The organism is Lentzea alba, from assembly GCF_047445655.1.
Classification (GTDB): Bacteria; Actinomycetota; Actinomycetes; order Mycobacteriales; family Pseudonocardiaceae; genus Lentzea; species Lentzea alba_A.
Map to the genome: position 1 here is coordinate 1 of NZ_JAJAEG010000036.1, position 56955 is coordinate 56955.

Genomic DNA, 56955 nt, shown 5'->3' on the forward strand with positions numbered 1-56955 from the left:
GGCACGCTGTTGAGTTCTCAAAGAACACGCGCACACCGCAGTCACATCAGCTTTACGCTGACTTACTTCCGGGGCTGTGTGTTTGAAGCTTATTTGGTCTCGCTTGCCGGTGTCAAATCGGCCTCTAGGAGGCTTGTTCTCTCCGGCTTGTGCCCCGCTCGTTCCGGTTTTGATTTCCGGCCCGTTCCGCGCTGGCAGAGAGAACATTACACAAGCCCGTTTCGATCTCCAAATCGGGGGGTCCTGGTGGCCGCGAAACGTGCGACCACCAGGACAAATGCCCGCGTCAGGGCGCGGAGACCCCGACATCCGACGGAGTCAGGGGCTTCCGGGAAGCCGACGAGCTGTACTCGTCCGCCCCCACATCAGGCTTGCCGACGCGCGACTGCGGGTCGAAGTCCCGGGTCACGTACGAGTACGTGCCCGCGGAAGTCTCGATCGCCGGACTGCCGGAGGAGAGACGCAGCAGACCGTTGGAGTCGCGCACCAGCTTCGGGTCGACGGACCGGTAGCCGGAGGAGATGCCGGCGGTGCCGCCCCAGATGATGTTGCCCTCGTACTTCACCGTCGAGCCGCTCATCATGTCGACGAACTTCGACGACGAGCCCTTGATGATGTTGTTCGCGAACACGCAGTCCTTCGGCGCGTAGGTACCGGTGTCGGCCTCGACCACGGCGCCGGTGCCGATCAGGGTGTTGAACGCGACCGTCACGCGGTCGGGCCGGTCGTGCAGCTTCGAGGTCGGCCCGCTGTCGGTCTCCGAACCCTTGCCGAAGACGATCGCGCGGTCACCGGTGTTCTCGACGTGGTTGTTGAACACCTTGTGGTCGTTCCCGTGGAACCGGATGCCGCTGTTGAACAGCAGGTTGCCCTCGACCGCGGTGCGGTGGCCGTGGCGCAGCACGATGTAGCCCTTGCTGTTGCGGATCGTGTTGAAGCGGACCGTGTTGTCCGACGACTTCACCGAGATGGCCTCGGGATCACCGTTGGCCTTGTCGAAGAGGTTGTGCTCGATGACCGCGTAGGCGGAGAGCTGTTGCTTGTAGCTGTAACCGAGCCGGATCGACTCGCCGCCGTTCAACCCGCTGTAGCTGTGGTTGTAGAAGTAGTTGTGGTGGACCTTCGTCCGTTGGGCGATCTTGCCGTCAGGCCCGGCGATCTGCAGGTAGACGCCCTCGTTCGTGCGGTTCGAGAACGTGTTGTGGTCGACCTCCACGTCGTTGGCGCTGACGGTGAGCGAGGCGCCGCTCTTGTCGCCGTTGTAGGTGTTGCGGGTGATGCGGGTCCCCTCGGCCTCCGCCGGCACGACGAGGGAGCTGGTGCCGTCGAAGACGAAGCCCTCGATGGTCACGCCGCGCACCGCGCCGAGCTCGAAGCCCCCGGTGCGGAACACCGCCCCGCCCGCGCGCTGCGCCGCGACGGTGATCTTCGACTTCGTGATCTTGATCGGCTTGTCGGCGCGGTGCACGCCGTTCGTCAGCACGATGCGCTGACCGGGTACTGCCGTGTCGAGCGCGGCCTGCAGGGAGGACGCGCTCGACACGGTGACGACCGCCGCGACGGCGGGCGCCTGGACGAAGGACGACAGCAGGGCGGCCGCACCCACTGCGGCCAGTGATCGGATCATTCGCCAACTCCTATGGTGGCCCGTCAGCAGCGGTGGGCCGAAAGTACTGCGGAGTTAGCACAGACGGGGCAGTTCAGCGGAGGCCGCTTGCCCCGTCCAGCGAAGAAGGATCCGATGACTGCCCTCAGGGGCAGTTACGGCGCCGAAGGTCCGACGTCAGCCTTCGTGAGCGGCTTGCGCGTCGCCGACGTGCTGTATTCGTCCGCACCGACGTCCGGCTTGCCGACGCGCGCCTGCGGGTCGAAGTCACGCGTCACGTAGGAGTAGGTGCCGGCCGACGCGTCGATCGCCGGGCTGCCCGACGCGAGGCGCAGCAGGCCGTTGGCGTCACGCACGAGCTTCGGGTCCGCGGACTTGTAGCCGGAGGAAGGCATGCTGCCGCCGGTACCGCCCCAGATGACGTTGCCCTCGTACTTCACGGTCGAACCGCTGTGCATGGAGACGACACCGCCCGACGAGCCGCGGATGATGTTGTTCGCGAGCACGCAGTCCTTCGGCTTGAAGTCACCGCCGTCGCTGTCGACCACGGCACCGGTGCCGATCAGCGTGTTGAACGCGACCGTCACGCGGTCCGGGCGGTCGTGCAGCTTCGAGGTGGGACCGCTGTCGGCTTCCTTGCCGGAGCCGAACACCATCGCGCGGTCGCGGGTGCTCTCCACGTAGTTGTTGTAGATCTTGTGGTCGTTGCCGTGGAACCGGATGCCGCTGTTGAAGAGCAGGTTGCCCTCGACCGTGGTGCGGTGGCCGTGGCGCAAGACGATGTAGCCCTTGCTGTTGCGGATCGTGTTGAAGCGGACCGTGTTGTCCGACGACTTGACCGAGATGGCCTCGGCGTCGCCGTCCGCCTTCTCGAACAGGTTGTGCTCGACGATCGCGTTCGCCGACTTCGACTGCTTGTGGCTGTAGCCGAGCCGGATCGACTCGCCGCCGTTCGCACCGGAGAACTGGTGGTTGTAGAAGTAGTTGTGGTGGATCCAGGTCCGCTTGGCGATGTCGCTGCCGGGCCCGGTGATCTGCAGGTACACGCCCTCGTTGGTGCGGTTCTGGAACGTGTTGTGGTCGACCTGCACGTCGTCGGCGCTCACGCTGAGCGAGGCACCGTCCTTGTTGCCCGAGTACGTGTTGCGGGTGATGCGCGTGGCCTGCGCCTCGACCGGCACGTCCAGCTTGCTCGTGCCGTCGAAGACGAAGCCCTCGATGGTCACGTTCTTGACGGCGCCGAGCTGGAAGCCGCCGCTGGTGAACACCGTGCCGCCCACGGTCTGCGCGGCAACGGTGATGTCGGACCTGGTGATCTTGACGGGCTGGTCGGCCAGGTGCACGCCCTTCGCGAGCACGAGGCGCTGACCTGGCCGGGCGGAGTCGATCGCGGCCTGCAGGGAGGACACGGTCGAGACGCCGACGACAGCCGCATGGGCAGGGACGTGGACGAAGGAGGCCAGCAGGGCAACCGCGCCGACTGCGGCCAGTGATCGGATCATTCGCCAACTCCATTGATGGGTCGTCGGCGGCGGTAGACGTAAGTTACCGCAAGATTCCGGCAGCTGGGGTAGTTCGGTACAAGCCAAGGGCCGTATCAACCGACGGCATGCGCTCCAGTTGTCCGATGTCTGCGAGCGGGAACCACTGCGCAAGATCGGTCGTGCCACCCACCTCGTGGCGCAGCACGCCACCCACGATCCGAACCTCGTACATGATCCGCAGCGCGTGGTAGTCGCGGTCGGGCTCCTCGCGGAACTCCGAGTCGATGCCGAGCAGCCGCACCACCTCGACGTCGAAGCCGGTCTCCTCCTCGAACTCGCGGATGACGCCGTCGTACGGGTGCTCGCCGTGGTCGATTCCGCCGCCGGGAAGGATCCACTGCCTGCCTTCCCGCGCGATGAAGCGCGCGAGCAGGATCTCGTCGTTGTCGTTGATGCACACCCCGTACGCGGCCACACGCTGCTTCTTCGCCCTCATGCCAACTGGACTATCACAAACCGGCAGCCGAGATCGTCAGAACAGCTGATCGCTTCGGTCGTCACCGCGTCGAACGACACCCCTCCGCAGTTGCTCGCCATCACGAAGGGCTGTGCCGGCGTACATCCGCCCGATCCGTGTCCGGTCACCGACATCCCGCGCTGACCCACACCCCGCACGCGACCCGGCTGGCGATCATGTCAGAAAAGTGATATCACTTAGATACTACTTCGCTAGGGGGTCTGGATGAGCGCAACCATCGAAACGACAGTGCACATGCCGGCACCTGTCGTGCGTGAGAAGCACGCGCGGGAGCTGCCCGGTCTGCCGATGTTCCTCGCAGGACTGGTGGTGTTCGCGGTGGGCGTGTGGGTGCTGGTGGACCCCGTGATCAGCACGGTGGACGTGGGCGGGACGCCGTCGGCCGGGATCCTGGTCGTGATGGTGCTGCTGTTCCTGGCGGCGGCGCTGATCATGCGGGGCCTGTTCACCGTCGCGCCCGGCGAGGCGCGGGTGCTGCAGTTCTTCGGCCGTTACGTGGGCACGGTGCGCACGGACGGTCTGCGGTGGGTGAACCCGTTCACCACGCGGGAGAAGATCTCGACCAGGATCCGCAACCACGAGACGACGGCGCTCAAGGTCAACGACGCCGACGGCAACCCGATCGAGATCGCGGCCGTGGTCGTGTGGCAGGTCGAGGACACTGCGCGCGCACGGTTCGAAGTGGACGACTTCGTGCGGTTCGTGGGCATCCAGACGGAGACCGCCGTACGGCACATCGCGACGAGCTACCCGTACGACAACCACGAGGCGTCCGGGCTGTCGTTGCGGGAGAACGCGGACGAGATCACCGAGACGCTCGTGATCGAGATCGCCGCACGGGTGCAGTCCGCGGGCGTGAAGGTGATCGAGTCGCGACTCACGCACCTCGCGTACGCGCCGGAGATCGCGCACGCCATGTTGCAACGGCAGCAGGCTTCCGCGGTCGTGGCGGCACGAACGCGGATTGTCGAAGGCGCGGTCGGCATGGTCGAGCTCGCGTTGCAGCGGCTCTCCGAGCAGAACGTCGTCGAGCTCGACGAGGAGCGCAAGGCGGCGATGGTGTCGAACCTGCTCGTCGTCCTGTGCGGTGACCGATCCACTCAGCCCGTGGTGAACGCAGGGTCGCTCTACACCTGATGGCTGAGCGCAAAAGCGTTCTGCTCAGGCTGGATCCGGCGGTGCACGACGCGTTGAGCAGGTGGGCGAACGACGAGCTGCGCAGCACCAACGCGCAGATCGAGTTCCTGCTGCGACGTGCGCTGTCGGAGGCGGGCCGGCTGCCCAAGGAGGCGAAGAAGATGCCTCGGCGCGGCCGTCCGCCGAAGGAACCTGACCACAAGGCCGAGGACGATCAGACCGACTAGCGCGTGCGGTCGGGCTGATGGATGAAAAACAGTCGTCGACCCGGAGCATTCCGGGCGACTGAACAGGCGTTTCACCAGCATGAAACCGCTTCCACGGAGTTCCTCCGTTCGGGGGTGTTCTTGTCCGACTCCTCCACGCGATCGTGTGCGGCGGGCGCACGGGAACGTGGAGGAGTCTTGTCTTTGTTTTCCCGCAAGCGCGCCGGTCTCGGCGTGCTGGGCGTTGCTGTGCTGTTCGCGTCGCTGACACCGGCTGGTGGTCTGGCGGCGGGCAAAGAGATCTATTTGGACGCTCGGGCGTCGAGCGAGCGGCGGGTGGAGGACCTGCTGCGGAGAATGACGCTCGAGGAGAAGATCGGGCAGATGGCGCAGATCCGCGTCGGGAAGCTGCGCGGTGACTGCAACAACGTCAACGGGGCGTTGGTCGAGTCCTGCATGAAGGCGGTGCTGCAGGACGCGAAGGTCGGCTCGATCCTGTCCGGCGGTGGTGACGCGCCGCTCGAGAACACGCCCAAAGCGTGGGCCGAGATGAACAACGCCATCCAGCGCTATGCGTTGGAGAACAACAGGTTGAAGATCCCGATCATCTACGGCGCGGACGGTGTGCACGGGCACAACAACGTCATCTCCGCAACGATGTTCCCGCACCAGATCGGGCTCGGCGCGACTTGGAACCCCGCTCTGCAGGAGCAGATCGGTGTGTCCGCATCGAAGGCGTTGCGCGCGACGGGTGTGTTCTGGAACTTCGCGCCGGTGTCGGACATCGCGCGTGACACTCGTTGGGGCCGTTACTACGAGACGTACAGCGAGGACCCGTTCCTGTCGGGTCAGCTGGCCGCCGCGAACGTGCGCGGGCAACAGTCCCGTGTGGACGACACGGCGCAGTTGACCGCGACGGCGAAGCACTTCGCGGGCTACTCGGCACCGGCGAACGGGCACGACCGCGCTGCCGCCCAGATTCCGATCCGGCAGCTGCAGGACGTCGTGCTGCCGTCGTTCCAGGCGCAGTTCGACGCGGGCGTGCGCACGGTGATGATCAACTCCGGTTCGGTCAACGGTGTGCCGGTGCACGCGTCGAAGTACATGCTGCAAAAGCAGCTGCGCGAGAAGATGGGCTTCAAGGGCGTCGCGGTTTCGGACTGGCAGGACATGAAGTACCTGGTGGACCGGCACAAGGTCGCGCCGGACTACAAGACGGCGATCGCGATGAGCGTCAACGCCGGTGTGGACATGGCGATGGAGCCGTCGAACGCGGCCGAGTTCACGTCGCTGCTGCTGGCGAACGTTCGCGACGGTTCGGTGTCGCGCGGGCGGATCGACCAGGCGGTGCGCCGGGTGCTGAAGCTCAAGTTCGACCTGGGGCTGTTCGAGAAGCCGTACGTCGACCCGGCCAAGGCCGACGGCAACGTGGTGAACGTCGACCGGGATCTGGCTCGAAAGGCGGCAGCCGAGGGCACCGTGCTGCTGAAGAACGACGGCGTGCTGCCTCTGTCTTCCGCGGCGAAGAAGATCGTCGTGACCGGCGAGACCGCGGACGACGTGCGCCGCCAGCTCGGTGGCTGGACCGTGGAGTGGCAGGGGGTGCCGGACGACTCACCGCTGCCGCCGACCGCGACGGTGCTGACCGGTGTTCGTGAGGCCGTTCCTGGTGCGTCCGTGGTGCACGCTGCTACTCCTGCGGCGGCTGTCACTGAGGCTGCCGGCGCGGACGCGGTAGTGGTCGTCCTGGGTGAGAAGCCTGGTGCGGAGGGTCCTGCCGACACGGAGAACCCGGTGCTGACGCCGGAGCAGCAGGCTTGGGTCGACGCGGTGCAGGCGACCGGCAAGCCGGTGGTCGTGGTGCTGCTGACCGCACGTCCGCAGGTGCTCGGCGGGGCGGCGGACGCGAACGCGCTGGTCGCGGGCTGGTTGCCGGGCAGCGAGGGTGGCCGGGCGATCGCGGACGTGCTGTTCGGCGCGGTGAACCCGAGCGGCAAGCTGCCGATCTCGTGGCCGAAGGCGCTGGGCGACCCGACGCTCACCTACGACCAGCTGCCGGGCGCGAACACGTCGGCGGGCGCGAAGTACGACCCGCTCTACGCGTTCGGGCACGGGCTGTCGTACACCTCGTTCACCACGTCCGGTGCGGCGGTTTCGGTTGATCGGCGTGACGGCGTGGTGAAGTTCACGGTGGCGAACACCGGTGGGCGTGCGGGCACGGCGATCGTGCCGGTCTACGTGCGTCAGCCGGCCTCGCCTGTGCTGACGCCGGACCAGCGGCTGGTGGGCTTCGCCCGCGTGGAACTCGCTGCGGGACAGTCGAAGCAGGTCGAGGTGTCGTTCAAGCTGGAGCAGCTGGCGCTGACCGTGGGCGATGTGGACGGCGACGGGCGGCGTGAGGTCGCGCGTGGCGGGTACGAGGCCGTGGTGGGTGCGGAGAAGGCCGCGTTCACGGTGCGCTGAACAGGCCTGATATCCTTCGTCGTCGTGAACGCGCGGCACTCCGCCGTGGAGGAGAGCCGGCCCAGGAGAAGTTGTCCTGCCGGTGCCGATCAAGCGCGTCACGAACTCCGGTTTCGACAAGAAGGGTGATGTCGCATGGCGAACATCAAGTCCCAGCTCAAGCGGATCAAGACCAACGAGAAGGCTCGCCTTCGCAACAAGTCGGTCAAGTCGTCCCTGAAGACGGCCATCCGCAAGTTCCGCGAGGCTGCCGAGGCCGGTGACAAGGCGAAGGCCCTGGAGCTGCTGCAGGACGCGTCCCGCAAGCTCGACAAGGCCGCCAGCAAGGGCGTCATCCACGCCAACCAGGCCGCCAACAAGAAGTCGGCGATGGCCCAGCGCGCCAACAAGCTCGAGGGCTGATCTCGCTCTGAGCCTCTGAGAAGGGCCCACTCTCCGTTGAGTGGGCCCTTCTCGCTGTTTCGGTGGCCTGGCGCGTGCGGTGCGTGACAGCGTCCGAACATGAAGGTGCCTTTTCTCGGCGACACGCTGGAGTACATGCGCAGCCCGGTGGACTGGGCGCGAGACCGCTACGACCGGTTTGGGCCGGTGTCGACGGTGCCGATGTTCGCCGTGCGGATGACGGTCGCGCTGGGCCCGGACGCCACCGAGGAAGTGCTGCTCAACCGGGACAAGGCCTTCTCCAACGGCGGGGGCTGGGAGAGGTTCATCGGGCCGTTCTTCCACCGCGGCCTGCTGCTGCTCGACTTCGACGAGCACCTGCACCATCGGCGGATCATGCAGCAGGCGTTCCTGCCGGCGCGGCTGGGCGCCTATCGCGAGCGGATGACCCCGGCAGTCGCGCGTGAGCTGGCGTCGTGGCCGGTCAGCGCCCGGTTCGAGGCGTACCCGGCGGTGCGCGAGATGATCTTCAACCTCACGTCCGAGGTGCTCACCGGCTCGGGGCTCGGCGCTGAGGCCGACGAGGTGAACCGGCTGTTCGAAGCGTGTCTGCGCGCCTCGACGGGAGCCGTGCGCTTCCGCTTCCCCGGACTGAGCTGGTCTCGCGGGCTGGCGGCCCGGCGGCGCCTGGAGACGATCTTCGGCGCGTGGGTCGCCGAGCGGCGCGCCGCCGGTGGGCCCGCCGACAACCTGCTCAGCATGCTCTGCGCGGCCGCCACCGACGACGGCGACCGGTTCACCGCTCAGGACGTGGTCAACCACATGATCCTGTTGCTGCTGGCGGCGCGGGACACGTCGACCATCGCTTTGTCGACGATCATGTACTACCTGGCGCGGCACCCCGAGTGGCAGCAGCGGTGCCGTGAGGACGGCTCCGCGCTGGAACTGGTGCGCAAGGAGGCGCTGCGGCTCGCCCCGCCGCTGCCGCACCTGGTCCGGCGCGTGGTGCGGCCGACCAGCGTGCTGGGACATCCGCTGGCCGTTGGCAGCTACGTCCAGACGATTCCACAGTTCAACCACCACATGCACGAGCTGTGGACGAACCCGATGGCGTTCGACCCGATGCGGTTCAGCGAGGAGCGCGCCGAGGACAAGGTGCACCGGTACGCCTGGCTGCCGTTCGGCGGCGGTGTGCACAAGTGCATCGGGATGCACTTCGCGGGCATGGTGGTCGACGCCGTGATGCGGGAGTTGCTGGAGCGCTTCGAGTGGTCCGTCGAGGCCGGCTACGAGATCCCGTGGAACCGCCGCGGTCTGCCCTTTCCGGCGGATGGACTGCCGGTCCGGTTGACCAGTAGGCACAGGAGCCATGGAATCGCTCCCGCGCATTGACTTCGTCGAGCTGCACGACCTCGACGGCACGCCACCCGTCCTGTGCACCCTGCACACGGAGTCCATCGCGTTCATCTAGCGGCTGACGGACGCCGCGCGGGAGTACGCGGTCCCGTTGGCGCTCGCCCTGCGTTCCGGTGCCGACCACCGGATCGTCGACCTGTGCGCGGGATCGGGCGGGCCGGTGCCGTTGATCCAGCGCCGGCTGCATCGCGAGGGCATCCACACCCGCGTCACGCTGACCGACCTGGTGCCGAACGTGGCTGCGTTCCAACGGGTTCAAGCTTCGAACCGGCGCGCGGTGCCCGACTCGTGCTGCTCGGTCGACCACGAGTCGTCGTCCGTTGACGCCACGGACTGCTCGGTCGAGGGGACGCGCACGATCTACGGCGCCTTCCACCACTTCCCGCCGCCGCTGGCCACGCGGATGCTGCAGAACGCCGTCGACACCCGCTCCCCGATCGTCGTCGTGGACACCAGGCGGTCGTTCGTCTATCCGCTGTTGTTCCCGTTCCTGACGACGCTGATGGCGCTGATCTCCGCGCCGTTCCAACGCAATTCCCTGCCGCGCTACCTGCTGCGGCTGGCGTTGACCTACGTCGTGCCGGTGCTGCCGTTCATGATGTTCTTCGACAGCGTCGTGTCGTTCCTGCGCATGTACGGACGCGCGGAACTGCGGCGGATGGTCGACGGCCTGTCCGGGACCGACACGTTCACCTGGACCATCGGCGTCGTGCCCGGCTTCACCGGCGCGCAGCACCTGATCGGGATCCCGCGTTGGTCAGCGACGGCCGTGGGCGGCGACGATCCTGAGCACCGCGCGCTCGAGCGCGTAGTCGGCGTCCGCCGCCACGCCCTTCACGTCCGCGTTCAGCCCCGCGACCACCTGCATCGCGTCGGCGAGACCGCCCTGATCCCAGCCGCGGGCCTGAGCCTGCGCCTTCTTGATCTTCCACGGCGGCATGCCGAGCGGGCCGGCCAGGCTGAACGGATCTGCTCGCCCCACCGCGGACACCCGCGCGACCGTGCGCACCGCGTCCGCCAGGGCGTCCGCGACCAGCACGTGCGGCACGCCGAGCTGCATGGCCCAGCGCAACGCCTCCATCGCGCCCGCCCGGTCACCGGTCACGGCCTTCTCGGCGACCGCGAACCCCGTCACCTCTGCCTTGCCCTGGTGGTACCGGCGGATCTCCTCGACCGTCACCTTGCCGTCGGTGTCCGACACGAGCTGCGACGACGCCGCGGCGAGCTCGCGCAGGTTCGTGCCCACGGCGTCGATGAGCGTGGCAACGGCCTCGGCGTCGATCTTGCCGCCCGCCCGCCGCACCTCGTTGCGCACGAAGGCCTCCCGATCACCGGGCTTGGTGATCTTGCCGCACTCGGTGACCGCGGCACCGGCCTTCTTCAGTTGTCCGGGCAGGTCCTTGGCCGCCTTGCTGCGCCCACCGCCCGTGTGCAGGACGACGAGCGTGACCCCGTCCGCGGGCGCCTTGACGTAGGAGAGCACCGTGTCGGCGACCTCCTTGCCGATGTCCTGCGCGTTCTGCAGGACGATCACCCGGCCCTCCGCGAACAGCGACGGGCTGACCAGTTCGGCCAGCTCCGGAGGCGTGAGATCAGTCACCTGCACACGGGTCAGATCGGCGGTCGGATCGGCCTCGCGTGCCGCCTCAAGAGCCGCTCGAACAGCACGTTCGACCAGCAACTCCTCCTCGCCGACGACGAGGTGCAGTGACTCCGGTGCGCTCACGCTCCGCATCCTCCCACGTCCCGGATCGTGGACGTTGGTGGCTGAGCAACCGACGGTTGCCGTAGCTTGGTGCCCACAACTGAACACCTTCATCCAGAGGGGCAGAGGGAACGGCCCGACGAAGCCCCGGCAACCGGCGTCAGCGCTACGCGCAGGCGATCACGGTGCCAATTCCGACCCGTTCGATTTCGCGGGAAAGATGAGGAGATACCTCGCGATGACTGCTGTCACTGTGCCCTCGAGCACGAAGTTCGACCTTGGCCCCGCCCGTGCACTGCTGTGCCGTGAGTGCGGAAATGAGACTCCTCTCGCTCCGGAGTACGCCTGTCTGGAGTGTTTCGGGCCGCTGGAAGTGGCCTACGACTTCGGGAAGATCCGGCGCGAGGACATCGAAGCCGGCCCCAGGTCGATCTGGCGCTACCGCGGCCTGCTCCCCGTTCCGTCCACTGTGGAACAGCACCCGAACACCGACCCCGGCGGCACCCGCCTGGTCGAGGCCCACAACCTCGCCAAGGCCCTGGGTGTGCGCAAGGTCTGGGTGAAGGACGACACCGGCAACCCCACCCACTCGTTCAAGGACCGCGTGGTCGGTGTAGCGCTCGCCGCCGCCCGCGAGCTCGGCTTCAAGGTGCTGGCCTGCCCGTCCACCGGCAACCTGGCCAACGCCGTGGCCGCGGCCGCAGCCCGCGCCGGCTGGCAGTCGGTGGTCCTCGTTCCCTCCAATCTCGAGCGCGCCAAGATCCTGATGAGCGCCGTCTACGAAGGCGCCCTGATCGCCGTCGACGGCAACTACGACGACGTGAACCGCCTGGCCCAGGAACTCGCCGCGGAGCACGAGGACTGGGCGTTCGTGAACGTGAACGTCCGCCCGTACTACGCGGAGGGCTCGAAGACCCTCGGCTACGAGGTCGCCGAGCAGCTCGGCTGGCGCCTGCCCGACCAGATCGTCGTGCCCATCGCCTCCGGCTCACAGCTCACCAAGGTCGACAAGGCGTTCCGCGAACTGGGCCAGCTCGACCTGGTCGAAGCCACCCCGTACCGCGTGTTCGGCGCCCAGGCCACCGGCTGCTCGCCCGTGTCCGCCGCGTACAAGGAAGGCCACGACGTCATCCGCCCGGTCCGCCCGGACACCATCGCCCGCTCGCTGGCGATCGGCGCCCCGGCCGACGGCCCCTACGTCCTCGACGCGGTCCGCCGCACGGGTGGCGCCATCGAGGACGTGACCGACGAAGAGGTCGTCGAGGGCATCAAGCTCCTCGCCCGCACCGAGGGCATCTTCGCCGAGACCGCCGGCGGCGTGACCGTGGCGACCGCGAAGAAGCTGATCGAGTCGGGACAGCTCGACCCGGACGGCGAGACCGTGCTGCTGATCACCGGCGACGGCCTCAAGACGCTGGACGCGCTCGGCGACACGATCGGGCCGCGGGCGACGGTGCCGCCGTCGGCCGAAGCCGTCATCAAGGCGCTGGCTTAATCACCTCTCCTTCCGGTCCGGGGACGTTCACGCGTCCCCGGACCGCGTTGTGCCAGCTTGTGTTGGCCGAGTCCTGTCATGCTGTGGATGTGGACAGGTGCCCTTCCTGCTCCGGGCCACTCACGGGCCGGACCGTCAGGCAGACCTCCCCTGACGACCCGATCAGGGCGCGCCGCAAGGAGATCCGCGAGCTTCGGCAGTGCGAGACCTGCGGGCGCCCAGCTTGGCGGCTCGAAGGTGACACGAGCTCGTGGACCGACGGCGGACCATCGCTCCGCGAGCACGACTACCTGTTCTCCGCGCTCGGACCGCTTCCTCGGCTGTGGGCCTTCATCGCCCACAGCGAGACCCAGGCCGCGTTGGACGCCCAGTTGCGGACCGAAGTCGCTGACGGACACCCGCTGGTCGGCAAGACCGTCGCCGCGATCGCTCGCTGCGATCGTTGCGACGACGTGCTCTACAGCGTCGAGGAAGACCCCGCGTGGTTCACCGTGGTCCACCTCACCTGGCAATCGGTTCCAGACAGGCCGCCATGGCCGTGGAGCGACCCAGTTTCCCTGCCGTTAGCCGAAGGCCTCCTCGACCACTGTCACTGAACGCGTTGTGTCACAAGGCAATCTCGTCCGTCTTGGTCCAGCCTGTGCGCGGGAATCGTTGCAGGCCGTCCATCACGTGCGGGCCGAACGGTTCGACGTTCGCGCGCCACGCCACGATTCGTTGCGGCCACGGGGCTTCCGCCTTCAGCAGGTTGTAGTGGTAGTCGTGCCACACGTTCGGCGCGATTCGCAGGTCGTCGTCGAACACGTGCTCGGCGACGAGGTCGTACGCCTCCTCCGGTTTGGCGGCCTCGGTCGGCGGCAGCACGTGCGTGAGAGTCGCCTTGTAGGTGAGGGCGCGGGTGCCGTCTTCGAGCGTTTCGCAGATGTAGTAACCGAAATCGGGTTTGAGTTCGTCGTGCGGCCACGGGGTCGCCGTGTAGCCCGGCTGCCACATCGCCCACGCGAAGCCAGGCGTGCCACCGGGAATCGGGTAGCGCGCGTTGTGAAGCCTGATCCAGACCATGTTCTTCTCCTTCGTACGATTCGGTTTCCCGGCAACACGGCCAGGTCGCCGTCCTTGTCCGTGCGCAACACCAGTGCGCCGCCCGCACGCAGCTCGTTGATCACGTGCGGGCTCGGGTGGCCGTAGCGGTTGCCCGTGCCGACGCTCACCAGCGCCACTCGCGGCCGCACGGCCTTGAGGAACGCGGGCAGCGAGTACCGCGAGCCGTGGTGCGGCACCTTGAGCACGTCGGCTCTCAGGTCCCGCTCCCCCAGCAACGCCGCCTGGCCGGCCAGTTCGACGTCACCGGTGAGCAGCACACGGCCTGCTCTCGTATGTGCTTTCAGCACGAGCGAGTAGTCGTTCACCGTCGTGTTCGTGTCGCCGGCGGCCGGTGGCCGTCGAGGGCCAATCACCTCCACTTCCAGTCCGGGCCAGGCGAACCGCTCGCCCGCCTTCGGTTCCACCACCCGCACGCCGTGCTTGGCGGCCTGCCTTCTCACCTCCCGCCACGCCCACGCGGGCTCTTTGAGAGGCCCGACCGCCACCGCGCCCACCGCACGCCCGGTGAGCACCGCTTGCAGTCCGCCGACGTGGTCCGCGTGCAGATGCGTGAGCACCACCAGCGGAATCCTCTTGATTCCCAACGTCTTCAAGCACCGGTCGACCGCACCGGGATCGGGGCCGGTGTCGACCACGACCGCCCGGTCGGCGTCGTTCGTCGCGAGGACCAGCGCGTCGCCCTGACCCACGTCGCAGCTGACGACCTTCCAGTCGTCCGGCGGCCACACCGGTGCCACGACCTTCAGCGGCACCAGCACCACGAACCCGCCCACGAGCACCGCGACCACCAGCGCCCGCGTCTTCTTGAACCGCAGCAACAACACCGCCGTGCCGATGGCCACGACGAGCGCGATCGCCCCGACCCAGCCCTCAGGCCAGCCGACCGACGCGCCGGGCACGCCTGCTGCCTGCCGTCCCACCTGGACCAGCCAGGTGATCGCGGGTCCCGCGACGTGCACGACCAGTTCGGCCGCTCCGGGCCAGATCGGCGCGACGACCGCCGCGATCACACCCAGCACCGTCGCCGGCGCCACCACCGGCCCGGCGATCAGGTTCGCCACGACCGAGATGAGGCTGACCTGGCCGGACAACCCGGCGACCAGTGGAGCGGTGGCCAGGCTCGCGGCCGTGGGGATGACGATCGCCTCGGCCAGCCCGCTGGGGATGCCACGTTCCTTCAGCGCCCGCGCCCACTTCGGCGCGACGAGCACCAACGCCGCCGTGGCCACCACCGACAACGCGAAACCCGGATCGCCTCCGAGCGCGGGATCGACGAGCACCAGCACGAGCACCGCGGCCGCGAGGCTCGGCAACGCGGACCGCTGTCGTCCCAACACCAACGCCAGCAACGCAACCGCACCCATCACGGCCGCTCTGAGGACGCTGGGTTCAGGCCCCGCCAGGAGCACGAACCCGACGAGTGCCACCATCGCCGCCACCGCTGCCGTGCGTGGCCCGGTCCTGAACCGCCGGACGAGCAGGTACACCGCGCCGCACACGATGGCGAGGTTCGCGCCGCTCACCGCGAGCAGATGAGCGAGGCCCGCGGTGCGGAACTCATCCACGATGCGCGGCACCATCTGTTCGGTGTCGCCCACCACGAGCGCGGGCAGCAGTCCTGCTTCTTCGTCGTCGAGAACCGCACTGGCGTCGCGCAGACCGTCCCGGAGGCCGTCCGCCCAACGTTGCCAGGGCGGTGCCGGCTGAGGGTCGATCGGCGGCCCGCGAACCCTCAACAGTGCCGACGTCAGGTCGCCGGCTCGCGGCGGCGCGAGCGTGCCCTTGGCCGTGACTTTCTGGCCTGGCAACAGGTCCCGCCACTTGGCCGCTGGAGCGAGCAGGACCAGTTGGGCGCCGTTCGCGGTCGCCGTGATGACCACGTGGTCCACTCCGGCCTGGTGTCCACCGAAGCCCGCGGCCCTGATGCCCCGCGGTCTGGTGGTGAGCTCGGCGGTGAGGGTGGTGGCGCGGCCTTCGTTGGCGGCCAGGCGAAGCGGGTGGGTTTCGGCTCTCAGGACGTTGCTGCCCACCCAGGCCGCCGCCACCGGTCCGGAGATCAGCAGGGCTATCGCGCAGGTCCTCGTCCACCACGCTCTGCGCCAGGCTGCCAGGCCGATGGCGCCGGCGATCAGGCCGGTGGCGACCGCCGACTGCCAGCTCAGGAAGAGGCCTGCCACCGCTGTCGCCCACACGGCTGCGGCGGCGGGGACCAGGCGGTAGTCGTGGGTTACCGGATGTCGGCGGACCATCGGCTCCTCCCCTGACTCACGCGTGTGGGATCACAGGTCGGGCTGCCTTGGCGTGGTTCGGGGGTTTCGGACGTCGCACGGTGAGGACCGGTGGGAGTCCGTGACTCGATGAGCGGAGGTCGGCCTGCTGGGTCGTGCCATGTGACTTCGAGGTAGGTCCGTTGACCGACTGTGGGAGGGCATGACGCTGCGGGTGCGGAAACCGCGTCGGTGGCCGGACGAGCCGCCGGGACGTGGGGCAGTGCGATGGGTTGAGGTGTGGCTCGGCTGGTGATGCGGACGGACGGCATGACTTTCTCCAAGGGTGGTTGGCGAGTGGTTGGGGTGTTCAAGGGCGCGTGGGTGGTGCGTGCAGAGCTGCGGCTGCGGCGGCGGGAGGCGCCAGCGTCGAGAGAACGGTTCGGACGGAGGTCAGCAGCGGCTGAAGTGGCTAAGGGCCTGCCGGGCGCGGACGGCACAACGGGTCCTGGCGGTCGACGGGGTCGTAGCTGTGAGAGGGCATGACGCCGCGCTTGTGGAGGGGGCTACGGGCCGTGGTGTGGCTTGGCTGGTGATGCGAACGGATTGCATGACCTTCTCCAGGGGTGGTGGGGGCGAGCCAAGGGCGCGTGGGTGGTGCGTGCAGGTCTGCGGCTGGGGAGGGAGGCGCCAGCATCGAGAGAACGGTTCGGCTGGAGGTCAGCAGCGGCTGAAGTGGCTAAGGGCCTGCCGGGTGCGGACGGCACAGCGGGTTCTGGTGGTCAGCGGGTAGAGGCAGGGTGCAGGGGTTGGTAAGGCCATGAGGAGGTGGCGGGCCGCCCTGCCGCCTGTACGAGCGAGGCAGGTGATGGAGGGGCGGTCGCGACGAACGGGCCGAGAGGGCCTGGCGGAGATGTTCGGCCCGTCTGGCCGGCAGACGCGAGCGTCGGCGTTGGGCCTGGTGATGGCGGGGCAGGCGATGGACGGAGCGAAGGCCTCGCTGAGGTGCGGGGCCGCCCTGGCCAGCGCGTGGTGAGGGCGGGCGAGGGTAGGTGGCGGGATTGGGCGTGGCCGGCCGCATTGGTCGCGGGGTCCGGTGGGGCGGGAGGTTGGCCCTGAAGGAGGTTGAGAGCGTCAGGTTGGGTGGTGCTGGTCAGGTGTGGACCATGTCGGACAGCTTGGCGAGTTTGGAGTCGCCTATGCCCTCTACCTCGCGGAGTTGGTCCACCGAGGCAAAGGGGCCCTTGCGGGTGCGGTGGTCGACGATTCGTTGGGCCGTCACCGGGCCCACGCCGGGGAGGGCGTCCAGTTCGGTCGCGGTGGCCGTGTTCAGGTTCAGCTTTGGCGGGAGGGCGGCGGCGGCTGGGGCTGCTTGGGGCGGGATACCCACGGCCAGCTGTTCGCCGTCGGTGAGTTTGCGGGCCAGGTTCAGGTTGTGGAGGTCGGTGCCGGGTTTCAGGCCTCCGGCGAGGCGGACCGCGTCGGCCACTCGGGCGCCCGAGGTCACGGTCACCAGGCCCGGGGTGGTGACCTCGCCGATCACGTTCACGACCAGTTCGGGGGCGGCCGCGGCCGTGGTGCTCACCAGGGCGAGGTCGGGGGCCGGTTCCGCGGCTGGGCTCCGCCACCAGGAGGCCAGGCCGATCACGGCGCAGGCGACCGCCACGCCGATGGCCAGCAGGCTGCGGCGCGGGAGGCGTGGGAGGTGGGGCAGGGCGAAGCGGCGGCGGGGTGGGCCGTGTTCGTCGGAGGTCTCGGAGCGTGCGAAGACCAGGGTCGGGTCGGCGGTCACCTTGGCGGCCAGGGCGGCCAGGCGTTCGCTCGGGCGGTCGTCCTGGTGGGGGCGGGGGAGCATGTGGGGGACGTTACGGAGTGGGGTGGGCGGGGAGGCGGGGGTGACTCCGGGGCTGTGGGTTACTCGCGGGTTGTGGACAGGTCGCGATCACTCGCCGGTCGGGGGCGGGGAATTGTCGGGGGTCTGTGGGAGGATGTCGGGTCCTCCCGGCAGCACCACCACGCCCAACACACCTGGGCCTGTGTGTGCGCCGATCACCGCGCCCACCTCGGAGATCACGCAGCCGGTTGAGCCGGGCAGGCGTTCGTCGAGACGGGTGGCCAGTTCGGCGGCGCGTTCGGGAGCCGCCAGGTGGTGCACGGCCAAACCAACCGGGCCGTCACCGGCCGCAGCGGCGGCGAGATCGACCAGGCGGCCCACGGCACGGCTCATCGTGCGCACCTTCTCCAGCGGCACGATCCGGCCGTCGTCCACGTGCAGCAACGGCTTCACGGCCAGCGCGGTCCCCACCAGTGCCGCCGCCGTACCGATCCGCCCTCCCCGGCGCAGGTGGTCCAGGGTCTCGACGCAGAAGAACGTCCGCGTCTGCCGCGCAGCGGAGGTGGCAGCGTCCTCCACCTCGGCGTGCGAGCGCCCGGCAGCAACGGCCGCACACGCGCGCAACACCGCGAACCCGAGACCCATGCCCGTCGAACGCGAGTCCACGACGCGGATACGTGAGGGATCGATCTCCTCCGCCGCCAGCCGTGCGGCCTCCCACGTCCCGGACAGCTCACGAGAGAGATGCACCGACACGATCGCGTCCGACGACGACAGCACGTCGCGGTAGACGGAAGCCATCTCGCCCGGTGTCGGCCGCGAGGTGGTCACCCGACGATGCTCAGCCAGGGCACTCGCCAGCTCGAACGGACCGAAGTCGACGCCGTCGAGGCGCCCCGCACCGTCCACCGCCACGTGCAACGGCACCACGGTGATCGAATGGCGCTTCGCGAACCCCTCGGGCAGGTATGCCGTGGAGTCGGTGACGATGGTGATGCGCACGAGCGACGAGCCTACGGCCCTCACTCCTCCGAGGAACTCAACGCCACGGACGAGATCAGCGCGGCCATGGCTTTACCCACCAGTTCGTGCCCCTCCCAGCCCCAATGCATCCCGTCCGGATTTCCGGCACCGGACCGCACGTGCTCCCCGATCACGGCCGGCAGATCCAGCAACGGCACCTCCGCACGTGAGGCCCACCCACGCACAGCCGCAACCGCAGCCGCGTGCCCCTGATGCGCGTGCGCATACGTAGGCGCCCGATGCACCGAAGGCACGATCCCCACCGCCGGCATCGTGTACTGAAGATTGCGCACCGACTGCAGCATGTCCCGCAGATACCGCGCAGTCAGCGCAGGAGGCAGCGACGCACGCGCGTAAGGCGCCAACAGCGGTTGAGCCGCGACATATCGCGCACGCACCCACCGCCGCAACCAGTCCGGCCTCACATAACGCAGCCCCTCACGCAGATACGTGGGCAACGGCGACGGCAGGGTGTCCATGCTGCCCACGGCGAACACCAGCACGTCCGTGGAAGGCAGCAACGACCAGATCCGCGGGTCCCCGGTCAACGCCCACCAGGCGTCCCGAGCCGTCCACCCGAACCCGGCCGCCAGCTCCGCGGACCCACCCAGCGACGAAGCACAGATGTTGTGCCACAACCGCGGATGATCAGCGGGCAACGGCCCGGAAGGTCCGAAGAACGACAGCGAGTCCCCGAGGACGAGCAGTCTCAACGCGTGGTGCCCGCGTTGTACGACGACAGCCGCCACCGGTCGTTGCGCCGGGTGAACACGGTCCAGTGGCAGTTCGAGATGCCGCCGAGCTGCGACCAGTTCGCCACCGGCAGGTCGAGCAACCGCCCGGTCAACGCGCTGATCAGGCCACCGTGCGCGCACAGCAGGACGGTGTCGGAGAACTCCGCGTCCACCTCGCGCACGACCTGGATCGCCCGCTCGGCCACCTCGACCCGTGACTCACCGTCCGGCGGCGTGTAGGTCGGATCGGTGCGCCACTCGGTGATCGCGCCGGGCCACTCCTGCTCCACCTCGGCCGTGGTCAGCCCCTGCCACTTGCCCAGATGCGTCTCGCGCAGCCGTTCGTCGATCCGCAACGGAACGTCCGCGGACGTCGTGAACACACGGGCGGTGTCGCGCGCGCGTTGGAGATCGGAGGCGACCACGATCTCCGGTTCGAACCCGGCGAGCACCGGGACGGCGAACCTGGCCTGGTTCAAGCCGGTCTCGGTGAGCGCCGAGTCCAGATGACCCTGCAGACGACCTGTCGCGTTGTAGTCGGTCTCACCGTGCCGCCACAGCACGAGCCGGCTCAGGGCCATCCTCTACCTCATTCAGCCGAAGACGACTCGGCGGGCACGCCAGCGTCGAACTCGATGCGCGGGCAGTCCTTCCAGAGCCGCTCCAGGCCGTAGAAGCTGCGTTCTTCGACGTGCTGGACGTGCACAACGACGTCGACGAAGTCGAGCAGCACCCACCGGCCCTCACGGGCCCCTTCGCGGCGCACCGGCTTCGTGCCGGACTCCCGCATCTTCTCCTCGATGTTGTCGACGATCGCGCCGACCTGCCGCTCGTTCGGAGCGGACGCGATCACGAACACGTCCGTGATCACGAGCTGGTCGGAGACGTCGAGCACCGTCACGTCGTGCGCCTTCTTGTCGGCCGCTGCGTTCGCCGCGACCAGCGCCAGCCGTCGTGCCTCGTCGGTGGCTGCCACGTCACTCCTCTGACTTCCGGCGGGCGTCGATACGCCCACACGAGTTACTGAGAGTACCGGCGACCGCCAACGCTTACGTCACACGCGGGCATGAGGAAGGCCACCCCAGCGCCCTGGAGTGGCCTTCACCTGCGCCGAAGCTTAGAGCGGGCGGACCTGCTGGGCCTGCGGCCCCTTCTGGCCCTGACCGACCTCGAACTCGACCTTCTGGTTCTCCTCGAGCGACCGGAAACCCTTGGACTGGATCTCCGAGTAGTGCACGAAGACGTCTGCCGAGCCGTCGTCGGGCGCGATGAAGCCGAAGCCCTTCTCGGCGTTGAACCACTTCACGGTGCCTGTAGCCAAAGTCTTGCCTTCCACGAACCAGCAACAACCCGCTGATTGTTGCTCCCCTGGGCCACGGATGCACGCAAAATCCACTCGAACGTGGTTACGACTCGGAGTAGAGGCCCGTTTTCGCGATGTACTGGACAACACCGTCCGGGACCAAATACCAGACCGGCTGGCCTGAGGCAGTCCGTGCGCGGCACCCGGTCGACGAGATCGCCATGGCCGGGACCTCGACCAACGACACCGCTCCCGGCGGCAGGTGGTGGTCGTTCAACGTGTAGCCCGGACGGGTGACCCCGATGAAGTGGGCCAGTTCGAACGCGTCCGCGGCGCGTTTCCACGACAGGATCTGCTCCAGCGCGTCGGCACCGGTGATGAAGAACAGGTCCGCGTCCGGGTACTGCTTCTTGAGGTCCGTCAGCGTGTCCACCGTGTACGTGGGGCCGTCGCGGTCGATGTCGACGCGGCTGACCGAGAACCGGGGGTTGGACGCGGTGGCGATGACCGTCATCAGATAGCGGTCCTCAGCGGCGGAGACCTCCCGCGACGCCTTCTGCCAGGGCTGACCGGTCGGCACGAAGATCACGCGATCCAGGTCGAAGCGGGCCTGGACCTCACTCGCGGCCACGAGGTGACCGTGGTGGATGGGGTCGAACGTGCCACCCATGACGCCGATGCGCATCGAATCAGCGTAGACGGGCGCCGACCGCTCCCATGGTCAGGCGCCCGTCGTGCCGATCACACCGGACGGCCCAGGGGGAGGACGGGCCGTACGGGTCGCGGCCCACCCCGAAGCAGAGCCGCGCGATGGAGGAACGCTCGCGCCGGTTCCTCCTTACGCGGTTCGGCCAAGATTTTTCTCACCAGCCGACGACGAGCTTCAGCGGGCCCCTGACCAGCGAACCCTTGCGGAACTCGACCGGTTCCTCCAGCCGCAGACCGGGCATCCGGCGCAGCAACGTCCCCAGCGCCACCTGCAGCTCCATCCGCGCGAGCTGCGAGCCGAGGCAGAAGTGGATGCCGTGCCCGAACTGCAGGTGCTGGCCCACCTCGCGTTCGAGGTCCAGCTCGTCGCTCTTCGGGTACACCGACTCGTCGTGGTTCGCTGACGACACGACCACGAGCACGGCGTCGCCTTCCTTCACGAGCGCGTTGCCGACCTGGACGTCCTCGGTGGCGATGCGGGTGAAGCCGGCGCCGCTGCCCAACGGGATGAACCGCAGCAACTCCTCGATCGCGTTCGGCAGCCCGTCCGGGTTCTCCCGCAGGCGCTTCATGGCGTCCGGGTGGTCGAACAACGTGACGACGCTGTTCGCGAGCATGTTCGCCGTCGTCTCGTGCCCGGCGACGAGGAGCGTGATGCCGAACCGCACGAGCTCGTCCTCGCTGAGCCGGTCCTCGTTGTCACGAGCGGCGACGAGCGCACTGATCAGGTCGTCCGCAGGTTCCGCACGGCGTTTCGCGACGAGGTCGGTGAAGTACGCGTGCAGCTTCAACATGCCGTGCATCGCCTCTTCGGGCGTGTGGCCGCCGACCGTCGCCAGCACCATGTCCGACCACTTGCGGAAGTCCTCGCGGTCCTCGAACGGCACCCCGAGGAGCTCGCAGATGACCGTGATGGGGAACGGCAGGGTGAAGCCCTCGACCAGGTCGCCCGGGTTGTCCAGGCGGTCGAGCAGGTCGTCGGTGATCTGCTGCGCCCGCGGCCGAAGCTCCTCGACGCGGCGCACCGTGAACGCCTTGGACACCAGGCGGCGCATGCGCGCGTGGTCCTGGCCGTCGTGCGTGAGGATCGACCCGCCGGGCGCGATGAGGGGCTGCATCCGCGGCACGTCCTGGTTGATCGTTCGCGCTCGGCTGAACCGCGGGTCGCCCAGGACGAACTTCGTCTCTTCGTATGACGTGACGAGCCAGCCCTCGCCGCCGTACGGGTACGTCACGCGCGTGACTGGTTCATCACGCCGTAGTCGTTCGTACGTCGGGTCGAGGACCAGGCCGTCAGTTTCGGAGAACGGGTAGGTGGGAGCCATATCTCCGAAGGTAGAGCTACGCCTTCGGGCGCGTGTGACCTTCGCCCCAGACGACCCATTTCGAGGACGTCAGCTCGGATAGGCCCATCGGACCGCGCGCGTGCAGCTTCTGCGTGGAGATGCCGATCTCGGCACCCATGCCGAACTCCGCGCCGTCCGTGAACGCCGTGGAGGCGTTGACGAACACCGCCGCCGCGTCCACACGCGTGGTGAACTTCCGTGCTGCCGCAACGTCATTCGTCACGATGGCCTCGCTGTGGCCGGAGCCGTACGTGGCGATGTGGCGCACCGCTTCGTCCAGCGAGTCGACGACCTTCGCGGCGATGTCGAGGCTCAGGTACTCGGTGCCCCAGTCGTCGTCGTTGGCCTCTAGCACGTCGGGCTGCTGAGCGAACGTGGCGTCACCGTGGATGATCACGCTCTCCTGCTGCAACGCCTTGGTGATGCGCGGGACGAACTCGTTCGCGACGTCCTTGTGCACCAAGAGGGATTCCGCTGCGTTGCACACGCTCGTGCGTCGCGTCTTGGCGTTGAGAACGATGGCCTCGGCCATGTCGAGGTCGGCGTGCGAGTCCACGTACACGTGGCAGTTGCCGACGCCGGTCTCGATCGTGGGAACCGTCGCCTGCTCGACGACCGCGTTGATCAAACCCGCGCCACCACGGGGAATCACCAGGTCGACCAGGCCGCGCGCGGTGATGAGGTGGGTGACGGAGGCGCGGTCGTGGCACGGCAGGAGCTGCACGGAGTCGGCCGGCAAGTTCACGCTTTCGAGTGCATCGCGGAGTACCGCGACGAGCGTGGTGTTGGAGTTCTCGGCGGTCGAGGAACCCCGCAGCAGCGCGGCGTTGCCCGACTTCAGCGCGAGACCGGCGGCGTCGACCGTGACGTTCGGGCGGCCCTCGTAGACCATGCCGACGACGCCCATCGGGACGCGGACCTGCTTGAGCTCCAGACCGTTCGGGAGGATGCCGCCACGGAGCACCTCACCGACTGGATCCGCTTGTCCCGCAACCGTTTCGAGGCCTTTCGCCACACCCTCGACGCGGGAGGGGTTGAGCGTGAGGCGGTCCAGGATGTTGTCCGGCAGGCCGGCTGCCTTGCCCGCTTCGAGGTCCTTCTGGTTGGCCTCGATGATCTCCGGCGCGCGCTCGCGGAGAGCGGCGGCCATCGCGTGCAGCGCGCTGTCCTTGCGCTCACGGGTGGCGAGGACGAGTTCGTCGGCGGCGACGCGGGCGCGGCGGGCTGCGGCGTGCACCTGGTCGCGCAGGTCTTCAGTCACGTGGAACAGCTTACGACCTGCAGTTGGAGAGCCGAGACCGGATTTCGCGGCCCTCGCGAGTTCGTGTCGGCGAACTCGCCGCCGTCTGCGGAGCAGCTGCAATCAGACACTGTCAGACCTGGGTGGCAAGCTCCTCCCCATGGACGACATCGCGTTGCGGGAGCTGGCTGAAGAACGGCTGCGGGCACTGGCTGGCCCGGAGGCGGTGCTGCGCGAGGACCAGTGGACCGCGATCCACACCCTCGTGGCCCAGCGCCGCAGAGCTCTCGTCGTCCAGCGCACTGGCTGGGGCAAGTCGGCGGTCTACTTCATCGCGACGGCGTTGCTGCGCCAGCTCGGTGAGGGACCCACCGTCATCGTCTCGCCACTGCTCGCGTTGATGCGCAACCAGATCGACGCGGCGGCACGGGCAGGCGTGCACGCCGTGACGATCAACTCGGCGAACACCGACGAGTGGGACGCGGTGCAGGAGCAGGTCGCCGCGGGCGACGTCGACGTGCTCCTGGTGAGTCCGGAACGGCTGAACAACCCAGATTTCCGCGATGCGGTACTCCCCTCGCTGACGGCGTCCGCGGGCTTGCTGGTCGTCGACGAGGCGCACTGCATCTCGGACTGGGGCCACGACTTCCGGCCGGACTACCGCAGGCTGCGGACGTTGCTGACGGAGCTGCCACCGGGCGTGCCGGTGCTGGCGACGACGGCGACGGCGAACGACCGCGTGGTGCACGACGTGACCGAGCAGCTGGGGCTCGGCGCCGAAGAGGGCACCCTGGTGCTGCGCGGCCCGCTCGACCGCGACAGCCTGCGACTTTCGGTGGCCCTGCTGCCGACCGCCGAGTCACGGCTGGGGTGGCTCGCGGAACAGCTCGACCGGCTGCCGGGCAGCGGGATCATCTACACGCTCACGGTCGCGGCGGCGGACGACATCGCGGCGTTCCTGTCCGATCGCGGCTTCGCGGTGGCCGCGTACTCGGGCAAGACCGAGCCCGCCGAACGCGAGCGCGCCGAAGAGGACCTGCTGCAGAACCGGGTCAAAGCGCTCGTCGCCACCTCTGCCCTCGGCATGGGTTTCGACAAGCCGGACCTGGGCTTCGTGGTCCACCTCGGCGCCCCCTCCTCCCCGATCGCCTACTACCAGCAGATCGGCCGGGCGGGCCGCGGCGTCGAACGCGCCGAGGTCGTGCTCCTGCCGGGCCACGAGGACCGCGACATCTGGGCGTACTTCGCCTCGCTCGCGTTCCCACCCGAGGTGATCGTCCGCCAGGTCCTGTCCGCGCTGTCCGGCGCGAGCAAGCCGCTCTCGACGGCCGCGCTGGAGCCGATGGTCGAGCTCTCCCGCAGCCGCCTGGAGGTCGTGCTGAAGGTGCTCGACGTCGACGGCGCGGTCCGGCGCGTCCGCGGCGGCTGGGAGGCGACCGGCCGCCCGTGGGAGTACGACGGCGACCGGTACGCGCGCATCGCCGAGGCGCGCAAGGCCGAGCAGCAGGTCATGATCGAGTACCTGAAGACCCCGCTGTGCCGGATGAAGTTCCTGCAGGACCAGCTCGACGACCCGACCGCGCACGACTGCGGCCGCTGCGACAACTGCACCGGCGAACGGCTGTCGGTAGAAGTCTCCGAAACCGCGGCAGGCGCCGCCCGCGAACGCCTGCTGCGCCCCGGCCTGGACGTCGCGCCACGCAAGATGTGGCCGACGGGCATGGCCGCGATCGGCGTCCCGCTCTCCGGCAAGATCCCGCCGGCGGAAGTGGCGGCGACAGGCCGCGCTCTCGGCCGCCTCACCGACATCGGCTGGGGCACCAGGCTGCGCGACCTGCTCGCGGACGGCAGCGACCGCGAGATCCCCGACGACGTGTTCGCGGCCTGCGTCAAGGTGCTCACCGCGTGGGGCTGGGACGAACGCCCGGTCGGCGTCGTCACCGTCGGCTCCCGCCGCCGCCCGGCCCTGGTCGGCAGCTTCGGCCAGCGCATCGCCTCGATCGGCCGCCTGCCGTTCCTCGGCACCGTCTGGCTAGGTGAGTCGACGCACCGGGCCAACAGCGCCCAACGCCTGGCCGGCCTGGTCCGGTCCGGCGAGACACCGGACGTGTCCGGTGTGGACGGTCCGCTCCTGCTGGTCGACGACCACGTCGACACCGGCTGGACGATGACGGTGGCCGCTCGCATGCTCAGGAAGGAGGGGGTGCCCGCGGTGTTGCCGTTCGCGCTGGCCGTCACGAACTGACCCCGAGTTGTCCCGGTCGCGGCCGGGCGAGAAACTCCCGGCCATGGTGATGCCTGGGCCGACCGCCCCACGCACGCGCAGGTCGTGGCTGCGGATGTTCTTCGTCGGGCTGGCGCTGTGGGTCGCGACAGTGGTGATCACGTACCTGACGAGCAACGCCAACCTGATTCCCACCATCGTGCTGCTGGGCAGCTTCCTGGTGCCGGCGACGTTCGTGACCTGGGCGTTCGAGCACAGCCACTCCGGTGAGGTGACCGGGGAGATCGTGTTCCGGACGTTCGCGGTCGGCGGCATCCTGGGCGTGCTGGGCGCGTCGCTGCTGGAGTCGTACCTGTTGCACCCGTCGCCGTGGTTGTTCGTCGGGGTCGGGCTGATCGAGGAAGCGGTGAAGCTCGCTGCGCTCGCGTTGCTGACGCGGCACCTGGCGCACAAGTCGATGCGCGACGGCCTGGTGCTCGGCGCCAGTGTCGGGTTCGGCTTCGCGGCGTTCGAGTCGGCCGGGTACGCGCTGATGGCGACGCTGACCGAGAACGGCCTGTCGTTGATGGACCTGGTCACCACGGAGTTGTTGCGCGGGCTGCTCGCGCCGTTCGGGCACGGGTTGTGGACGGCGATTCTGGGCGGGGTGTTGTTCTCACGCAGTGTTCGCGAGCACTTCCTGCTCACCGGGCGGCTGTTCTGGGCGTACCTCGGGGTGTCGCTGCTGCACGCGCTGTGGGACTCGATGAACAGCATCGCCGCCGTAGTCACCGCGGTGGTGACGGGCGAGCGGTGGCAGGAGCACGCGCAGCTGTTCACCGTGTTCTCGTGGCTCGGGCTCGGGCTGGTCTCGATGCTCGGCGTGGCATGGCTGGTGAGTCTGGTGCGGTTGTCCCGGCGGGAGGTCGCGCCGGTGCGCGGGTATCCGTTGCGCACCGACGCGCGGTGGTGGCCCGCTGGCCGGCCTCCGCAGTGAGATTCGATGCAACCCAGCGGGTGGCTGCGCGCATTGGTAACGCGTCATTGATCCTCATCAGCTGGGAGAGTCATGTCGCGTATCGGAATCGTGCTCGGTGTGGTCGCGGTGGTGGCGGCCTTCGCGGCGCCCGCGGTGGCTGACACCGCTACGGACCGGTCATGGGTCGAGCCGGCCAGGCACCAGGTCGAACCGGTAGCGCCGGAGACCGGCAAGTGCATGTACTGGCTCGTCGGTGAGACGTCGGCGCGGGAGTGCCACCGCTGAGTCACGACGAGGAGTTCCACCGGTACGCCGCAGGCCGTGCGCACGTCCTGCGGTCTACCGCTTTTCTGCTGTGCGGCGATTGGCACCATGCCGAGGACCTCACGCAGACAGCGCTGCTCAAGCTGTATCTGAAGTGGCCACAGCTGGTGCATCACGACGGGCTCGACGCGTACGTGCGCCGGATCATCGTGCGCACCTACCTGATGGAACGGCGGCTGCTCTGGCGGAAGAGGGAACGGCTCACCGATCTGCCGCCGGAGACCGGTGCGCCGTCCGATGTGGAGCACGAGGAACGCATCATGGTCCAGAAGGCCCTCGCTGCGGTGCCGCCGAAGCAACGGGCGGCAATCGTGCTGCGCTACTGGAACGACCTGAGCGTGGAGGAAACCGCGGCGGCGCTCGGATGTTCGGTCGGCACCGTGAAGAGCCAGTGCGCGCGTGGGCTCGCAACGCTCAGACAACGACTCGGTCCGCACTTCACGCTGAAGGGAGGCGCTGTCGATGCGTGACGACGACGTCAAACCCCTCCTCGACCTGGCCACGTCCGGCCAGCCGCCGCTGAGCATCGACATCGACGGGATTGCGGCCAGGGGGCGCGGTGTCAGGCGCCGCCGCACGGTTGTCGCCGCGGCCGGGAGCGCCGCGGCTGTGTGCGGGCTGACGGCACTCGTTCTGCTGATGCCAGGGCGGAACGGTCCGGCGGAGCCCGCGACGCAATTGCCGACGAGCCCCGCCACGACCTCAACGAGCACGCCTCCGAGTTGTTTTCTCACGTCCGGAGGGCCGTGCCCGCAGACCAGCCGCTAGCAGTTGTGGATGCCCGTCGTCGCGGACGAGACCACCACGTCCACGCCGGGCAGGGTGATGCGGGCGCCGTTGACCTTGAGGCCTCCGGGCACGGCCACCTGCTCGTTGATCACGATCTTGCCGCCGGGCAGCGGGATCGTGGTGTTGGGCGCGGTGGTCACGGTGACCGGGAGGCCGACGATGGTCAGCGAGCCGATGGTGACGTTGCCGGTCGCGCCGCCGCACGTGCTGCGTGACGTCGCCACGACGTTTCGCAGCGCGACGATGCCGATGCCCACTTCGGCGACGGACGTGCGTGCGGTCGAAGTGCCGGGCGCCAGCGTTGTGATCACTGAGGTGCACAACGCGCGGGCGCCTAGAGACACGTTCGCGACGCACGGCGGCGCGGTGGTCGTGGCGCGGGCGACGCGGACCTCTCCGGTGTCCGGAGTCGGCTGCACGGTCAGGCCGAGCGCGTTGCCGGAGAGTCCGAAGCCGCGGCCGGTCATGTGTTGCAGGCCGACAGCGGCCGAGGCCTGGCTCGGCTCGTAGAACCGGTCACCGGTGAAGGTCGCCGTCACCGGGACGGTCGCGGTCGCGTTGAGCGGCTGGTCGACGGACGCGATCGTGCATTCCGCCATGCCCTGGGCATCGGTCGTGTCCACACAGGACTGTGCGCCGAGATCGAGCTGGACGCTGCGGCCGTCGACAGGTGTGCCGTCGTCCTCGGTGAGCTTCGCGGCCAGGCGGGCGGGCTCGGCGTTGGCCATGGTGGCGTCGCCGGTGTAGGTCAGTGAGGTTTCTTCTTTGGTGACCACGAAATCGACGCTCGTGTTCGACGGCTGCAGGCCCTTGCTGCCCGCGAACGCGGCGGTCAGCGGGTAGGTGCCGGCGGGCTCGTTCGGCGTGATCGAGCACGACGCAACGCCGTCCGCATCAGTGTTGGCGGTGCAGGTCTCGGCGTTGTTCAGCTTGAACTCCACCGGTTGGCCGCCGACCGGCGTTCCGGAACCGGTGATGGTCAGGCGGGCGGAAACCGTTGCGGGGTCGTGGAAGTCACCGGTCAGCGCGCCGGTGTAGGTGAGCGTCGTGGGTTTGCGGGTGACCTCGAACTGGACCTCGGTGCCCGACGGTTGGTGCACCACGTCGCCGCCGTAGCCGATCGCCAACGGGTAGGTGCCCGCGACCTCGTCCGGGGTGATCGAGCAGGAGGCGACGCCGTTGGCGTTCGTGATGCCGACGCAGGTCTCGTTGGCGTTGAGGCGGAACACCAGCGAGGCGTTCGGCACTGGCGCACCCGAGGTCGTGGCGGTGAGGCGGGCCGAGAGCGTCACCGGGTCGCCGGTGAAGCCCGAGGTCGGGCCGGTGTAGGTGATCGTGGTCGACTCGACGAGGTAGCTGATGGTCACCGACGGCTCTTCGCCGCTCTCCTCCAGCACGAAGTTCGAGACGCCGGCGCCCGCGCGGCCGGAGCCGTTGCCGCCGTCACCTCCGTCGACCGCGATGATCAACGGGGTCGGCGCCTGGAAGCCGGACGCGCCGCCGCCACCGCCGAACCAGCCACCGCCACCTCCTCCCCCGCCGCCACCGCCGGCGGTCGCGGGGTTGCCCGGCGCACCGACACCGCCGAGCCCGAAGATGCCGGGGAAACCGGGGAATCCGCCCGGTCCGGGGATGCCGGGCGAACCGCCGTTGTTGGCGCCGGCGTTGCCGCCGTTGCTTCCCGGAACGCAGCCGATCGCGAAGCACCGGCCACCACCGCCGCCACCGCCGGGGGCGACGACCAGCTTGTCGCAGGTGGCACCGGAACAGAGCCGCACGTCGCTCGCGCCGCCGCCGGCACCGCCCGCGAACGGCGTGCCGAGGCCACCGGACGCCCCGCCGCCGTAACCGGGGTCGCCGCCGGTCGTGCCGCTGCCGTCGCCGCCGTTCTGGCCGACGCCGACCACGAGTTGGGTGACGCCAGGCGGAACGGCGAGATCAGCCGTGGCTCTGAAGCCCGGTCTACCGCTCGGGGCCGAGTTGTCGCCGCCGTCGGCACCCTTGCCGCCGCGTCCGCCGATGGCCACCACGCGGAGTTTCGTGACGCCGGTGGGGATCGAGTAGGTCTGTTCGCCACCGGTCGGGTGGAACGTCTTCGAGACGAAGTGGTCGGCGAGTGCCGGTGGTGCGAACACGACGCTCGCGCCCATCAGTCCGATGGTCAGCGCCGTCGCGAGCCTGGCTCGGGACATCGGGGTGCCTTCCGTGCAAGAGGGGCCCCGACCCGGCGAAAGAATCCCGCATTCCAGTTCGCGGTGACACGAACTTCACCCGAACGCGAGATGTGAAGAAGCCGAACGGCCGCACGCGCGCTCACGCAGGGGTACCCCCGGCCGGGATCCCTTGGAGTCAGCGCGTCGTCGCAACGCTCTTGGTTGGAGGGTGGTGTGGTGCTCCCAAGTTGCCTCGGGATGTGCGGGTGCGGTTTTGGGCCGCGGCGAGCCGGGGTGTGGGTGTCACGGCTGCGGCGAGGGCCGCCGGAGTGTCGTGGCAAACAGGTCAGGAGTGGTTCATCCAGGCTGGCGGGGTGTGCAGTAACGGGCCGAAGCCGGTGTCGGGCCGGTATTTGTCGTTCACGGAGCGGGAAGAGATCGCGATGGGCCGGGCCGAGGGCCTGTCGATGCGGGAAATCGCCCGCAGGCTGGGGCGTCCGGCATCCACGATCAACCGGGAGATCGCCCGCAACTCGCGGACCGCCTGCTGCTGCGGTGTGGCAGGGTCGATCCCATGACTCCGGAGGTTGTGCGGTACCGGCAGGCCGATCTTCTTTCCGGGCTCCACCGGCGGTTCGGGCCGGTGGTGCGGATGGGTCCGTACACCTATCTGCTCGGGCCGGAGGCGAATCGGTTCGTGTTCGCCAACTCCGAGTTGTTCGAGGTGGAGCGCGCGTTCCAGGTGCTCGTGCCGGTGGACGGACCGACGTCGTTGATCGTCAGCGACGGGGAGGACCACAAGCGGCGGCGCAAGCACGTGCAGCCGGCGTTGGTGCACCGGCAGATCGCCAACTACGTCCCCGTCATGCAGGCCAACGCCGACAAGACGCTCGACGCGTGGCGGCCCGGCCAGACCATCGACGCCTATCAGGAGTTCCGCCGGGCCATCCGGCGCAGCACGATTCACGCGTTGTTCGGGGAGAAGCTGGCGCAGGACGCCGAGTTCTTCGGGGCACACCTGCAGGTGCTGATCAACCTGATCGACCGCAACCCGGCAGTGGTCACGTTGCTGCGCAAGACGAAGGCACCGGCGTGGCGCAACGCGATGAGAGCGCGCAGGGCCGTGGACGCGCGGGTGTACAAGGCGATCGAAGAGACGCGGCAGGGCAATACGGCCGGAGACGTGCTGACTTCTCTCGTGGAGAGTGACGGGCTGAGTGACCTTGAAGTGCGCGACCAGGTTGTCACGCTGATCGCGGCGGGCTACGAGACGACGAGTGGCGCGATGGCGTGGGCGGTGTTCAACCTGTTGCGGCACAACGGGGTCTGGGAGCGCGCACGCGAGGACGACGACTACCTGGCCAACGTCGTCAACGAGACCCTGCGGCTGTACCCGCCCGCGGTGGTGTCGGCACGGGTCGCGGCGCAACCGTTCGAGTTCGCTGGGAAGCAGATCAAGGAAGGCACGTTCCTGCTGTACAGCCCATACGTCACGCATCGGCTCGCGGAGGTGTGGCCGGACCCGCTGCGGTTCGACCCCGACCGGTGGGAGCGCAAGCCCGCGCCGCACGAGTTCCTGCCGTTCGGCGGCGGCCCGCACCGGTGCATCGGCGCCGGGCTCGCGGTCACCGAGTTGACGGTGATGCTGAAAGCGTTGCTGCAAAGGGAGAAACCCACATTGCTTCCCCAGCGCATCACGCCGACGAGTGTCGCCGCGATGCGCCCGAAGCACGGCCTCAAAATCCGAGCAGCAGGATGACCATGGAGGCGAGACACGCGACGGCCCGCACGTGGTTCCAGAGCGTCCACTTGCGCAGGTACTCGGGCCAGTAGGCGTCGTCGGTCTGTTCGAGACGGTTGTTCATCGGCACGTTGACGAACATCGTCAGCGCGACGCAGCCCACGATGTAGAGCAGGCCGCCCACGATCCTGCCCTGGAAGACCTCGATGCCGCACAGGACGACGTTGCCGAGGAACACCAGCAGGAACAACGGGTTCTGGATGCGGACGTTGATCCGGCGCATCGCACCGCGGGCGTACTCGGCGGGCAGGTCCGCGAGGCCCGGCATGACGGCGGTGGAGAAGGCGAAGAACAGGCCGGCCATCAGGCCCGACGCGGCGACTGCGATCAGCGTGATTATCCCCATGCCGCTCACTTTGGCCCCTGCGAACGGGACTCTCAATGACAATTCATCGCGCACGCTTGCTCATTCGTCCAAACTGGGTACATGACGGACGCGTTGGGCGAGGCGCTGCACCTGATGAGGATGTCCGGCACCTTCTACTGCCGGACGGAGCTCTCCGAGCCGTGGGGGCTGACGATGCCCGACATGGCCGACTGCCTGTGGTTCCACGTCCTCACCAGCGGGCGCTGCGAGATCGAGGTCGACGGAGGCGTCACGACGCTCGAACCCGGCGACGTGCTGCTCGTCCCAGGAGGTCAGGGGCACCGGCTCTACTACGGTGACGCCGAATCACCGCTGGTCACGACGTTGCCGCACACGTTCGAGACCGACAACTACGCGATCCTGCGGCACGGCGACGGCGGGGCCGTGACGCACCTCGTGTGTGGTGCGGTCCGCTTCGACCACCCGGCCGCGAAACACCTAATCAAGGTGTTGCCGCACGTGTTGTACGTCCGGCAGGCCGACGACATGCGCGCCACGATCGACCTGATGGCCGCCGAGGCGCGGAACCTGCGCCCCGGCGGCGAGGCAGTCATCACCCGGCTCGCGGACGTGCTGGTGATCCAGACGATCCGCTCGTGGCTCGCCAACGACCCCGCGGCCCGCACCGGCTGGCTGGGTGCGTTGCAGGACCAGCAGATCGGGCAGGCGCTGGCGTTGATCCACCGCGACCCCGCGCAGCAGTGGACCGTCGAACGGCTGGCGCACCAGACGGCGATGTCGCGGTCGGCTTTCGCAGCACGGTTCACCGAGCTCGTCGGCGAGCCGGCCATGCGGTACGTGACGCGGTGGCGCATGCACGTGGCGATGAACCGGCTGCGGGACCGCGACAGCACGGTCAGCGAGATCGCCCGCGGCCTCGGCTACGAGTCGGAGGCGGCGTTCAGCCGGGCGTTCAAGCGAATCGTCGGGGTCTCGCCCGGTCAGGCGCGAGCGGGCTGAAGCAGGTCCCAGCGGTTGCCGTAGAGGTCCTCGAACACGGCGACCTTGCCGTAGACCTCCTCGCGTGGCGTCTCCAGGAACTTCACGCCGAACTCGGTCATGCGGGCGTGGTCGCGGTCGAAGTCGTCGGTGGTGAGGAAGAATCCGACGCGGCCGCCGGTCTGGTCGCCGATGCGGGCCTCCTGCTTCGCCGAAGTGGCCTCCGCCAGCAACAACGACGCTCCGCCGCCCGCCGACACCACGACCCAGCGCTTGTCGCCCTGCGGGGTGTCCTCCACCAACGTGAACCCGAGCCCGTCCACGTAGAAGCGGATCGCCTCGTCGTAGGAACGGACCACCAGCGTCACCAAACCCATAGATCGCACGCCGATGAGTATCAACGACGAGAGAGGTCTACCCGCACATGACCGACACACTCGTACTCCTGCACCCCGGCGGGGCCGACCCGTCGGCGTTCGAGCCGCAGTTCGACGCGCTCGCAGACTTCGCCCTGCACGCCCCGCATCGCGTCGACCAGGCCACTCAGGACCACGCGGAGATGGCTCAGGAGACCGTGGAGTTCCTGGAGAGAACCGGGCCGGCGCACCTGCTGGGCTGCAGTGATGGCGCCACGATCGCGCTACTGACGGCTGTGCTCAGACCCGACCTCGTGCAACGGCTCGTGGTCGTGTGCGGCGTCTTCCACCACGACGGCTGGGATCCGGCGACCGAGCTCACCGAGATGCACCGCCGCTCCCCCGCGCTCACCGAGCAGGACCTCGCGAAGATGCCCAACCGGACGCTGATCATGATCGGCGACGACGACGAGGTGACGCTGGAGCACGCCGCGGCCATGTACCGCGCGCTGCCGTCTGCCGAGCTCGCAGTCGTTCCCGGTACTTCGCACGGCCTGCTGCACGAGAAACCCGTGCTGTGCAACGCGATGATCGTTGACTTCCTGACTACCGAACCAGTTGAGACGTACGCACCAATTCGTCGCCGTATGTGATTGGGTGCGCCTATGGCGGTTACATCGGAGACGCATCGACTGCCCGTCCGCAAGCTGGTCGCGGCCTCCGCAGGCAACGCGGTCGAGTGGTACGACTGGGGGATCTACACGGCGTTCAGCATCTACTTCGCCACGCAGATCTTCCCGAAGGGCAACGAGGCCGCGGCGCTGCTGAGCACGTTCGCCACGTTCGCCCTCGCGTTCTTCTTCCGGCCGCTCGGCGGGTATCTGCTGGGCCGGTACGCGGACCTCAGAGGGCGCCGCACGGCGATGTTGCTGACGATCGCGCTGATGTCGGGCGGAAGTGTCGTGATCGGGATCCTGCCCACGTTCGAGCAGGTCGGGTGGCTCTCACCGGCGTTGCTGGTGCTCGCCCGTATCGCGCAGGGCATGGCGTTGGGCGGTGAGGTGTCCAACGCGTCGGCGTATCTCGGGGAGATCGCCGCGCCGAGTCACCGCGGCAGGTACTCGTCGTTCTTCTACATCTCCACCGGGGCGGCGGTGCTGGTGGCGTCGCTGCTCGGGTTCTTCCTCAGCCGCAACCTCGACGCGGCCGCGATGGGGTCGTACGGCTGGCGGGTGCCGTTCCTGATCGGTGGCGTGCTGGGGTTGGTCGGGTTGTGGCTGCGGCGGGAGTTGCCGGAGACGGAGCAGTTCGAGGAGAACCGGGCCAAGGCGGAGAAGTTGCGGAATCCGTTGCTGCTCACGTTGAAGGAGCATCCGAAAGCGGTCGGACAGCTTGTCGGCATCACGCTGCTCTCGACGCTGTGCTTCTACACGTTCTTCTCCGCACTCACGCCGTTCGCGGTGAAGACCAGGCACGCCAACGACTTCGACGTGTTCCTGGCGTTGTCGATCGCCACGGGGTTGTTCATCGCGCTGCAGTACCCGATGGGGTGGATGGCCGACCGCTACGGGCGCAAGCCGCAGATGCTCGCGTGGTCCGCCGCGATGGCTGTGCTGGTGGTGCCGTTGTCCTCGCTGGTCAAGCCGGGGCTGGGGAACCTGGTGATCGTGTTCTGCGTGGGGCTCGGGCTCTACACGGCGATCACGTCGATCGCGCCGGCGATCATGAGCGAGCTGTTCCCGACCGAGTTGCGCGGACTCGGCATCGGGGCTTGGTACAACCTCACGGTCGCGCTGTTCGGCGGCACCGCCCCGCTGGTGATCCAGTGGGTCGGCGGCACCGTCTTCTTCTGGTACGTCGCGGTGGCGGCGGTGATCTCATTCGTGGTGATCCTGACGCTGCCCGAGACGAAGGGCGTCACTCTGCGCTGAGGCAGAACTCGTTGCCCTCGGGGTCGGCCAGCACGAACCAGTCGCCGTCGCGGCTCACCAGGGTCGCGCCGAGGTCGAAGAGCCGCTTCGCCTCGGCTTCCGGGTGAGGGCTGCGCAGGTCGACGTGCACGCGGTTCTTCACCGTCTTGGCCTCGGGGACGAGGTTGAAGAAGATCCGCGGCGACCCGTCCAGCAGCACTGACGGGTCGTCCTCGGTGTCGGTGATGCCCATGCCGCGCAGGCGTTCCAGCTCGTCCTCGTCGTACGGCGCGATCTCGTGGTCGTCCAGCACGTCGGCCCAGAAGCGGGCCAGCGACGCGGGGTGGGCGCAGTCGAAAACGATGTCGTGCAACCGGGCCATGCGGCCGAGATTAGCGGTGCAGCGGCACCAGGTCATCGGCGTGGACGACCTCGCGGCGCTGTTCCTCCGGCAGGTCGTGGGTCTTGCGACCGATCAACGACGGCAGCTCGGCCGCGTCGTAGCCGACCACGCCACGGGCCACGACCTCGCCCGCGAGGCTCACGAGCTCGACGACGTCGCCGGCCTCGAAGTCGCCGTCCACGCCGGTGATGCCCGCCGCGAGCAACGAGCGGCGCCGACCCACGACCGCGGCTACCGCGCCGTCGTCGAGGTGCAGGCGGCCGTTCGCGTCGGTGGCGTAGCCGAGCCAGAAGCGACGGGCGGTCAGCCGCGAACCCGTTGCGGCGAAGGCGGTGCCGACATCGGCGGCGGACAGAGCCCGTCCCGCGTCGGAGGCACCGGCCAGCAGCACCGGGATGCCGGCGGAAGAAGCGAGACGGGCCGCGGCGAGCTTCGACGCCATGCCGCCGGTGCCGAGTCCGGACGCACCAACGGTTCCAGCCTGCACACCGTCCACATCGGACGCCCCAGCCACCTCCGCGATGCGCACCGCACCGGGCTTGCGCGGGTCACCGGAGTAGAGAGCGTCCACATCGGACAGCAGGAACAACGCGTCCGCACCGATCAGGTGCGCCACCAGGGCGGCGAGCCGGTCGTTGTCGCCGAAGCGGATTTCCTCGGTGGCAACGGTGTCGTTCTCGTTCACGACCGGAACAGCGCCCAAAGCCAGCAGACGCGAGAACGTGCGCTGCGCGTTGCGGTAGTGCGAACGGCGCACCACGTCGTCGGCCGTCAGCAGGACCTGGCCGACAGTCAGGGAGTAGCGACCGAACGAGTTCGCGTAGGCGTGCGCCAACGTCAGCTGGCCGACGCTCGCGGCGGCCTGCTGGGTGGCGAGGTCGCGTGGCCTGCGAGAGATCCCCAACGGCGCCAGGCCTGCGGCGATCGCACCGGACGACACCAGCACGACCTGGCTGCCCGCACCACAACGCGCGGCCAGGGCGTCGACCAACGCATCGAGACGCGATGGGTCGAGACCGCCCTCGGCCGTCGTCAAAGAAGAAGAACCGACCTTCACCACGATGCGGGCCGCCGAAGCTACCGCGCTGCGGGCATGTGAGACCACGGGGGCCGTCACGGATTACTCCTCGTCGAAGTCGTCGCCGTAGTCGCCGGGCGCGCGGCGGGCCTTCTTCAGGGCCTTGCGCTCGTGGGCGCCGATGCGGTCGTTGCGCTCGAGCCGGGAGTCCGTGCCGCGCCCGGTCATCGTCATCGCGATGCCCGCCGGGGTGGTCGGCTCCCAGTCGAAGATGAGGTCGCCGATGGTGACCTGGCAACCGGGGACGGCGCCCATCTTCACGAGCTTTTCCTCGACGCCCAGCCTGTTCAGGCGGTCCGCGAGGTAACCGACGGCTTCGTCGTTGGAGAAGTCGGTCTGGCGGATCCAGCGCTCGGGGCGGTCGCCCTTGACGATGAAGCCACCCTCGACCGAGGGGTCCTCGGTCACGGTGAAGCCCTGGTCGTCCACGGCGGTCGGCCGCAGCACGATTCGGGTCGATTCCTTCCTCGGCTGGGCGGCGCGGTACTCGCGCACGACCTCGGCCAGCTTGAAGGTCAGTTCACGCAGCCCCTCGCGGGACACGGTCGACACCTCGAACACCGGCAGGCCGCGGGCCTCGATCTCCGGGCGGACGATGTCGGCGAGGTCCTTGGCGTCCGGGATGTCGATCTTGTTCAGGATCACCACGCGCGGACGGTCGGCGAAGTTGCCGCCGAGCGACGGGGTGTACTCCGCCAGCTCCTGCTCCAGCGCGTCGATGTCCGCGATCGGATCACGGCCGGGCTCGTACGTCGCGCAGTCGACGACGTGGGCGAGCACGGCGGTGCGCTCGATGTGGCGCAGGAAGTCCAGGCCGAGGCCCTTGCCCTGCGAGGCGCCGGGGATCAGGCCGGGCACGTCGGCCATCGTGAAGATGGTCTCGCCCGCCGTGATCACGCCGAGGTTCGGCACCAGCGTGGTGAACGGGTAGTCCGCGATCTTCGGCTTCGCTGCGGACAGCACCGAGATCAGCGACGACTTGCCTGCCGACGGGAAGCCGAGCAGGCCGACGTCCGCGACGGACTTGAGCTCCAGCACGAGGTCGCGCGTCTCGCCCGGCTCACCGAGCAACGCGAAACCAGGGGCCTTGCGGGCCTTGGACGCGAGCGAGGCGTTGCCGAGACCACCACGGCCACCGGCCGCCGCGATCAGCTGGGTGCCCTCGCCGACCAGGTCCGCGACGACCTCGCCGTCCTCGGTCAGCACGACGGTGCCGTCCGGGACGCGCAGGATCAGGTCCTCGCCGTTCGCACCGTCGCGGTTCGCGCCGGCACCCGCCTTGCCGCTGCCGGCCGAGGCGTGCGGGCGGAAGTGGAAGTCGAGGAGGGTGTGCACCTGCGAGTCGACGACGAGCACGACGTTGCCACCGCTCCCGCCGTTGCCGCCGTCCGGGCCGCCGAGCGGCTTGAACTTCTCGCGGTGCACTGAAGCACAACCGTTGCCCCCGTTGCCGGCGGCAGCGTGGATCACCACCCGGTCTACGAAGCGGGCCACGGAACTACTTCCTTTCAAAAGGTCTTGCGAACAAGCGACGAGGGGCGGTGCCGGAAGACCGGTCCCGCCCCTCGTCGAGGTCTAACTATCGCGCGGAGACGGTCCTCAGACCGCGACCGGAACGATGTTGACGGTCTTGCGACCGCGCTTCATACCGAACTCCACCGCACCCGGCTGAAGGGCGAACAGCGTGTCGTCCTTGCCGATACCGACGCCGACGCCGGGGTGGAACTTGGTGCCGCGCTGGCGGATCAGGATCTCGCCGGCCTTGACGACCTGACCGCCGAACCGCTTCACACCCAGGTACTGGGGGTTGGAGTCACGGCCGTTGCGGGAACTGGACGCACCCTTTTTGTGTGCCATGAGAAGTCAGGTCCTCACTTACCGGTGATGCCGGTGACCTCGACGCGGGTCAGCTTCTGCCTGTGACCCTGTCGCTTGTGGTAGCCGGTCTTGTTCTTGAACTTGTGGATGCGAATCTTCGGGCCCTTGGTGTGCTCGACCAGCTTGCCGGTCACCGAGAACTTCTCCAGGGCCGCCGCGTCAGCGGTGACGTTGGTGCCGTCGACCACGAGCAGCGCCTGGAGGGAGATTTCGGTGCCCGGCTCGCCCTCGAGCTTCTCGACCTCGACGATGTCGCCGACAGCGACCTTGTACTGCTTGCCGCCGGTCTTGACGATCGCGTACATCAGGACGGAAGTCTCCTGCTACTCGATGGTGACGGGCCATGCGCCATCTAATCTGCGAAGAAACCAGCAGAGGAGGCACACGACAGGACCCGTCGGATGGCGGGCCGTCGTCAAGGTTACGGGAGTGGGTACAGCGCAAGCAAACTGGGGTGCCCTGATCACGTTTGCGCTGGCTGTGCCCTCCCTCACACAGCAAAACCGGGGCCGCCCTCAAGGGCAGCCCCGGTTTCACTTTTCTCGCGTCAGCCCTCGTTGACCGGCGGTCCCGCGGGCCGCGACACGGCGCGGCGCCTGCGGGTGGTGGTGACCACCGGTGCGGGCATCTGGACCTCGGGCTGCTTCGGCACCTCGACGACCACCGGAGCGGGCGTCTCGACCGCGACCGGTGCACCGGCGGGGCGCTTGGCCGCACGACGGCGCGGACGGGCGGCAGGAGCCTGTGCGACGGGCGCAGCGGGCTCCTCGGCCACGACGGGTGCCTGAACCTCGGCAACGGGCTCAGCGACGACCTCAGCGGCCTCTTCGACCACCGTCACGGGCTCGACGAGCTCGGGAGCGGTCTCCTCGATCACCTCTGGGGCGACCTCGGCGGCAGGCTCCTCCGCCGGGATCTCCTCAGCGACCGGCTCGACCTCCACCGGCTCGACCTCGATCGGGGCCGGGTCCTCGGCCACCTCGTGCGGCACGTGACCGTTGAGCGCCTGCTCCTCGACCACGACCGCGTCGACGACCGCCTCGACGGGAGCCTGCTGCTCCTTGTCGCGGCGACGACGGCGACGACGACGGCCGCCATGACCCTCGTGGTCCTGGTCCGCGGCGACGACGTCCTCGGAGGTGTCCTCGGGCTCAGCCGGTTCCACCACCGCGATGACCTCGGGCTCGACGTCCGCCGGGGCCTCAGGCGCCTCGACGGCGGCTTCGACCACGTCAGCGGCCTGCTCGCCACCGCCCTTGTTGCGGCGCGACTTGCGGCCACCGCCCTGGGGCTGTTGCTGCTGCTGGCCGCCACCGTTGCCACCGCCGTGCGAGTGCACGGGCTCGGTCGACACGACCACGCCACGCCCGCGGCAGTGCTCACACGTCTGGCTGAACGCCTCCAGCAGGCCGGTGCCGACCCGCTTGCGGGTCATCTGCACGAGACCCAGCGATGTGACCTCGGCCACCTGGTGGCGGGTGCGGTCACGGCCCAGGCACTCGGTCAGGCGACGCAGCACCAGGTCGCGGTTCGACTCCAGGACCATGTCGATGAAGTCGATGACGATGATGCCGCCGATGTCGCGCAGCCGGAGCTGGCGGACGATCTCCTCCGCCGACTCCAGGTTGTTGCGGGTCACCGTCTCTTCGAGGTTTCCGCCCGAACCGGTGAACTTGCCGGTGTTGACGTCGATCACCGTCATCGCCTCGGTGCGGTCGATGATCAGGTAACCACCCGACGGCAGCCAGACCTTGCGGTCCAGAGCCTTCATCAGCTGCTCGTCGATGCGGTACTCGACGAACGCGTCGTTGTTGCCGACGTGCTTCTTCAGGCGGTCCTGCAGGTCCGGCGCCACGTGGCGGACGTAGCCGTCGATGACGTCCCACGCCTCGTCGCCCTGGACGACGAGCTGGGCGAAGTCCTCGGTGAACAGGTCGCGGACGACCTTCACCAGCAGGTCCGGCTCTTCGTAGAGCAGCGTCGGCGCCTTGGTGGAGGTGCTCTCGGACTTCTCCTTGATGACCTTCCACTGCGCCTGCAGACGCGTGACGTCGCGGCCCAGCTCCTCCTCGGAGATGCCCTCAGAGGCGGTGCGGATGATCACGCCGGCGTCCTCGGGGACGACCCTCTTCAGGATGTCCTTGAGGCGCTTGCGCTCGTTGTCCGGCAGCTTGCGGCTGATGCCCGTCGCGCCGCCACCCGGCACGTAGACCAGGAAGCGACCGGGGAGGCTGATCTGGGTCGTGAGGCGCGCGCCCTTGTGGCCGACCGGGTCCTTGGTGACCTGGACGAGCACGGAGTCGCCGCTGGAGAGCGCCTGCTCGATCTTGCGGGACTTGCCCTCGAGACCGGCGGCGTCCCAGTCGACCTCACCGGCGTACAGCACGGCGTTGCGGCCGCGGCCGATGTCGATGAACGCGGCCTCCATGCTCGGCAGCACGTTCTGCACGCGGCCGAGGTACACGTTGCCCACGATCGAGCCGGAGCCCGACGACGTGACGAAGTGCTCGACCAGCACGCCGTCTTCCAGCACGCCGATCTGGGTGCGGTCGCCGCGCTCGCGGACGACCATCGTGCGGGCCACTGCCTCGCGGCGGGCCAGGAACTCGGCCTCGGTCAGCACCGGGGCACGGCGGCGGCCGGCCTCGCGACCGTCGCGACGGCGCTGGCGCTTGGCCTCCAGGCGGGTCGAGCCGCGGATGCTGCGCACCTCGCTCTGCGCGGCCTCGGAGTCGGCCTTGTCGTCGCGCGCGTCGCGGGACTCGCGGACGTGCACGACCGTGTTCGGCGGGTCGTCCTCAGACGTCACCTCGTCGTCCGCGCCGGTCTTGCGACGACGGCGGCGGCGACGGCGGCGGGTCGAGCCCTCGTCGTCGGACGCCTCGTCCTCGGCGATCTCGTCCGCGTCGGTCTCCGCGGTGGTGGCCTCGGTGTCCTCGGCGCCCTCCTCGGACTCCTCACCGCCCGCCTCGGACTCGGCACCCTTGCCGCGGCCACGGCCACGGCGGCCGCGACGGCGGCGGCGACGGCCTTCGCCCTCGTCGTCACCGTCGGCGTCGGCCTCGGCGGCGTCGAGCTCGTCAGCGGCGATCTCGCCGACGGACTTCTCGTCCTCGACGACGGGCTCTTCGACGACGAACGGCGACACGGCCGCCTTGGGCCGTTCGACCGGCTGAGGCGGCAGGAAGACCGCGCTCGGCGCCGCGAAGATCGGGGCGAGCGCCGGGGCCTCGAACGCCGGCACCGCTGGTGCCTCGTAGTCCTCGGTGACCTCACCGGTGACCACGTCGTCCCAGTCCAGCAGCGTCTCGGCCACCTTCAGCGCGACATCGCGGCTCACGCTCGACTGCGCGCTTCGGGCGACCTCACCGAGGTCGGCCAGCGCCGTCATCACGTCCTTGCTGGAGACGTCCAGCAGTTTCGCCAACGCGTGAACACGCAGCTTGTCCGGCAGATCTGCCAGCTCGGGGCGTGCGGATACCACGCCCTGCCCGCCGGTTGCGCCGGCAGGCTTTTCCTTGTTCGACATGCAGCTCCTCCACCCCCGGGCGCGTCCCGTGAGGACGCGGCCGCGCAGGGGCCTCTCTTGTCTCTCTCCACCGCTGCTCGCGGCGGGAATCCTTGCCTCGCGCGCAGCGGCGTGGCGCCTCCGAAGGGCGCACGCTTGCGCAGGTCCCACGACGACGCCACTGTCAGCGCCGCTCCTCCTGATATGCGTCGCGGCTGACGTTCCTGCGCTCCTTCGTCAGGACTCTCTGTCCTGTTGGAGCGGGTCCACCAGCCGGCCTTCGCCGTCGAGCCGTCCCTGCGCCATCCGGGTTGCTCTCGCAGGTACCGGCGGCACGAGATCGGCGACGACTCGAAGCGCATTCAGCACGTCGTCGGGTCGGACGGTAGGCGTTACCTGCCGTACGACCGTCATGAGTATCCCACACGGTTGTGACAATCCGGCCTCATCGTGTCCGGCGTCGCTCGAACGTGGTTCGACCTGTGCCGATACAACCGCAGGTCGCACGTCCAGTGTCTTCATGCCGTTCTTGGTCAGACGCTCGACTTCCACCCGTTCGGCGGCGAGGAAAGCGCTCACCGCCTCCGCGAGCTTCTCGGGCTCGATCCCGTCGAGCTCGATGCGCCACTCGCTCGCGTCGATGCGCTCGGTGAGGTTGCCACCGTGCGCCTGGACGATCTCCATCACGTCGATGCCGGGTGGCAGCGCCTCGTCGAGGGCGATCCTCAACGCGGCGGGGTCGACCCGTTCGACCACCGACACCTCGACGTACTCCGCCTCGCTGGCGACGCCGGTCGGTGCGGCACCGACCCACGACACCTTCGGGTGAGGGCTGAAGCCCTGCGAGTACGCCATGGGCACGCCTGCCCTGCGCAACGCGCGCTCGAACGTACGAGCGATGTCGCGGTGCGAAGTGAAACGCAACCTCCCCCGCTTGGTGTAGCGGAGGCGCAGTTTCTGCACGGCTGCGGCAGACGGGTTGTTCGGCAGGTTGCGGCTCAGTGGAGCTCCCCGGTGGTGTACCGACGGGTGAGCGGTCCCATCGGCGCAGGCTGTTCGTCCGGTAGGACGGTACCGTGAACGCGATTCAGAACGTTCAGCTTGTCTAGATCGTTGCGCGTGGCTACGGTCCGGCTGACTGGACGCCCTGCCAACCTGGAGGTCCGTGGTGCCTCTGCTCCACCGCGCACGGACGGCGGCGATGACCGCCCTGCTCGCGGCCGGGTGCTTGGCGGCGTCACTGCCCGCGGGCGCGGAACCCGAAGCGGCGCCCGCCGGGCCGACGTGCATCCAGCCGGGTCCTCTCCTGCGCTACCTCGTGGTGTTCCCGCAGGCCACACCCGCTGCGACGGCTGCGGCGGAGATCACCGAGGCGTGCGGCACCACGACCGTCTACTACCCCCAGATCGCGGTCGCCGTGGCGACCTCGCCGGACCCGTCGTTCCTCAAGCTGATCGGCCCCCAGCGCGCCTACAGCGCCCAGGCCGAGAGCGCCGCCAAGCGGTCGGTGAAGCGCAAGAAGGACGACACCGAGCTGCTGCGCCCCTCCGGCGCGCGCTCCGGTGAGCAGTGGGACATGGATCTCATTCAGGCCCCGGCCGCGCACGAGATCACCACGGGTTCCAGGTCCGTGGTCGTCGGCGTGTTGGACTCCGGAATCGACCCGCGCCACCCCGACCTCGCGCCGGCACTGGCCCCGGAACTGTCCGCGGGCTGTTTGACCGGTAAGCCCGATACGTCACCCTCCGCGTGGATCCCGACGACCTCTGCGCACGGCACCCACGTCGCCGGCACGATCGCGGCGGCCGACGACGGCCGCGGCACCACGGGCGTGGCGCCGGGTGTGCGCATCGCGTCCGTGAAGGTCGTCGACGACGACGGCTTCATCTACCCCGAGTACGCGGTCTGCGGGTTCATGTGGGCGGCCCAGCAGGGCATGACCATCACGAACAACAGCTACTTCATCGACCCGTACCTCTTCACCTGCCAGAGCGAGCCGGGTCAGCAGGTCATCTACGAGGCCGTGCGCCGCGCCGTGGACTACGCGACCTCCCAGAACGTGCTGACCGTCGCGGCGGCCGGCAACAACGCCGCGGATCTCTCCCGGCCTGGCCGTGACTCGCTGTCGCCGACGAACGGTGACGCGCAGACCCGGCCGGTCGACCCTTCGTGCGTGGTGCTGCCGGTGCAGCTCAAGAACGTCGTCGGCGTGTCGGCGGTCGAGGAGACCAAGACCAAGTCGGGCTACAGCTCGTACGGGCTGGGTGCGATCGACGTGACGGCGCCGGGTGGCGACACGCGGACGCCCACGGGTTGTGTGCTCTCCACCGTGCCGTCTGGCTACGACTACTCGTGTGGCACGTCGATGGCGACACCGCACGCGGCGGGTGTTGCGGCGTTGATCGCGTCGACGCATCCCGAGACCGACGCGGTGTCGTTGGGGCGGATGTTGAACGCGCAGGCTCAGACCCTGGCGTGTCCCGCTGACTACGACCTCAACGGGACTGGGGTGCAGGACGCGTTCTGCACCGGGTACTCCGAGTACAACTCGTTCTACGGCCACGGACTCGTGGACGCGCTGGCCGCTGTCACGAAGTGATCGTCAACGCCTGCTTGCGGAACGGCTGCGGTTCATCGGGCCGGGTGGCGCGCTGAGGTTCTTCGCCTCCGAGGGTGAACGCCTGGCTGCGGGCACGGAGCCGTCTCGGCGCTTGCAGTTCTGGACGCCGACAGGGGTTGGGAAGTTCACGCTTCGGGCAGGTGAACGAAAGTTCTCCGGTACCGCGACTCACGTCCCAGGCGCGTCGAGACGGCCTCGCCGAGGTCGACGGCCTCCACCGCACTGGCCAGGCCGGCCTCCGTCCAGCCCACGTCGGGCCGGAGGAGGCCGAGCACCTGGTCCAGCACCTCGGCGTCGGTCACTACGGCGTCAGTGCCGGGTTCTTCACCGGCGAGCCCACGCCGACCGGTGAGATCGGCAGCAGCTTGCGGCCCGTCGGACCCACCTCGATGTCCGTGCCCATGGCCGGGCAGACACCGCAGTCGAAGCACGGCGTCCAGCGGCAGTCGTCCTGCTCGCGCTCGTCCAGCGCGTCCTGCCAGTCGGCCCAGAGCCATTCCTTGTCGAGGCCGGAGTCCAGGTGGTCCCAGGGCAGGACCTCCAGCTCCTCGCGCTCGCGGGTGGTGAACCAGGCGAGGTCGACGCCGAGGGGCTCCAGCTGCTCCGCTGCCTTGGCGGTCCAGCGGTCGTAGGAGAAGTGCTCGCTCCAGCCGTCGAACCGGCCGCCGTCGCGCCACACCGCCTCGATGACCTTGCCGATGCGGCGGTCACCGCGGCTGAGCAGGCCTTCGATGAGGCTCGGCTTGCCGTCGTGGTAGCGCATGCCGATGTTGCGGCCGAGGCTGCGGTCGGCGTTGACGGCCTCGCGGAGCTTGCGGAGGCGGTCGTCGACGATGTCCGGGTCGCACTGCGGGGCCCACTGGAACGGCGTGTGCGGCTTGGGCACGAAACCGCCGATCGAGATGGTGCAGCGGACGTCGTTGCGGCCGCTGGCCTGCCGGCCCGCGCGGATGACGTTCTTCGCCATCTCCGCGATCTGCAGGACGTCCTCGTCCTCCTCGGTCGGGAGGCCGCACATGAAGTACAGCTTCACCTGCCGCCAGCCGTTGGAGAACGCCGCCGACACCGTCCGGATGAGGTCCTCTTCGGACACCATCTTGTTGATGACGCGCCGCATCCGCTCGCTGCCGCCCTCGGGCGCGAAGGTCAGGCCCGAGCGCCTTCCGTTGCGGGACAACTCGTTCGCGAGGTCGATGTTGAACGCGTCGACGCGCGTGCTGGGCAGGCTCAGGCCCGTGTTCGTGCCTTCGTAACGGTCCGCGAGGCCCTTGGTGATCTCCGCGATCTCGCTGTGGTCGGCACTGGACAGGGACAGCAGGCCGACCTCTTCGAAGCCGGTCGCCTCCAGTCCCTTCTGGACCATCGCGCCGATGCCCTCGATGGACCGCTCACGCACCGGACGGGTGATCATGCCCGCCTGGCAGAAGCGGCAGCCGCGGGTGCAGCCGCGGAAGATCTCGACGCTCATGCGCTCGTGCACGCTCTCGGCGAGCGGGACCAGCGGCTGCTTCGGGTACGGCCACGCGTCGAGGTCCATCGTGGTCCGCTTGAACACGCGGTACGGCACGCGGTCGCGGTTCGGCACGACGCGCTGGATGCGGCCGTCCGGCAGGTACTCCACGTCGTAGAACCGCGGGATGTACACGCCACCGGTCTCGGCGAGCCTGGTCAGCACCTCGTCGCGGCCACCGGGAGACCCTTCGGCCTTCCAGTTCTTCACGATCTCGGTGATCTCGAGGACGGCCTCTTCGCCGTCGCCGAGCACCGCCGCGTCCACGAAGTCCGCGATCGGCTCCGGGTTGAACGCCGCGTGCCCACCGGCGACCACGATCGGGTCGTCCTCGGTGCGGTCGGCGGCGTGCAGCGGGATGCCGGCGAGGTCCAGCGCCGTGAGCATGTTCGTGTAGCCCAGCTCCGTCGCGAAGCTGATGCCCATCAGGTCGAACGCCTTCAACGGCCGGTGCGCGTCCACCGTGAACTGCGGAACCCCGTGCTCACGCATGAGCGCTTCGAGGTCCGGCCACACGGCGTACGTGCGCTCGGCGAGCACGTCCGGCAGCTCGTTGAGGATCTCGTAGAGGATCATGACGCCCTGGTTGGGCAGCCCGACCTCGTACGCGTCGGGATACATCAAAGCCCAGCGCACGGACGCCGCGTCCCAGTCCTTGACGGTCGCGTTGAGCTCCCCGCCGACGTACTGCACCGGCTTGGAGATCCGCGGCAGCAGAGGCTCCAACCTGGGGAAAACAGACTCGACACTCACGCGACCAGAGTAACGGCCCCCACGCGACACAGCCGAATCGCGGTCAATCCAGCAACAACTTCCCCAACCGCCTCGCCGCCACCACCGTTCCCACGGCCGCGAGAACCGCGAAATACGCCACGTGACCGAGCATTCCCCAGCCCACAACGCCCAGCGTGAGGCCGCGCATCAGCTCGATCGCGTGGTACAGCGGCGTCCACGACACCACCACCTGCAGCCAGCCCGGGTAGACCGACAGCGGGTAGAACGTCGTCGAGAACAGGAACAACGGCAGCACCGCCAGCTGCACGAGATCGAAGTCCTGCCACGACCGCATGAACGTCGTCGCCGCCATGCCCACCGCCGCGAACGCGAACGCCACCAGCAGCGCCACCGGCAACGCCAGCAACGCCCACGGCGAGACGATGAGCCCCATCCCGAGCATGACCGCCAGGAACCCGGCCGAGTACAGCCCTCCTCGCAACAACGCCCAGGCGATCTCGCCGATCGCGATGTCCATCGGCCCCATCGGCGTCGTGAGCATCGCGTCGTACAACTTCACGTACTTGAACTTGAAGAACACGTTGAACGTCGCGTCGTACACCGCCCCGTTCATCGCACTCGCCGCGAGCAACGCAGGCGCCACGAACGCCGCATAACTGATCGGCTGCCCGTCCGGCCCGGCCACCGAGCTCACCATCTGCCCGAACCCGAGCCCCAGCGACCACAGGAACAGCATCGGCTCGAAAGCCCCGCCGACCAGCACGAACCAAGCCCGCCGGTTCACCACCGCGGCTCGTTCGACCAGCATGCTGGCCCGCCCGCCGTACAACCCGGGCGGAATCACCCGCCACAGCAGCCCGACGCTGGCCGGCGCGGAGTTCTTCGCACGATCAAGGGTCTGGGTCATGTCACACCGCCAGCCTGCGGTGGAAGAAGCGGACCGACAAAGCCACACCCACCGCCGTCATCGCCACGAGAAACGCGAGGTGCCCGAGCAGCGGCCAAGCCCCGAGCGTGCCGAACGCCGTCCCCCTGGCGAGCTCGATCCCGTGCCAAGCGGGCGTCAGCCACACCACGGGCTCCAACCAGTCCGGCAACTGACTGACCGGGAAGTACGTCCCGGTGAACAACATCATCGGCATCATCACGAACCGGAAGATCGTCGTGAAGCTGTCCGGCTTGTCCAACGTCGCGCTGTACGCGATCAGCGGACAGGCAAACGCCAGCCCCGCCACCGCCCCGATCGGAACCGACCACAGAATCCCCGGCCCGGACGCCGCCCCGAGCGCCACCGCGATGCCCACGAACACCGCACCACGCGCGAACAACTGCGCGCCGATCCACAACACCTGCCCGTACAACACCTGCGCGGGCGTGATCGGCGTGGCCACCATCCCGACATACGTCTTCTGCCACATGAACGCCGACATGATCGCGTACGTCGACTCGAACGTGGCCCCTTGCAGAGCCGTGATGACGACCAGAGCAGGCGCGATGTACTCCAGATACGGCACACCGCCGATCAGCGTCGTCGACTGCACCAGCGACCCGAACCCGATCCCCAGCGCCAGCAGGAACAACACCGGCGTCAAGAAACTGGACACCACCGTCGCCCGCCAGTTGCGCCGGTACCACGTCCAGTGCTTCTCGAACCCGAACCAGGAGGCCCTCAACGTCTGCATCAGTCCACCAACGTCCGGCCGGTGAGCCGCAGAAAAACGTCCTCCAGCGAACTGCGCCGCACCAAGCTCTGGATCGGCTGCACCCCGTTCTCATGCACCTTGTTGAGCGTGTGCTCACCGTCCTGCGTGTACAACAACAACCGGTCGGGCAACACCTCAACCCGCTCCGCAAACCGCTCCAGGTCCGGCTTCTCCGCGCCAGGCTGGAACCGCAGCTCCAACACCTCTTTGGTCGAGTACCGGCTGATCAACTCACTCGGCGACCCTTCAGCGGCGATCCGCCCGGCGTCCATCACCACCAGCCGATCACAAAGCTGCTCAGCCTCGTCCATGTAGTGCGTCGTGATGATCAGCGTGACGCCGTCCTGCTTGAGCCTGAACAGCCTGTCCCACAACAGATGCCGCGCCTGCGGGTCCAACCCGGTAGTCGGCTCGTCCAACAGCAGCAACTCCGGGTCGTTCACCAACGACCGCGCAATCGTCAGCCGCCGCTTCATCCCACCGCTCAACGGCTCGACCTCGTGATCGGCCCGATCCGTGAGCTGCGCGAACTCCAGCAACTCCGCAGCCTTCTCCCGGCACCGCTGCCGGGACATCCCGAAGTACCTTCCATAAATCTGCAGGTTCTGCCGAACCGTCAACTCGGTGTCGAGGTTGTCCAGCTGCGGCACCACCCCGAGCCGCGCCCGGATCTTCGGCCCGTCCCGCCCCGGATCCATCCCGAGCACCTTCAGGTCCCCACCCGTCCGCCCCGACACACACGAGATCATCCGCATGGTCGACGACTTCCCGGCCCCGTTCGGCCCCAAAAACCCGAACGCCTCACCCCGGCGCACCTCCACGTCGATGCCGCGAACGGCCTCGAACGTCCCAAAGTGCTTGGTCAGAGCCTTGGCCTCGACGAGGTTCTCCACCCACCCGACGTTAACGAACAGGTCTGACAATTTTCGACGCAATTACCATCGCCCCATGCCAGAGATCGAACTCAGGTGGCTGTCCGAGCCCACCGACCAGCTGCGCACCGAGATCCACACCGTCGTCCACGACGTAGTGGCAGCAGGCGGCGCCGTCGGCTACCACGAGCCTCCAACCCTGGAACGCATCTCGACCTGGCTGGACGGCGTCCTCAAGCAGGTCCGCAACAACGACGCCGCCTTCGTCACCGCCCAGGTGGACGGCGTGGTCCAAGCCGTCGGCCTCTGGCGCCGCGGCGGCACCGCAGTGTTCCAACACCGCGCCGAAATCCAACAGGTCATGGCCCACCCGAATGCACGCGGCCTGGGCCTCGGCAAACGGGTCGTTCAGGGCTTGGTGGACCACGCCCGCGACGCGGGCATCGAAATCGTCATGCTCGGCACGCGCGGCAACAACCACGGCGCCATCGAGCTCTACGAAAGCCTGGGTTTCCGCGAATACGGCCGCATGCCCAACGCCATCGCCGTGGGCAACGAGCGCTGGGACGACGTCTCGATGTACCTGCCGCTCGGCTACCCGGAGGGCACGATCCTCAACGGGGCAAACCCAGGAGGCTTGGGCTCAAGCCCGCGCCGAACCTGACATCTCGCAACGGCGAAGCCAAGCCGCCCTGAGCAACAGGCGTGCCATCTACCCGCGTGCGGCGCCAGCCGGTCTTTGATCAGATTGGCGGGGTCCGGGGCGGAGCTCCCAGAAAATCAACAGGACCCGCCGCCCGCAACGCACCCACCTACGGACAACAAACAGGAACCCGCCAACGAAACAGGGGGACGGCCCACAAAACAGGCGCGTCCCCCTGGTCAGGAACCGAGGAAAATCAGAGGAAATCAGAGGTTCGGGAACCAGATCTTGATCTCCCGCTCAGCCGACTCAGCCGAGTCCGACCCGTGAACGAGGTTGTACTGAACCTCAAGCCCGAAGTCCCCACGAATGGTCCCCGGGGTGGCCTTCTCAACCGGGTCAGTCCCACCAGCCAGCTGACGGAACGCCGGAATGGCCCGAGTCCCCTCAACCACCAGAGCAACCAACGGCCCACCGGTGATGAAGTCGACGAGGTCGTTGTAGAACGACTTGCCATCGTGCTCCGCGTAGTGCTGCTCAGCGGTAGCACGGTCAGCGGTACGGAGCTCCAACGCAGCGAGCTTCAGCCCCTTGCGCTCGATCCGGGCGATCACCTCGCCAACGAGACCACGCTCAACGCCATCGGGCTTGACCAGAACCAGGGTGCGCTCGGACACGACGGACAACTCCTTGCAAAACAGATACGGGAAGTGCGGACAGGGTAGCCACCCGCTCAACACACCCCGCGCCGGACCTGTCCGTCGTACAACCTACGCCGAACCTCGGAGTCGCGACGCCGAACGATCAGCCGGACCAACCTGCGGTACCCGCGCCTCTCCGCGAAACACTCGGCGTGCAGAAACTCAGGCTCGGCCGTGCGAAGGTCCTCGATGAACATCACGTAGTCGTAGGAACCCTCGCCATCAGCCGACCACCGCGCAACACACGGCCCGGACAACGGCAGGACCCTGCCGCACAAGGCGCACACCACGTTCGCAACGCCGCCGGCCGTCCACCGCACAAGCTCGGTCACCGCCGCCGCCCGTAGGTCCGCGCCGTGAGCTTCGGACGAAGTCGCCCGATGGAGTCGTACCGGTGCACCAGCTCGATCAGTGCCGACACACCCTCGTACTGCGCGAAGCACACCGGGTGAAAGATCGTGTCAGGGCTACCGCGCAGATCCCCGATCTCGGGAATCCAGGAGTAGCGGATCTTCTCGGGTTCGCCGGGCGGACGCCATCGCGCAACGCCGGACCTCTCCGTGTCCCATAACAGCTTGCAGTAGGGACACTTGGTCCATCCCGCCGTCAGCACTCCAAAAGTCTGACAGAGCCGGAGGTCCTCGGTGCGCGATTCCGCGCACCGAGGACCCCCGAAACAAGAACAGCTAGCTAGTGCACCAGCACCGGCTGCGCGTCCGCTGCCACAGAAACCTGCCGCAACACGAACACCGCCAGCCCCAGCGCCACAGCCACCAACCCAGCGGAAATCCAGAACGCCAGGTGGAACCCGGAGGTCAACGCCTCCAACCGCCCAACCCCGGAAGCCACCAACGACGACGTGTAGGACGTCGAAGTAGTAGCCAGAACGGCCAACCCGAGCGCCCCACCCACCTGAGCAGTCGTGTTGACCAGCCCAGAAGCAAGCCCGGCCTCATCCTGCGAGGCCCCGGACATGGCCAGCGTCATCAACGCCGGGAACGACAGCCCGAGCCCGATCCCCAACGGCGCCACCGCAGGCAGGATGTGCGCCACATAGGACCCGTCAACCGGCACCTGCGTGAACACCACCATGCCGACCAGCATGAACAGCAGCCCCACGATCAGCATGTTCCGCTCCCCGAACCGCGAGTTCAGCCGAGCGGACAGCGACACCGAGAACACCGCGATAGCACCGGCAACAGGCATGAACGCCAGACCGATCTCCAACGGCGAGTAAGCCAGCACCAGCTGCATGTAGAGCGTGCCGAGGAAGAACAGCCCGAACATCCCGGCGACCATGGAGATCTGCACCAGGTTCGCCCCGGTCACGTTGCGAGACCTGAACACCCGCAACGGCAGCAGCGGCTTGGCCGCAGTCCGTTGCCGCAGAACAAATCCAACGAGCAGCGCCACAGCCACGGAGCCCAGCCCCAACGTCTGCGAAGAGCCGAAGCCGTAGTGCTCAGCCTTGACGATCGTGTACACCCCGAGCATCACCGCGGCCACGATCAGCAGCGCACCAAGGACATCCGCACCTTCACGCAGTCCCAGCCCCACCGACGAAGGCACCAACCGCACGGCAGCCACAGCCGCCACGATGCCGATCGGGATGTTCACGAAGAAGATCCAGTGCCACGACATGGCGTCGGTCAGCACGCCGCCGAGCAACAGGCCGATGGACGCCCCGGCCGCCGCGACGAAGCTGAACACGCCGATGGCGCGGCGCTGCTCGTCGGGCTTCGGGAACATCGTCACGACCATGCCCAGCGTCACGGACGTGGCCAGCGCGCCGCCCGCGCCCTGCACGAAGCGCGAAACGATCAGCATCTCGGCGCTGAACGACACGCCGCACAGCAGCGACGCGACCGTGAAGACGCCCAGGCCGATCAGGAACACCTTCTTGTGCCCGATCAGGTCGCCCAGCCGACCGGCGAGCAGCAGCAGACCGCCGTAGGCGATCAGGTACGCGTTCACGACCCAGGCCAGGCCGGCCTGGCCGAACTTGAGGTCTTCCTCGATCGCGGGCAGCGCGACGTTCACGATCGTCTGATCGAGAACGATCATCAGCATGCCCGCGCACAGCACGATCAGCGCCAACCAGCGCGAGTCCGTCTTCGGTCCCCCTGAAGTCATAAGAGGAACCGTAACAGATAGTTTTGTACGGGACTATCTTTTATCCGACGGCATGACGCAGAGCACGCTTGCGCGGCGGCCTCTCGCACGGCATCGGGGTGCTCAGACGGCCTTCCAGCAGTCGCGTCAAGCCCTTGACCAGGCCTTCTCGCTCATCGACCGGCAACGAGCCCAGGACGCTCTCGTAGACGTCGGCCACCACCTGGTCGGCCTTCTCCGTGATCGCCCGTCCCTGCTCGGTCACCGCGACGACACGCGCACGACGGTCCGTGGGCGACGGCCTGCGCTCGGCGAACCCGGCCTGCTCCAGCACGTCCAGGGTCACGACCATGGTCGTCTTGTCGATGCTGACCTCGTCGGCGATCTCCGACTGCGTCCGCTCCGCCTTGAGGGCACTGGACAGAACGCAGCGGGCTCGCGGAGTCAGTCCGATCTCCGCGAGCCTCGCCGTCAGTTCGGTCTCCAGCGCGTGCCCGGTCAGATGCAGCAGCATCATCAGGTCAGTACACCCCGTCGTGCCCATGAGCACTACGGTACCGAATATTCTCGACTCAAACTATTTGTCGACGGGACTACTTCTCCAGAACGACGACCGATCGCGCCGCGCCGACCCGCTTTTCCCTGGTCATAGGCTTCCAGTCGCCAGGAGGCAGCGCCACGGCCTTGTCCGTCGGATTCGGGTTGATCACCACGAGCAGACCCTGCCGACCACGATCAACGTCCGGCCCGACCGTGTCGTCGATGTGCATGACGATCACACCGGACTCCGCGGCCGGGAACGAGACCTTCTGCTGCACCAGGTCCGCGGAACCGAGCGAGAACAGCGGCGACGACTGCCGGATCCGCAGCAGTTCCAGGGTCGCGTCCAGCGAGGCCCTCATGTCCGCGGACGACGGCTTCGCCATGCCCAGCAACGGCTTCGCGTACGGCCACTTCGACTCGTTGTCGGCCTTGGGCGGCAACCCGCGACCGAAACCGTTGTCGCGCAACGACGGGTCGTACGGGTTGAACCAGTCACCGGAGTCGTAGCTGTTGCGGTCCAACGACTTCGAGCGCAGGAACTCGGTGCCCGCGTGCATGAACGGCCGGCCCTGTCCCAGCAACGCCGGTGCGACCGCAACCGTCTGCATCTTCACCCGGTCTGCCATCGAAGTCTCGGGCTTCAGCTTGTAGGCCAACGCGTCGAACAACGTCTCGTTGTCGTGCGCGTCGACGTACGTGATCGCCTCCAACGGCTGCCCGGTGTAGCCGGCAGGAGAACCGTTGTACCGAACGTCCCGACCGGCGACCACAGGCCCGGCCGTGGACTGGAACCGGTACGAGGCCATGTTCCCGGCCATGCCCAGCTTCACCAGGTCGCTGTAGTTCTCCAGCCGCGCTGCCACGTCTCCGTTGGCGGGCGAGGAGTTCACGTCCCCGGCCAGACCGGACCCGATCCCCTGCACGCGCGGGTCGTCGTCGAACGGCCCACCACCGCGCACCGCGTCACGGAGCCGGTCGCTGAACGTCCCGATGCCCGTCCCGGCCATGTTCGCCTGCGTGGCCTGCTCGAACCGGGCGTTGCCGGCGACCTCGCCGAAGTCCCAGCCCTCGCCGTAGACGCCGATCTTGCGCCCGTCCACGCCGTCACGTTCGACGGTCAACGCGTCCAGAGCGGCCCGCACCGCGAGGATGTTCGCCTTCGGGTGGTGGCCCATCAGGTCGAACCGGAACCCGTCGACCTTGTACGTGCGGGCCCACCGCACCACGGAGTCCACGACGAGCTTGCCCATCATGGCGTTCTCGGAGGCGGTGTTCGCGCAGCACGTGGAGTTCGCGACCGATCCGTCGAGGTTGAGCCGCTGGTAGTAGCCGGGCACCACCTTGTCGAGCACCGACGTCGGTGCGTCGCCGAACGCCGCCGTGTGGTTGTAGACCACGTCCACCACCACGCGGTTGCCGTTGTCGTGCAACGACTTCACCATCTCGCGGTACTGCTTCGAGCGTGCCCAGCCGTTCTGCGCGTCCGCGGTGGCGTACGAGCCCTCGGGCACGTCGTAGTGGAACGGGTCGTAGCCCCAGTTGAAGCCGTCACGACCGGCAACCGCGCCGACGCACGCCTGCTGTTCGGAGGAGTCCGCGGGCAGCGACTTCAGGTCACACGCGGGCGTGGCCTGCTCAGTTCGCTTCTCGGGGATCGTCGCGATGTCGAACGTCGGCAGCAGGTGCACGGTGTCCATGCCCGCGGCGGCCAACGCGTTGAGGTGCTTCATGCCAACGGAATCGCGGTGCGTGAACGCCTTGTAGGTACCGCGATCCGCCGCCGGGACTGACTCGTCGTTGATCGAGAAGTCCCGCACGTGGAGCTCGGTGATCGCACCGCCCATGCCCTTCGCAACGTCCTTCGACCAGCCGGACGGCATCGACCGGCTGTCCTTGAGGTCGGCGAACTGCGAGTGCGTCGAGTTCACCGACAACGCGACGGAGTACGGGTCGGTGACCACGACCGTGCGCTGCCAGTTGGTGACCTCGAACTGGTAGTACTTGTTCTTCCAGTTGCCGGCGGCGGACCACGAGCCCGACGCGTCGTCGCGCTTCAGGTCGACCACGCGAACCGGGTCCCCGGACGGCTGGTCGAAGAGCCGCAGCTTCACGTTTTGAGCCGTCGGCGCCCACAACCGCACCGTCACGCAGTCGCCGTCGAACGTCGGTCCGAACGTCAGTTTCGTCGCCGCAGCAGCAAAACGGTCGTCCAGCACACCCGCGATCTGCACGCTCGTGCGGTGCCGGATCGCGCCACCGGCGTCGACGTGCACAGCGGAAAGCTTGTCCCGCAACGCCTCGTCGACGAACCCGCGCACCGCGAACACCGGCTTTCCTCGCAGGTGCGGGAACTGCGCCGGCACCTCCTCGGTCGTGGGCGACAGCCGCAGGACGCGCGAGCCGTACTCCAGCCGGTAGCCGTCGGACTGGATGCTCGGCACGTCCCAGACGACCTTGTCGCGCGAGATCCAGATCGCCTTGGCCTTGGTCAGGTCGTCATCGGCGGCGGGACCGGTGTTGGGCGGCAGCAGATAGGTCTCGTTGCCCTGCAACTGCCACACCTCGTTCCCCTTCTGCCCCAGGTCGAGGAACTGGTCGGGGCCGGGGTCCTTGGTGTCGCCGCGGTGGATGATGTAGCTCAGGCCGGCCGCGCCAGCCGCGAGTGGCACGGACCAGTACACGCCGAACTGGTCGCGTCCGTCCGGCACCCGCGACTGGTTCCAGCCCGGCGACGGCTCCAGCGAACCCGTCCAGTGGTACATGGTCCAGTCGGTGTAGTCGCCGTCCTGGCGGTTGTAGTGGATCACCGCCCGGTTCTCGGCGGCGGCCTTCGTAGCGTGCACCTTCCCGCCGGCAACCCACGAGTGGCCACTCGTGAACTTGCCGGAGGCTTCCACG

The 56955-nt window shown here is 68.3% G+C and carries 54 protein-coding genes, 1 pseudogene and 1 riboswitch (1 of these 56 only partly in view); of the genes and pseudogenes, 19 read left to right on the forward strand and 36 right to left on the reverse strand.

Annotated features, from left to right (window positions below; all coding sequences use genetic code 11):
• Positions 1-286 precede the first annotated feature (286 nt).
• The 3 genes from LFM09_RS41200 to LFM09_RS41210 form a co-directional block, all read right to left on the reverse strand.
• Positions 287-1627 (reverse strand): polysaccharide lyase 6 family protein, encoded by a 1341-nt coding sequence (locus tag LFM09_RS41200; RefSeq protein ID WP_414102078.1) that lies wholly within the window; start codon positions 1625-1627, stop codon positions 287-289.
• A 134-nt stretch (positions 1628-1761) separates the two neighbouring features.
• The gene (locus LFM09_RS41205; protein ID WP_414102079.1) at positions 1762-3108 is read right to left on the reverse strand and encodes a polysaccharide lyase 6 family protein; all 1347 of its coding nucleotides are present in this window, start codon (positions 3106-3108) and stop codon (positions 1762-1764) included.
• 43 nt (positions 3109-3151) lie between these two features.
• Positions 3152-3586 (reverse strand): NUDIX hydrolase, encoded by a 435-nt coding sequence (locus LFM09_RS41210; protein WP_414102080.1) that lies wholly within the window; start codon positions 3584-3586, stop codon positions 3152-3154.
• A 246-nt stretch (positions 3587-3832) separates the two neighbouring features.
• Between LFM09_RS41210 and LFM09_RS41215 the strand changes: the two genes are divergently transcribed.
• The 5 genes from LFM09_RS41215 to LFM09_RS41235 all read left to right on the forward strand — a co-directional run bounded on the left by LFM09_RS41215 (position 3833) and on the right by LFM09_RS41235 (position 9207).
• Positions 3833-4765 carry an SPFH domain-containing protein gene (locus LFM09_RS41215; RefSeq protein WP_414102081.1) on the forward strand — a complete coding sequence of 311 codons (933 nt, stop codon included), beginning with the start codon at positions 3833-3835 and terminating at the stop codon, positions 4763-4765.
• The gene (locus tag LFM09_RS41220) at positions 4765-4992 is read left to right on the forward strand and encodes a hypothetical protein (RefSeq protein WP_414102082.1); all 228 of its coding nucleotides are present in this window, start codon (positions 4765-4767) and stop codon (positions 4990-4992) included. The genes LFM09_RS41215 and LFM09_RS41220 overlap by 1 nt, the downstream gene beginning before the upstream one ends.
• A gap of 177 nt (positions 4993-5169) precedes the next feature.
• Entirely contained in the window at positions 5170-7434 is a 2265-nt protein-coding gene (locus tag LFM09_RS41225) for a glycoside hydrolase family 3 N-terminal domain-containing protein (RefSeq protein ID WP_414102083.1), read from the forward strand.
• Positions 7435-7569: 135 nt separating this feature from the next.
• Positions 7570-7836: a 30S ribosomal protein S20 gene (gene rpsT / locus LFM09_RS41230; protein WP_414102084.1), complete on the forward strand. Its 267-nt coding sequence runs from the start codon at positions 7570-7572 to the stop codon at positions 7834-7836.
• 99 nt (positions 7837-7935) lie between these two features.
• Complete coding sequence (locus LFM09_RS41235; RefSeq protein WP_414102085.1) at positions 7936-9207, forward strand: cytochrome P450; 1272 nt, start codon at positions 7936-7938, stop codon at positions 9205-9207.
• A gap of 594 nt (positions 9208-9801) precedes the next feature.
• Here the strand turns inward: LFM09_RS41235 and LFM09_RS41240 are convergent.
• Complete coding sequence (locus tag LFM09_RS41240; protein ID WP_414102086.1) at positions 9802-9954, reverse strand: hypothetical protein; 153 nt, start codon at positions 9952-9954, stop codon at positions 9802-9804.
• 34 nt (positions 9955-9988) lie between these two features.
• Positions 9989-10966, reverse strand: a complete 978-nt coding sequence (gene holA / locus LFM09_RS41245; protein ID WP_414102087.1) for a DNA polymerase III subunit delta — start codon at positions 10964-10966, stop codon at positions 9989-9991.
• Positions 10967-11043: 77 nt separating this feature from the next.
• Positions 11044-11163, forward strand: a riboswitch (SAM riboswitch).
• A gap of 11 nt (positions 11164-11174) precedes the next feature.
• Between holA and thrC the strand changes: the two genes are divergently transcribed.
• Positions 11175-12431: a threonine synthase gene (thrC, locus tag LFM09_RS41250; protein ID WP_414102088.1), complete on the forward strand. Its 1257-nt coding sequence runs from the start codon at positions 11175-11177 to the stop codon at positions 12429-12431.
• 89 nt (positions 12432-12520) lie between these two features.
• Entirely contained in the window at positions 12521-13027 is a 507-nt protein-coding gene (locus LFM09_RS41255; protein ID WP_414102089.1) for a hypothetical protein, read from the forward strand.
• Positions 13028-13037: 10 nt separating this feature from the next.
• On the opposite strand, the gene LFM09_RS41260 is transcribed toward LFM09_RS41255, so the two are convergent.
• The 11 genes from LFM09_RS41260 to LFM09_RS41310 form a co-directional block, all read right to left on the reverse strand.
• Positions 13038-13202 (reverse strand): hypothetical protein, encoded by a 165-nt coding sequence (locus LFM09_RS41260; RefSeq protein WP_414102090.1) that lies wholly within the window; start codon positions 13200-13202, stop codon positions 13038-13040.
• On the reverse strand, positions 13172-15784 hold the full coding sequence (locus LFM09_RS41265; RefSeq protein WP_414102091.1) for a DNA internalization-related competence protein ComEC/Rec2: 2613 nt from the start codon (positions 15782-15784) through the stop codon (positions 13172-13174). Before LFM09_RS41265 ends, LFM09_RS41260 begins: the two co-directional genes overlap by 31 nt.
• A gap of 1111 nt (positions 15785-16895) precedes the next feature.
• Positions 16896-17597 (reverse strand): helix-hairpin-helix domain-containing protein, encoded by a 702-nt coding sequence (locus LFM09_RS41270; protein WP_414102092.1) that lies wholly within the window; start codon positions 17595-17597, stop codon positions 16896-16898.
• 87 nt (positions 17598-17684) lie between these two features.
• On the reverse strand, positions 17685-18578 hold the full coding sequence (locus tag LFM09_RS41275; protein ID WP_414102093.1) for a DegV family protein: 894 nt from the start codon (positions 18576-18578) through the stop codon (positions 17685-17687).
• A 20-nt stretch (positions 18579-18598) separates the two neighbouring features.
• The gene (octT, locus tag LFM09_RS41280) at positions 18599-19312 is read right to left on the reverse strand and encodes a diglucosylglycerate octanoyltransferase (RefSeq protein ID WP_414102094.1); all 714 of its coding nucleotides are present in this window, start codon (positions 19310-19312) and stop codon (positions 18599-18601) included.
• On the reverse strand, positions 19309-19914 hold the full coding sequence (locus LFM09_RS41285) for a histidine phosphatase family protein (protein ID WP_414102095.1): 606 nt from the start codon (positions 19912-19914) through the stop codon (positions 19309-19311). The genes octT and LFM09_RS41285 overlap by 4 nt, the downstream gene beginning before the upstream one ends.
• An 8-nt stretch (positions 19915-19922) precedes the next feature.
• Complete coding sequence (rsfS, locus tag LFM09_RS41290; protein ID WP_414102096.1) at positions 19923-20309, reverse strand: ribosome silencing factor; 387 nt, start codon at positions 20307-20309, stop codon at positions 19923-19925.
• Between the two features lie 141 nt (positions 20310-20450).
• Positions 20451-20654, reverse strand: a complete 204-nt coding sequence (locus tag LFM09_RS41295) for a cold-shock protein (RefSeq protein WP_030468099.1) — start codon at positions 20652-20654, stop codon at positions 20451-20453.
• 85 nt (positions 20655-20739) lie between these two features.
• Entirely contained in the window at positions 20740-21321 is a 582-nt protein-coding gene (gene nadD / locus LFM09_RS41300; protein ID WP_414102097.1) for a nicotinate-nucleotide adenylyltransferase, read from the reverse strand.
• Positions 21322-21499: 178 nt separating this feature from the next.
• Positions 21500-22669 carry a cytochrome P450 gene (locus tag LFM09_RS41305; RefSeq protein WP_414102098.1) on the reverse strand — a complete coding sequence of 390 codons (1170 nt, stop codon included), beginning with the start codon at positions 22667-22669 and terminating at the stop codon, positions 21500-21502.
• A gap of 16 nt (positions 22670-22685) precedes the next feature.
• Positions 22686-23951, reverse strand: a complete 1266-nt coding sequence (locus tag LFM09_RS41310; protein ID WP_414102099.1) for a glutamate-5-semialdehyde dehydrogenase — start codon at positions 23949-23951, stop codon at positions 22686-22688.
• Between the two features lie 139 nt (positions 23952-24090).
• On the opposite strand from LFM09_RS41310, the gene LFM09_RS41315 reads away from it, so the two are divergent.
• The 5 genes from LFM09_RS41315 to LFM09_RS41335 all read left to right on the forward strand — a co-directional run bounded on the left by LFM09_RS41315 (position 24091) and on the right by LFM09_RS41335 (position 28204).
• Positions 24091-26175, forward strand: coding sequence for a RecQ family ATP-dependent DNA helicase (locus LFM09_RS41315; RefSeq protein ID WP_414102100.1), 2085 nt, complete (start codon positions 24091-24093; stop codon positions 26173-26175).
• Between the two features lie 43 nt (positions 26176-26218).
• On the forward strand, positions 26219-27130 hold the full coding sequence (locus LFM09_RS41320) for a PrsW family intramembrane metalloprotease (RefSeq protein ID WP_414102101.1): 912 nt from the start codon (positions 26219-26221) through the stop codon (positions 27128-27130).
• Between the two features lie 72 nt (positions 27131-27202).
• On the forward strand, positions 27203-27397 hold the full coding sequence (locus LFM09_RS41325; RefSeq protein ID WP_414102102.1) for a hypothetical protein: 195 nt from the start codon (positions 27203-27205) through the stop codon (positions 27395-27397).
• Positions 27385-27906 (forward strand): SigE family RNA polymerase sigma factor, encoded by a 522-nt coding sequence (locus tag LFM09_RS41330; RefSeq protein WP_414102103.1) that lies wholly within the window; start codon positions 27385-27387, stop codon positions 27904-27906. Before LFM09_RS41325 ends, LFM09_RS41330 begins: the two co-directional genes overlap by 13 nt.
• Complete coding sequence (locus LFM09_RS41335; RefSeq protein ID WP_414102104.1) at positions 27899-28204, forward strand: hypothetical protein; 306 nt, start codon at positions 27899-27901, stop codon at positions 28202-28204. Before LFM09_RS41330 ends, LFM09_RS41335 begins: the two co-directional genes overlap by 8 nt.
• Here the strand turns inward: LFM09_RS41335 and LFM09_RS41340 are convergent.
• The gene (locus LFM09_RS41340; RefSeq protein WP_414102105.1) at positions 28201-30417 is read right to left on the reverse strand and encodes a choice-of-anchor P family protein; all 2217 of its coding nucleotides are present in this window, start codon (positions 30415-30417) and stop codon (positions 28201-28203) included. The two genes, LFM09_RS41335 and LFM09_RS41340, sit on opposite strands and share 4 nt — an antisense overlap.
• Positions 30418-30752: 335 nt before the next feature.
• On the opposite strand from LFM09_RS41340, the pseudogene LFM09_RS41345 reads away from it, so the two are divergent.
• Both LFM09_RS41345 and LFM09_RS41350 read left to right on the forward strand, forming a co-directional pair.
• A pseudogene (locus LFM09_RS41345) lies at positions 30753-30920 on the forward strand (helix-turn-helix domain-containing protein); the annotation flags it as partial.
• 32 nt (positions 30921-30952) lie between these two features.
• Positions 30953-32137, forward strand: a complete 1185-nt coding sequence (locus tag LFM09_RS41350) for a cytochrome P450 (protein ID WP_414102106.1) — start codon at positions 30953-30955, stop codon at positions 32135-32137.
• On the opposite strand, the gene LFM09_RS41355 is transcribed toward LFM09_RS41350, so the two are convergent.
• Positions 32115-32525 carry a DUF1772 domain-containing protein gene (locus LFM09_RS41355; protein ID WP_414102107.1) on the reverse strand — a complete coding sequence of 137 codons (411 nt, stop codon included), beginning with the start codon at positions 32523-32525 and terminating at the stop codon, positions 32115-32117. The genes LFM09_RS41350 and LFM09_RS41355 overlap by 23 nt on opposite strands.
• Before the next feature lie 81 nt (positions 32526-32606).
• On the opposite strand from LFM09_RS41355, the gene LFM09_RS41360 reads away from it, so the two are divergent.
• Positions 32607-33506, forward strand: coding sequence for an AraC family transcriptional regulator (locus LFM09_RS41360; RefSeq protein ID WP_414102108.1), 900 nt, complete (start codon positions 32607-32609; stop codon positions 33504-33506).
• Here the strand turns inward: LFM09_RS41360 and LFM09_RS41365 are convergent.
• Positions 33488-33862, reverse strand: coding sequence for a VOC family protein (locus LFM09_RS41365; RefSeq protein WP_414102151.1), 375 nt, complete (start codon positions 33860-33862; stop codon positions 33488-33490). The two genes, LFM09_RS41360 and LFM09_RS41365, sit on opposite strands and share 19 nt — an antisense overlap.
• A 47-nt stretch (positions 33863-33909) precedes the next feature.
• Here LFM09_RS41365 and LFM09_RS41370 point away from each other — a divergent pair, with 47 nt between their 5' ends.
• Both LFM09_RS41370 and LFM09_RS41375 read left to right on the forward strand, forming a co-directional pair.
• Positions 33910-34494 (forward strand): alpha/beta fold hydrolase, encoded by a 585-nt coding sequence (locus LFM09_RS41370; protein WP_414102109.1) that lies wholly within the window; start codon positions 33910-33912, stop codon positions 34492-34494.
• 12 nt (positions 34495-34506) lie between these two features.
• A complete protein-coding gene (locus LFM09_RS41375) occupies positions 34507-35772 on the forward strand; it encodes an MFS transporter (RefSeq protein ID WP_414102110.1) in 1266 nt (421 codons plus the stop codon).
• Here the strand turns inward: LFM09_RS41375 and LFM09_RS41380 are convergent.
• From LFM09_RS41380 to LFM09_RS41410, 7 genes are all read right to left on the reverse strand, one after another.
• Entirely contained in the window at positions 35759-36133 is a 375-nt protein-coding gene (locus LFM09_RS41380) for a VOC family protein (RefSeq protein WP_414102111.1), read from the reverse strand. The two genes, LFM09_RS41375 and LFM09_RS41380, sit on opposite strands and share 14 nt — an antisense overlap.
• Before the next feature lie 10 nt (positions 36134-36143).
• Positions 36144-37271: a glutamate 5-kinase gene (gene proB / locus LFM09_RS41385; RefSeq protein WP_414102112.1), complete on the reverse strand. Its 1128-nt coding sequence runs from the start codon at positions 37269-37271 to the stop codon at positions 36144-36146.
• Positions 37272-37274: 3 nt separating this feature from the next.
• Complete coding sequence (gene obgE, locus LFM09_RS41390) at positions 37275-38726, reverse strand: GTPase ObgE (protein WP_414102113.1); 1452 nt, start codon at positions 38724-38726, stop codon at positions 37275-37277.
• Between the two features lie 105 nt (positions 38727-38831).
• The gene (rpmA, locus tag LFM09_RS41395; RefSeq protein ID WP_355450450.1) at positions 38832-39089 is read right to left on the reverse strand and encodes a 50S ribosomal protein L27; all 258 of its coding nucleotides are present in this window, start codon (positions 39087-39089) and stop codon (positions 38832-38834) included.
• Between the two features lie 14 nt (positions 39090-39103).
• A complete protein-coding gene (gene rplU, locus LFM09_RS41400; protein ID WP_045316485.1) occupies positions 39104-39415 on the reverse strand; it encodes a 50S ribosomal protein L21 in 312 nt (103 codons plus the stop codon).
• A 242-nt stretch (positions 39416-39657) separates the two neighbouring features.
• On the reverse strand, positions 39658-42639 hold the full coding sequence (locus LFM09_RS41405) for a translation initiation factor IF-2 N-terminal domain-containing protein (protein WP_414102114.1): 2982 nt from the start codon (positions 42637-42639) through the stop codon (positions 39658-39660).
• Between the two features lie 216 nt (positions 42640-42855).
• Complete coding sequence (locus LFM09_RS41410) at positions 42856-43581, reverse strand: TIGR03936 family radical SAM-associated protein (RefSeq protein ID WP_414102115.1); 726 nt, start codon at positions 43579-43581, stop codon at positions 42856-42858.
• Between the two features lie 202 nt (positions 43582-43783).
• On the opposite strand from LFM09_RS41410, the gene LFM09_RS41415 reads away from it, so the two are divergent.
• On the forward strand, positions 43784-45217 hold the full coding sequence (locus LFM09_RS41415; RefSeq protein WP_414102116.1) for a S8 family peptidase: 1434 nt from the start codon (positions 43784-43786) through the stop codon (positions 45215-45217).
• A 146-nt stretch (positions 45218-45363) separates the two neighbouring features.
• Here LFM09_RS41415 and LFM09_RS41420 read toward each other — a convergent pair whose 3' ends face one another.
• The 5 genes from LFM09_RS41420 to LFM09_RS41440 are packed head-to-tail and all read right to left on the reverse strand — an operon-like array spanning position 45364 to position 50079.
• The gene (locus LFM09_RS41420) at positions 45364-45540 is read right to left on the reverse strand and encodes a hypothetical protein (RefSeq protein ID WP_414102117.1); all 177 of its coding nucleotides are present in this window, start codon (positions 45538-45540) and stop codon (positions 45364-45366) included.
• A complete protein-coding gene (locus tag LFM09_RS41425) occupies positions 45540-47501 on the reverse strand; it encodes a TIGR03960 family B12-binding radical SAM protein (protein ID WP_414102118.1) in 1962 nt (653 codons plus the stop codon). The genes LFM09_RS41420 and LFM09_RS41425 overlap by 1 nt, the downstream gene beginning before the upstream one ends.
• 43 nt (positions 47502-47544) lie before the next feature.
• Positions 47545-48390 (reverse strand): ABC transporter permease, encoded by an 846-nt coding sequence (locus LFM09_RS41430; RefSeq protein ID WP_414102119.1) that lies wholly within the window; start codon positions 48388-48390, stop codon positions 47545-47547.
• Position 48391: 1 nt separating this feature from the next.
• Positions 48392-49165 (reverse strand): ABC transporter permease, encoded by a 774-nt coding sequence (locus LFM09_RS41435; protein ID WP_414102120.1) that lies wholly within the window; start codon positions 49163-49165, stop codon positions 48392-48394.
• The gene (locus LFM09_RS41440) at positions 49165-50079 is read right to left on the reverse strand and encodes an ABC transporter ATP-binding protein (RefSeq protein ID WP_414102121.1); all 915 of its coding nucleotides are present in this window, start codon (positions 50077-50079) and stop codon (positions 49165-49167) included. The genes LFM09_RS41435 and LFM09_RS41440 overlap by 1 nt, the downstream gene beginning before the upstream one ends.
• A gap of 55 nt (positions 50080-50134) precedes the next feature.
• Between LFM09_RS41440 and LFM09_RS41445 the strand changes: the two genes are divergently transcribed.
• Positions 50135-50722 (forward strand): N-acetyltransferase family protein, encoded by a 588-nt coding sequence (locus tag LFM09_RS41445; protein WP_414102122.1) that lies wholly within the window; start codon positions 50135-50137, stop codon positions 50720-50722.
• Between the two features lie 245 nt (positions 50723-50967).
• Here the strand turns inward: LFM09_RS41445 and ndk are convergent, their stop codons facing one another.
• The 5 genes from ndk to pulA form a co-directional block, all read right to left on the reverse strand.
• Entirely contained in the window at positions 50968-51378 is a 411-nt protein-coding gene (gene ndk, locus LFM09_RS41450; RefSeq protein ID WP_045316836.1) for a nucleoside-diphosphate kinase, read from the reverse strand.
• Positions 51379-51730: 352 nt separating this feature from the next.
• Positions 51731-52015 (reverse strand): hypothetical protein, encoded by a 285-nt coding sequence (locus LFM09_RS41455; RefSeq protein WP_414102123.1) that lies wholly within the window; start codon positions 52013-52015, stop codon positions 51731-51733.
• A 77-nt stretch (positions 52016-52092) separates the two neighbouring features.
• Positions 52093-53535: a DHA2 family efflux MFS transporter permease subunit gene (locus LFM09_RS41460; protein WP_414102124.1), complete on the reverse strand. Its 1443-nt coding sequence runs from the start codon at positions 53533-53535 to the stop codon at positions 52093-52095.
• Between the two features lie 40 nt (positions 53536-53575).
• On the reverse strand, positions 53576-54058 hold the full coding sequence (locus LFM09_RS41465) for a MarR family winged helix-turn-helix transcriptional regulator (RefSeq protein WP_414102125.1): 483 nt from the start codon (positions 54056-54058) through the stop codon (positions 53576-53578).
• A 49-nt stretch (positions 54059-54107) separates the two neighbouring features.
• Positions 54108-56955 carry the 3' portion of a pullulanase-type alpha-1,6-glucosidase gene (pulA, locus tag LFM09_RS41470; protein WP_414102126.1) on the reverse strand. It continues 2531 nt past the right edge of the window, so 2848 of the gene's 5379 nt are visible here — the last part of the coding sequence; its start codon lies beyond the right edge, outside the window; its stop codon occupies positions 54108-54110.

What these genes read in the sequence shown, in the direction of transcription:
- LFM09_RS41200 (WP_414102078.1), bottom strand. Translation starts at nt 1,627, where the DNA reads ATGATCCGATCACTGGCCGCAGTGGGTGCGGCCGCCCTGCTGTCGTCC.
- LFM09_RS41205 (WP_414102079.1), bottom strand. Translation starts at nt 3,108, where the DNA reads ATGATCCGATCACTGGCCGCAGTCGGCGCGGTTGCCCTGCTGGCCTCC.
- LFM09_RS41210 (WP_414102080.1), bottom strand. Translation starts at nt 3,586, where the DNA reads ATGAGGGCGAAGAAGCAGCGTGTGGCCGCGTACGGGGTGTGCATCAAC.
- LFM09_RS41215 (WP_414102081.1), top strand. Translation starts at nt 3,833, where the DNA reads ATGAGCGCAACCATCGAAACGACAGTGCACATGCCGGCACCTGTCGTG.
- LFM09_RS41220 (WP_414102082.1), top strand. Translation starts at nt 4,765, where the DNA reads ATGGCTGAGCGCAAAAGCGTTCTGCTCAGGCTGGATCCGGCGGTGCAC.
- rpsT (WP_414102084.1), top strand. Translation starts at nt 7,570, where the DNA reads ATGGCGAACATCAAGTCCCAGCTCAAGCGGATCAAGACCAACGAGAAG.
- LFM09_RS41235 (WP_414102085.1), top strand. Translation starts at nt 7,936, where the DNA reads ATGAAGGTGCCTTTTCTCGGCGACACGCTGGAGTACATGCGCAGCCCG.
- holA (WP_414102087.1), bottom strand. Translation starts at nt 10,966, where the DNA reads ATGCGGAGCGTGAGCGCACCGGAGTCACTGCACCTCGTCGTCGGCGAG.
- thrC (WP_414102088.1), top strand. Translation starts at nt 11,175, where the DNA reads ATGACTGCTGTCACTGTGCCCTCGAGCACGAAGTTCGACCTTGGCCCC.
- LFM09_RS41265 (WP_414102091.1), bottom strand. Translation starts at nt 15,784, where the DNA reads ATGGTCCGCCGACATCCGGTAACCCACGACTACCGCCTGGTCCCCGCC.
- LFM09_RS41270 (WP_414102092.1), bottom strand. Translation starts at nt 17,597, where the DNA reads ATGCTCCCCCGCCCCCACCAGGACGACCGCCCGAGCGAACGCCTGGCC.
- LFM09_RS41285 (WP_414102095.1), bottom strand. Translation starts at nt 19,914, where the DNA reads ATGGCCCTGAGCCGGCTCGTGCTGTGGCGGCACGGTGAGACCGACTAC.
- nadD (WP_414102097.1), bottom strand. Translation starts at nt 21,321, where the DNA reads ATGCGCATCGGCGTCATGGGTGGCACGTTCGACCCCATCCACCACGGT.
- LFM09_RS41305 (WP_414102098.1), bottom strand. Translation starts at nt 22,669, where the DNA reads ATGGCTCCCACCTACCCGTTCTCCGAAACTGACGGCCTGGTCCTCGAC.
- LFM09_RS41315 (WP_414102100.1), top strand. Translation starts at nt 24,091, where the DNA reads ATGGACGACATCGCGTTGCGGGAGCTGGCTGAAGAACGGCTGCGGGCA.
- LFM09_RS41320 (WP_414102101.1), top strand. Translation starts at nt 26,219, where the DNA reads ATGGTGATGCCTGGGCCGACCGCCCCACGCACGCGCAGGTCGTGGCTG.
- LFM09_RS41325 (WP_414102102.1), top strand. Translation starts at nt 27,203, where the DNA reads ATGTCGCGTATCGGAATCGTGCTCGGTGTGGTCGCGGTGGTGGCGGCC.
- LFM09_RS41335 (WP_414102104.1), top strand. Translation starts at nt 27,899, where the DNA reads ATGCGTGACGACGACGTCAAACCCCTCCTCGACCTGGCCACGTCCGGC.
- LFM09_RS41340 (WP_414102105.1), bottom strand. Translation starts at nt 30,417, where the DNA reads ATGTCCCGAGCCAGGCTCGCGACGGCGCTGACCATCGGACTGATGGGC.
- LFM09_RS41350 (WP_414102106.1), top strand. Translation starts at nt 30,953, where the DNA reads ATGACTCCGGAGGTTGTGCGGTACCGGCAGGCCGATCTTCTTTCCGGG.
- LFM09_RS41355 (WP_414102107.1), bottom strand. Translation starts at nt 32,525, where the DNA reads ATGGGGATAATCACGCTGATCGCAGTCGCCGCGTCGGGCCTGATGGCC.
- LFM09_RS41360 (WP_414102108.1), top strand. Translation starts at nt 32,607, where the DNA reads ATGACGGACGCGTTGGGCGAGGCGCTGCACCTGATGAGGATGTCCGGC.
- LFM09_RS41365 (WP_414102151.1), bottom strand. Translation starts at nt 33,862, where the DNA reads ATGGGTTTGGTGACGCTGGTGGTCCGTTCCTACGACGAGGCGATCCGC.
- LFM09_RS41370 (WP_414102109.1), top strand. Translation starts at nt 33,910, where the DNA reads ATGACCGACACACTCGTACTCCTGCACCCCGGCGGGGCCGACCCGTCG.
- LFM09_RS41375 (WP_414102110.1), top strand. Translation starts at nt 34,507, where the DNA reads ATGGCGGTTACATCGGAGACGCATCGACTGCCCGTCCGCAAGCTGGTC.
- LFM09_RS41380 (WP_414102111.1), bottom strand. Translation starts at nt 36,133, where the DNA reads ATGGCCCGGTTGCACGACATCGTTTTCGACTGCGCCCACCCCGCGTCG.
- rpmA (WP_355450450.1), bottom strand. Translation starts at nt 39,089, where the DNA reads ATGGCACACAAAAAGGGTGCGTCCAGTTCCCGCAACGGCCGTGACTCC.
- rplU (WP_045316485.1), bottom strand. Translation starts at nt 39,415, where the DNA reads ATGTACGCGATCGTCAAGACCGGCGGCAAGCAGTACAAGGTCGCTGTC.
- LFM09_RS41405 (WP_414102114.1), bottom strand. Translation starts at nt 42,639, where the DNA reads ATGTCGAACAAGGAAAAGCCTGCCGGCGCAACCGGCGGGCAGGGCGTG.
- LFM09_RS41430 (WP_414102119.1), bottom strand. Translation starts at nt 48,390, where the DNA reads ATGACCCAGACCCTTGATCGTGCGAAGAACTCCGCGCCGGCCAGCGTC.
- LFM09_RS41435 (WP_414102120.1), bottom strand. Translation starts at nt 49,165, where the DNA reads ATGCAGACGTTGAGGGCCTCCTGGTTCGGGTTCGAGAAGCACTGGACG.
- LFM09_RS41445 (WP_414102122.1), top strand. Translation starts at nt 50,135, where the DNA reads ATGCCAGAGATCGAACTCAGGTGGCTGTCCGAGCCCACCGACCAGCTG.
- LFM09_RS41460 (WP_414102124.1), bottom strand. Translation starts at nt 53,535, where the DNA reads ATGACTTCAGGGGGACCGAAGACGGACTCGCGCTGGTTGGCGCTGATC.
- LFM09_RS41465 (WP_414102125.1), bottom strand. Translation starts at nt 54,058, where the DNA reads ATGGGCACGACGGGGTGTACTGACCTGATGATGCTGCTGCATCTGACC.